At 72.5% G+C, this 51,690-nt stretch carries 43 protein-coding genes, 1 tRNA gene and 3 pseudogenes; 24 read left to right on the forward strand and 23 right to left on the reverse strand.

Features of this window, described 5'->3' with window-relative positions; genetic code table 11:
• Together ACYF6T_RS37125 and ACYF6T_RS37130 are read left to right on the forward strand one after the other, a co-directional pair.
• A pseudogene (locus ACYF6T_RS37125) lies at positions 1-500 on the forward strand (D-alanyl-D-alanine carboxypeptidase); the annotation flags it as partial.
• Between the two features lie 231 nt (positions 501-731).
• Positions 732-2,633: an MFS transporter gene (locus ACYF6T_RS37130; RefSeq protein WP_461702158.1), complete on the forward strand. Its 1,902-nt coding sequence runs from the start codon at positions 732-734 to the stop codon at positions 2,631-2,633.
• A 33-nt stretch (positions 2,634-2,666) separates the two neighbouring features.
• Here ACYF6T_RS37130 and ACYF6T_RS37135 read toward each other — a convergent pair whose 3' ends face one another.
• Both ACYF6T_RS37135 and ACYF6T_RS37140 read right to left on the reverse strand, forming a co-directional pair.
• Positions 2,667-3,176 carry a glutathione peroxidase gene (locus ACYF6T_RS37135; RefSeq protein WP_461702160.1) on the reverse strand — a complete coding sequence of 170 codons (510 nt, stop codon included), beginning with the start codon at positions 3,174-3,176 and terminating at the stop codon, positions 2,667-2,669.
• A 9-nt stretch (positions 3,177-3,185) separates the two neighbouring features.
• Positions 3,186-4,199, reverse strand: coding sequence for an ArsR/SmtB family transcription factor (locus tag ACYF6T_RS37140; RefSeq protein ID WP_461702161.1), 1,014 nt, complete (start codon positions 4,197-4,199; stop codon positions 3,186-3,188).
• A gap of 73 nt (positions 4,200-4,272) precedes the next feature.
• Here ACYF6T_RS37140 and ACYF6T_RS37145 point away from each other — a divergent pair, with 73 nt between their 5' ends.
• Positions 4,273-5,505, forward strand: coding sequence for an MFS transporter (locus tag ACYF6T_RS37145; protein ID WP_461702162.1), 1,233 nt, complete (start codon positions 4,273-4,275; stop codon positions 5,503-5,505).
• On the opposite strand, the gene ACYF6T_RS37150 is transcribed toward ACYF6T_RS37145, so the two are convergent.
• Positions 5,408-6,271 carry a slipin family protein gene (locus ACYF6T_RS37150; protein ID WP_461702163.1) on the reverse strand — a complete coding sequence of 288 codons (864 nt, stop codon included), beginning with the start codon at positions 6,269-6,271 and terminating at the stop codon, positions 5,408-5,410. The two genes, ACYF6T_RS37145 and ACYF6T_RS37150, sit on opposite strands and share 98 nt — an antisense overlap.
• A 134-nt stretch (positions 6,272-6,405) precedes the next feature.
• Between ACYF6T_RS37150 and ACYF6T_RS37155 the strand changes: the two genes are divergently transcribed.
• On the forward strand, positions 6,406-7,851 hold the full coding sequence (locus tag ACYF6T_RS37155; RefSeq protein WP_461702165.1) for a flavin-containing monooxygenase: 1,446 nt from the start codon (positions 6,406-6,408) through the stop codon (positions 7,849-7,851).
• Here ACYF6T_RS37155 and ACYF6T_RS37160 read toward each other — a convergent pair.
• From ACYF6T_RS37160 to ACYF6T_RS37170, 3 genes are all read right to left on the reverse strand, one after another.
• Positions 7,844-8,935, reverse strand: a complete 1,092-nt coding sequence (locus ACYF6T_RS37160) for a DUF2235 domain-containing protein (RefSeq protein WP_461702166.1) — start codon at positions 8,933-8,935, stop codon at positions 7,844-7,846. The two genes, ACYF6T_RS37155 and ACYF6T_RS37160, sit on opposite strands and share 8 nt — an antisense overlap.
• A 105-nt stretch (positions 8,936-9,040) precedes the next feature.
• Positions 9,041-9,961: an N-acetylmuramoyl-L-alanine amidase gene (locus ACYF6T_RS37165; protein ID WP_461702167.1), complete on the reverse strand. Its 921-nt coding sequence runs from the start codon at positions 9,959-9,961 to the stop codon at positions 9,041-9,043.
• Between the two features lie 141 nt (positions 9,962-10,102).
• Positions 10,103-10,756: a DUF4232 domain-containing protein gene (locus ACYF6T_RS37170; RefSeq protein WP_461702168.1), complete on the reverse strand. Its 654-nt coding sequence runs from the start codon at positions 10,754-10,756 to the stop codon at positions 10,103-10,105.
• 129 nt (positions 10,757-10,885) lie between these two features.
• On the opposite strand from ACYF6T_RS37170, the gene ACYF6T_RS37175 reads away from it, so the two are divergent.
• Together ACYF6T_RS37175 and ACYF6T_RS37180 are read left to right on the forward strand one after the other, a co-directional pair.
• Entirely contained in the window at positions 10,886-12,631 is a 1,746-nt protein-coding gene (locus ACYF6T_RS37175) for an alkaline phosphatase D family protein (RefSeq protein ID WP_461702169.1), read from the forward strand.
• Positions 12,632-12,645: 14 nt separating this feature from the next.
• Positions 12,646-14,301 (forward strand): FG-GAP repeat domain-containing protein, encoded by a 1,656-nt coding sequence (locus ACYF6T_RS37180; protein ID WP_461702170.1) that lies wholly within the window; start codon positions 12,646-12,648, stop codon positions 14,299-14,301.
• 1 nt (position 14,302) lies between these two features.
• On the opposite strand, the gene ACYF6T_RS37185 is transcribed toward ACYF6T_RS37180, so the two are convergent.
• Genes ACYF6T_RS37185 through ACYF6T_RS37195 form a run of 3 tightly spaced genes read right to left on the reverse strand, consistent with a single transcriptional unit; the run spans position 14,303 to position 17,627 of the window.
• A complete protein-coding gene (locus ACYF6T_RS37185) occupies positions 14,303-15,664 on the reverse strand; it encodes an MFS transporter (protein WP_461702171.1) in 1,362 nt (453 codons plus the stop codon).
• Positions 15,665-15,666: 2 nt separating this feature from the next.
• Positions 15,667-16,590, reverse strand: a complete 924-nt coding sequence (locus ACYF6T_RS37190; protein ID WP_461702172.1) for an amidohydrolase family protein — start codon at positions 16,588-16,590, stop codon at positions 15,667-15,669.
• An 11-nt stretch (positions 16,591-16,601) separates the two neighbouring features.
• Positions 16,602-17,627 (reverse strand): amidohydrolase family protein, encoded by a 1,026-nt coding sequence (locus tag ACYF6T_RS37195; RefSeq protein ID WP_461702173.1) that lies wholly within the window; start codon positions 17,625-17,627, stop codon positions 16,602-16,604.
• A 169-nt stretch (positions 17,628-17,796) separates the two neighbouring features.
• On the opposite strand from ACYF6T_RS37195, the gene ACYF6T_RS37200 reads away from it, so the two are divergent.
• The 3 genes from ACYF6T_RS37200 to ACYF6T_RS37210 all read left to right on the forward strand — a co-directional run bounded on the left by ACYF6T_RS37200 (position 17,797) and on the right by ACYF6T_RS37210 (position 21,028).
• Entirely contained in the window at positions 17,797-18,459 is a 663-nt protein-coding gene (locus tag ACYF6T_RS37200) for a response regulator transcription factor (RefSeq protein WP_461702175.1), read from the forward strand.
• Positions 18,460-18,462: 3 nt separating this feature from the next.
• Positions 18,463-19,863, forward strand: a complete 1,401-nt coding sequence (locus ACYF6T_RS37205; protein ID WP_461702176.1) for a sensor histidine kinase — start codon at positions 18,463-18,465, stop codon at positions 19,861-19,863.
• A 184-nt stretch (positions 19,864-20,047) separates the two neighbouring features.
• On the forward strand, positions 20,048-21,028 hold the full coding sequence (locus tag ACYF6T_RS37210) for a TAXI family TRAP transporter solute-binding subunit (RefSeq protein WP_461702177.1): 981 nt from the start codon (positions 20,048-20,050) through the stop codon (positions 21,026-21,028).
• Positions 21,029-21,047: 19 nt separating this feature from the next.
• Here the strand turns inward: ACYF6T_RS37210 and ACYF6T_RS37215 are convergent, their stop codons facing one another.
• Positions 21,048-22,736 (reverse strand): purine-cytosine permease family protein, encoded by a 1,689-nt coding sequence (locus ACYF6T_RS37215; RefSeq protein WP_461702178.1) that lies wholly within the window; start codon positions 22,734-22,736, stop codon positions 21,048-21,050.
• A gap of 463 nt (positions 22,737-23,199) precedes the next feature.
• On the opposite strand from ACYF6T_RS37215, the gene ACYF6T_RS37220 reads away from it, so the two are divergent.
• Complete coding sequence (locus ACYF6T_RS37220; RefSeq protein ID WP_461702179.1) at positions 23,200-23,496, forward strand: hypothetical protein; 297 nt, start codon at positions 23,200-23,202, stop codon at positions 23,494-23,496.
• A 317-nt stretch (positions 23,497-23,813) separates the two neighbouring features.
• Here ACYF6T_RS37220 and ACYF6T_RS37225 read toward each other — a convergent pair whose 3' ends face one another.
• Positions 23,814-24,551 (reverse strand): hypothetical protein, encoded by a 738-nt coding sequence (locus ACYF6T_RS37225; protein ID WP_461702180.1) that lies wholly within the window; start codon positions 24,549-24,551, stop codon positions 23,814-23,816.
• A gap of 193 nt (positions 24,552-24,744) precedes the next feature.
• Positions 24,745-25,644, reverse strand: a pseudogene (locus ACYF6T_RS37230) (LysR family transcriptional regulator); the annotation flags it as partial.
• Between the two features lie 79 nt (positions 25,645-25,723).
• On the opposite strand from ACYF6T_RS37230, the gene ACYF6T_RS37235 reads away from it, so the two are divergent.
• From ACYF6T_RS37235 to ACYF6T_RS37250, 4 genes are all read left to right on the forward strand, one after another.
• Complete coding sequence (locus ACYF6T_RS37235; protein WP_461702181.1) at positions 25,724-26,707, forward strand: EamA family transporter; 984 nt, start codon at positions 25,724-25,726, stop codon at positions 26,705-26,707.
• On the forward strand, positions 26,704-27,396 hold the full coding sequence (locus ACYF6T_RS37240) for an NAD(P)-dependent oxidoreductase (protein WP_461702182.1): 693 nt from the start codon (positions 26,704-26,706) through the stop codon (positions 27,394-27,396). Before ACYF6T_RS37235 ends, ACYF6T_RS37240 begins: the two co-directional genes overlap by 4 nt.
• A gap of 76 nt (positions 27,397-27,472) precedes the next feature.
• On the forward strand, positions 27,473-27,826 hold the full coding sequence (locus ACYF6T_RS37245; protein WP_461702183.1) for a hypothetical protein: 354 nt from the start codon (positions 27,473-27,475) through the stop codon (positions 27,824-27,826).
• 22 nt (positions 27,827-27,848) lie between these two features.
• Entirely contained in the window at positions 27,849-28,478 is a 630-nt protein-coding gene (locus tag ACYF6T_RS37250) for a DUF6000 family protein (RefSeq protein WP_461702184.1), read from the forward strand.
• Positions 28,479-28,483: 5 nt separating this feature from the next.
• On the opposite strand, the gene ACYF6T_RS37255 is transcribed toward ACYF6T_RS37250, so the two are convergent.
• From ACYF6T_RS37255 to ACYF6T_RS37270, 4 genes are all read right to left on the reverse strand, one after another.
• Positions 28,484-28,849, reverse strand: coding sequence for a hypothetical protein (locus ACYF6T_RS37255; protein WP_461702186.1), 366 nt, complete (start codon positions 28,847-28,849; stop codon positions 28,484-28,486).
• Positions 28,850-28,946: 97 nt separating this feature from the next.
• Positions 28,947-29,022 (reverse strand) — tRNA-Arg (locus ACYF6T_RS37260).
• Between the two features lie 80 nt (positions 29,023-29,102).
• Positions 29,103-30,806, reverse strand: coding sequence for an IclR family transcriptional regulator domain-containing protein (locus ACYF6T_RS37265; RefSeq protein ID WP_461702207.1), 1,704 nt, complete (start codon positions 30,804-30,806; stop codon positions 29,103-29,105).
• Between the two features lie 223 nt (positions 30,807-31,029).
• A complete protein-coding gene (locus tag ACYF6T_RS37270) occupies positions 31,030-32,307 on the reverse strand; it encodes a M6 family metalloprotease domain-containing protein (protein WP_461702187.1) in 1,278 nt (425 codons plus the stop codon).
• 256 nt (positions 32,308-32,563) lie between these two features.
• On the opposite strand from ACYF6T_RS37270, the gene ACYF6T_RS37275 reads away from it, so the two are divergent.
• Both ACYF6T_RS37275 and ACYF6T_RS37280 read left to right on the forward strand, forming a co-directional pair.
• Complete coding sequence (locus ACYF6T_RS37275; RefSeq protein ID WP_461702188.1) at positions 32,564-33,208, forward strand: TetR/AcrR family transcriptional regulator; 645 nt, start codon at positions 32,564-32,566, stop codon at positions 33,206-33,208.
• Between the two features lie 155 nt (positions 33,209-33,363).
• Positions 33,364-34,905: an MFS transporter gene (locus tag ACYF6T_RS37280; protein WP_461702189.1), complete on the forward strand. Its 1,542-nt coding sequence runs from the start codon at positions 33,364-33,366 to the stop codon at positions 34,903-34,905.
• Between the two features lie 108 nt (positions 34,906-35,013).
• On the opposite strand, the gene ACYF6T_RS37285 is transcribed toward ACYF6T_RS37280, so the two are convergent.
• Positions 35,014-35,517 (reverse strand): MarR family winged helix-turn-helix transcriptional regulator, encoded by a 504-nt coding sequence (locus ACYF6T_RS37285; protein ID WP_461702190.1) that lies wholly within the window; start codon positions 35,515-35,517, stop codon positions 35,014-35,016.
• Positions 35,518-35,628: 111 nt separating this feature from the next.
• On the opposite strand from ACYF6T_RS37285, the gene ACYF6T_RS37290 reads away from it, so the two are divergent.
• Entirely contained in the window at positions 35,629-36,420 is a 792-nt protein-coding gene (locus ACYF6T_RS37290; protein ID WP_461702192.1) for a dioxygenase family protein, read from the forward strand.
• Positions 36,421-36,435: 15 nt separating this feature from the next.
• Here the strand turns inward: ACYF6T_RS37290 and ACYF6T_RS37295 are convergent, their stop codons facing one another.
• Positions 36,436-36,954 (reverse strand): GNAT family N-acetyltransferase, encoded by a 519-nt coding sequence (locus tag ACYF6T_RS37295; protein ID WP_461702194.1) that lies wholly within the window; start codon positions 36,952-36,954, stop codon positions 36,436-36,438.
• 219 nt (positions 36,955-37,173) lie between these two features.
• Here ACYF6T_RS37295 and ACYF6T_RS37300 point away from each other — a divergent pair, with 219 nt between their 5' ends.
• Together ACYF6T_RS37300 and ACYF6T_RS37305 are read left to right on the forward strand one after the other, a co-directional pair.
• Positions 37,174-38,172 carry a sigma-70 family RNA polymerase sigma factor gene (locus ACYF6T_RS37300; RefSeq protein ID WP_461702195.1) on the forward strand — a complete coding sequence of 333 codons (999 nt, stop codon included), beginning with the start codon at positions 37,174-37,176 and terminating at the stop codon, positions 38,170-38,172.
• A 482-nt stretch (positions 38,173-38,654) separates the two neighbouring features.
• Positions 38,655-39,527: a TetR/AcrR family transcriptional regulator gene (locus tag ACYF6T_RS37305; protein WP_461702196.1), complete on the forward strand. Its 873-nt coding sequence runs from the start codon at positions 38,655-38,657 to the stop codon at positions 39,525-39,527.
• A 28-nt stretch (positions 39,528-39,555) separates the two neighbouring features.
• Here ACYF6T_RS37305 and ACYF6T_RS37310 read toward each other — a convergent pair whose 3' ends face one another.
• On the reverse strand, positions 39,556-40,524 hold the full coding sequence (locus ACYF6T_RS37310) for a helix-turn-helix transcriptional regulator (protein ID WP_461702197.1): 969 nt from the start codon (positions 40,522-40,524) through the stop codon (positions 39,556-39,558).
• 257 nt (positions 40,525-40,781) lie between these two features.
• On the opposite strand from ACYF6T_RS37310, the gene ACYF6T_RS37315 reads away from it, so the two are divergent.
• The 5 genes from ACYF6T_RS37315 to ACYF6T_RS37335 all read left to right on the forward strand — a co-directional run bounded on the left by ACYF6T_RS37315 (position 40,782) and on the right by ACYF6T_RS37335 (position 47,674).
• The gene (locus tag ACYF6T_RS37315; RefSeq protein ID WP_461702208.1) at positions 40,782-42,326 is read left to right on the forward strand and encodes an MFS transporter; all 1,545 of its coding nucleotides are present in this window, start codon (positions 40,782-40,784) and stop codon (positions 42,324-42,326) included.
• A 332-nt stretch (positions 42,327-42,658) separates the two neighbouring features.
• Complete coding sequence (locus tag ACYF6T_RS37320; RefSeq protein WP_461702198.1) at positions 42,659-43,420, forward strand: DeoR/GlpR family DNA-binding transcription regulator; 762 nt, start codon at positions 42,659-42,661, stop codon at positions 43,418-43,420.
• A complete protein-coding gene (gene pfkB, locus ACYF6T_RS37325; protein ID WP_461702200.1) occupies positions 43,417-44,364 on the forward strand; it encodes a 1-phosphofructokinase in 948 nt (315 codons plus the stop codon). Before ACYF6T_RS37320 ends, pfkB begins: the two co-directional genes overlap by 4 nt.
• A 538-nt stretch (positions 44,365-44,902) precedes the next feature.
• Positions 44,903-47,200, forward strand: a complete 2,298-nt coding sequence (locus ACYF6T_RS37330; RefSeq protein WP_461702202.1) for a PTS fructose transporter subunit IIABC — start codon at positions 44,903-44,905, stop codon at positions 47,198-47,200.
• A gap of 222 nt (positions 47,201-47,422) precedes the next feature.
• A complete protein-coding gene (locus ACYF6T_RS37335; RefSeq protein ID WP_461702203.1) occupies positions 47,423-47,674 on the forward strand; it encodes a hypothetical protein in 252 nt (83 codons plus the stop codon).
• Positions 47,675-47,765: 91 nt separating this feature from the next.
• Here the strand turns inward: ACYF6T_RS37335 and ACYF6T_RS37340 are convergent, their stop codons facing one another.
• From ACYF6T_RS37340 to ACYF6T_RS37355, 4 genes and pseudogenes are all read right to left on the reverse strand, one after another.
• Positions 47,766-48,512 carry a DUF6227 family protein gene (locus tag ACYF6T_RS37340; protein WP_461702204.1) on the reverse strand — a complete coding sequence of 249 codons (747 nt, stop codon included), beginning with the start codon at positions 48,510-48,512 and terminating at the stop codon, positions 47,766-47,768.
• A gap of 193 nt (positions 48,513-48,705) precedes the next feature.
• Positions 48,706-49,929, reverse strand: a complete 1,224-nt coding sequence (locus ACYF6T_RS37345; RefSeq protein ID WP_461702205.1) for a L,D-transpeptidase — start codon at positions 49,927-49,929, stop codon at positions 48,706-48,708.
• Positions 49,930-50,385: 456 nt separating this feature from the next.
• The gene (locus ACYF6T_RS37350; RefSeq protein ID WP_461702206.1) at positions 50,386-51,420 is read right to left on the reverse strand and encodes a P1 family peptidase; all 1,035 of its coding nucleotides are present in this window, start codon (positions 51,418-51,420) and stop codon (positions 50,386-50,388) included.
• A gap of 49 nt (positions 51,421-51,469) precedes the next feature.
• Positions 51,470-51,690: pseudogene (locus ACYF6T_RS37355) on the reverse strand (low temperature requirement protein A); the annotation flags it as partial.

The following is a 51,690-nucleotide window of genomic DNA, read 5'->3' on the forward strand; positions in this document are numbered from 1 at the left end:
ACCGCCTGGTCCCCTACAACGGCGCCCTCGGCATCAAGACCGGCACCACCACCAAGGCCGGCGGCAACCTGCTCTTCGCCGCCACCAAGGAGGCCGGCGGCGAGACGGTCACCGTGGTCGGCGCGATCCTCGGCCAGCACACCGCGCCGATCATCGACACGGTCAACGCGGTCAGCAAGACGGCGATGCTCGCCGCCCAGGACGCGATCACCTCGGCGAAGATCCTGAAGAAGGGCACGGTCGTCGGCTACGTGGACGACAAGCTCGGCGGCCACACCCCGGTCGTGCTGACCAAGGACGTCACCGCGGTCGGCTGGGCGGGCCTGAAGGTGAAGCTGTCCTTCGCCGCCGACGACGTACCGCACTCCGCGAAGGCCGGCACCCGGGTCGGCACCCTCACCGTCGGCGACGGCACCGGCAGCGCGGTCAAGGTCCCGGTCGCCCTCCAGAAGGACCTCGCGGAACCGGGCTTCACGGCCAAGCTGACCCGCCTCGGCTGACCCGGCGGACACCACCGCACCACCCTGCACCACCCCGCGTCACCACCGCGCACCCCGTTGGAGCACCCACCAGGGAGCTCTCCGGCGGGGTGCGTGCTAGCGTCACGAAACGGGGCAGGTGCCGCTGACGGGACGCGGTTCGGGAACCCACCGGGACGTGGCCGTCAACGGACGGTCAACGGGACGCGTCCTAGAACAGAAGACAGGACACCCACGGGGAGTGCCTTAAAGGTGGCCACTGCGGAGCCGACACGCGCCGACGACGCCGATCCGGGCCCGGGAACCGGCCCGCGAATACGCGTACCCGCGTCGCCTGCGGACAGACGCGACGACGGTCGTACGCCAGGCCGCCCGGCAGGCGGCACGGCGGAACGCGCGAAGCGCGCACAGGTGTGGGGCGCCCGGTTCAAGGACGGCTTCCTGGCCCTGCGCGAGCGCCTCCTGCGTCACCCCGTCCTCTCCGTCACGGCGGTGGCCGGTGCCCTGCACGTCGTCTGGTTCTTCACGTTCGCGAACAGCGGCGGCGACCTGGCCGCCCAGGACGCGTGGGCGGAGTTCGTCGGCCGGCACCCCGACTCGGCGTACAACCTCGCCTGGTACGGCGGCATGCACCCGGTGTCGTACAGCATGGTGTCGCCGTATCTGATGTCGGTCCTCGGCGTGCGGACGACGATGATGCTGGCGGGGACCGTCTCGGCCGGGCTCCTGACGATGATCCTCATCCGCAGCCGGTCGGTGCGCAACCCGCTGTGGGCGGCCCTCGCGGGCGTCTACGCCTTCCTGTGCAACGCCGCCTCCGGGCGCGTCACCTTCGGCCTGGGCACCGTCTTCGCGCTGGGCGCGGTCGCCGTCGTCTTCTGCTGGCCGCACCGCTGGCGGCAGCGCCGCTGGGCGAAGGCCGCCTGCGCCGCGCCCCTGGCCGCCCTCGCCACCATGTCGTCCCCGGTGGCCGGCCTGTTCGTCGGCCTGGTCGCGGTCGCCCTGTTCCTGCAGAGGCGCCGCCCGGGCGCCTGGGCGCTGGGCCTGGCCCCCACCGCCGTCGTCGCCGTCTCGGCCTGGCTGTTCCCCTTCTCGGGCACCCAGCCCATGACGATCGCCTCGGTGATCCTGCCCCTGCTGTACGCGGTCCTGGTCTTCGCGCTGGTCCCCACGGGCTGGAAGACGGTCCGCCTGACCTCCGCGGTGTACGGCCTCGGAGTCGTCGGCGTCTGGCTGGTCAGCTCGCAGATCGGCTCGAACATCACCCGCCTGGCGATGCTGTTCGCGGGCGTGGCCCTGGCCGCCGCGCTGCCCTTCACGGTCCCGCGCTCGCGCAAGTGGTACCTGACCGTGCTGGCCCTGTCCGGCTTCGTCTTCTGGATCGGCTTCAAGGCCGTCGACGACGTCGTCCACACCACCCCGCGCGCCTCCTGGGCACGCGAGCTGGCGCCCCTGGTCAACGAGCTGCAGGACGTCGGCGCCGAGAAGGGCCGGGTCGAGGTGGTCCCGGCCCGCTCCCACATCGAGGCATCCACCCTCGCGCCCTACGTCAACCTGGCCCGCGGCTGGAACCGCCAGGCCGACATGGAGCGCAACCCGCTCTTCTACGACGACACGCTCAACTCGGCGAACTACCACGAGTGGCTCCAGCGCTGGGCGGTCCACTTCGTGGTGCTGCCCAAGGACGAACCGGACGGCGACGGCGGCGAGCGCGAGCGGGAGCTCGTCCAGCGGGGCATGCCGTACCTGAAGCAGATCTGGGGCGACGCAAACTGGCAGCTGTTCCGGGTCACCGACGCCACCCCCCTCGCCGACCCGCCCGCCACGGTGGACCGCGCCGACCAGGGGGAGCTGACGATCGAGGTGAAGCAGCCCGGCCGGGTCCTGATCCGGGTCCCCTACTCGCCCTGGCTCGGCCTGGTCGACGCCAAGGGCAAGGGCGTCAAGCCGCCCCAGGAGACCGACGCCTCCAAGCACCGCGCCGACGGCACCCCGAAGACGTACGACAACGTCAACGGCTGTCTGATGCAGGCCGAGGAGGACGCCAAGGGCGACAAGTGGACCGTCCTGCTGGCCCCGAAGGCGGGCACGTACCGGCTGGGGGCGCCGTACCAGCTGCCGCGCGGCACCCCGTGCCCGGACGAGCTGAAGTGACCGCCGGCGGGCCGTACGGTCACGCCGGCCCGTCTAGCGCGTGAGCTGTGCCTCCACCGCCGCCACGACCTCCGCCGCCTCCGGCTCGGTCTGCGGTGAGAAGCGGGCGGCCACCCTGCCGTCGCGGCCGATGAGGAACTTCTCGAAGTTCCAGCGGATGTCACCGCTGTGGCCCTCGGCGTCGGCGAAGCCGACCAGGCGGTCGTAGAGCGCGTGCCGCCCCTCGCCGTTGACCTCGACCTTCTCGGTCATCGGGAAGGTCACGCCGTACGTGGCCGAGCAGAACTCGGCGATCTCCTCGGCGCTGCCCGGCTCCTGCCCCAGGAACTGGTTGCAGGGCACGCCGAGGACGGTGAAGCCCTGGCCGGCGTAGCGCTCGTGGAGGCGTTCCAGGCCGGCGTACTGCGGGGTCAGGCCGCACTTGGAGGCCACGTTCACGATGAGGACGGCCTGGCCCGCGTACTGGGACAGGTCCGCGGAACCGCCGGTGAGTGCACCGATCTCGACGTCCAGCACGGAGTCGGTGTTGTCTGCAGTCGTCATGGGCGGATGCTAACTCCGCCGGGTGACGGGCGGGTTCGGCGGGCCCGGTGAGCCGGCGGGGACGCGGGAGGCGTCGACCAGGACCTGGCCGGCGGGCGTGCGCGAGTACAGCACCGACCGGCCCGCGCGCCGGCGCTCCACCAGCCCGGCGTCCCGCAGCACCCGCAGATGCCGGCCCACCGAGCCGAGCGCCTGCCCGGTCACGGCGACCAGCTGGCTGGTGCTCATGGGGGAGGCCAGGAGGACCAGGACGGTGGCGCGACCCGTGCCGAGGAGCGCGCCCAGGCTCTCGGGCACGCTGCGGGCACCCGGGTCGGCGAGGGCGCCCGCGCAGCCGTAGACCACGGCGTACCGCCTCGGCTCCTCCCAGGTCGCCCAGCCGCGCCCGGAGGTGACCGGCACGAAGAGGAGCTCGGCGCCGGAGATCTCGCGGGGCGGGCGCTCCTGGAGGTTCACCTGGAGCCGGTCGCCGCCCAGCCAGCGCGTCTTCCCCGGGGTCAGGCAGTCCACGACCGCCGCCCAGCCGCCCCGGCTCACCTGCGCCGTCCGGGCGACCACGTCCGCCTCCAGGACCCGCCGGCGGCGCGCCCAGTACGGCCGTACGGTCCGGGTCCAGACGTGGGCGAGGAGCCCGGCCGCCCGCTGCGGCAGATCGTCGCGCTCCAGGGCGGCGGGGAGCGGGCCGCGCAGGGAGACCCGCAGGTCGGCGCGGGCGGCGGCGGGGTCGGTGGCCCGGATGCGGGCCAGCGTCTCCTCCAGGGGCGTCCCCTCGCGCGGGAGCGGGGCGAGGAAGTCGGCGATCCAGGACCGGCCGAGCCCGGCGTGCACGAGCCGCTCGGTCACCGGGTCGGCCGCGAGCAGCGCCCGGTATCCCGGCAGGTGGGTCCGCAGCCAGGCCGCCTCGCCCGGATGGGCGGAGGTGCCCCGGTGCAGCAGGATCAGGCTCGCGAAGGTCTCGGTGAACGGGCAGACCACGAACCGGCTGCGGGCGAGGGTGTCGGCGTCGACCTGCCACCAGCCCATGGGACCCCCCGGAGGTTTCGCGGACGCGCGAAACAATAACCGTCGCGCGACGCCCGGTCCGAGACTCCGGTGCATGCGCAGCTACCGAACCCTGTTCGCCACACCGGAGTTCACCCCGTTCCTGCTCTCCTTCGCCGCCTCCGGTGCGGCCCAGACGATCAGCGGCCTGGCACTCGGCACGCTGGTCTTCCGGCACACCGGCTCGCCCCTGCTGACGGCGGTGAGCATGTTCGGGCCGCAACTCGCGCAGGTCCTCGGGGCCACGTTCCTGCTGTCGGCGGCCGACCGGATGCCGCCCCGGGCCGTGCTGACCGGCATCGGCCTGGCCTTCGCGGCCGTCACGGCGGTCCAGTCGCTGCCCGGCCTGCCGGTCGCGGCCCTCCTGGGCGCCGTGTTCCTCCAGGGCCTGGTCGCCTCCCTGGGCGGGGGAGTGCGCGGCGGGCTGCTGTCCGAGATCCTCTCCAGGGAGGGCTACGTCCTGGGGCGTTCGGTGTTCAACATGCTCTGGGGCGTGATCCAGATGGCCGGGTTCGCGGCGGGCGGCACGCTGCTGACGGTCCTGTCCCCGGGCAGCTGCCTGCTGCTGTCGGCGGCGCTCTACCTGGTGTCGGCCCTGGTCACCCGTCTCGGCCTGACGGCCCGCCCGCCCCGCGCCGCCGGCCGCCCCTCGGTCGCGGCGACCTGGCGCACCAACGCCCTGCTGTGGTCCTCGCGCCCCCGCCGCCTCACCCTGCTGGGCCTGTGGGTGCCCAACGGTCTGGTGGTGGGCTGCGACTCGCTGTTCGTCTCCTACGACCCCGGGGCGGCGGGCGCGCTCTTCGCGTGCGGGGCGCTCGGCATGTTCGCCGGTGACGTGACCGTCGGCCGCCTGGTGCCGCCCGCGCTGCGGCCCCGGCTGGCCACCCCGCTGCGGCTGCTGCTGGCGGTGCCGTACCTGTTCTTCGTGCTGCGGCCGGGGGTGGTCTGGGCCGCCGTGGCCACCTGCGTCGCCTCCGTCGGCTACGCGGCCTCCCTCGTCCTCCAGGAACGCCTGATGTCCCTCACCCCGGAGGAACTCGCGGGCCACACCCTGGGATTGAACTCCGCCGGCATGCTCACCGCCCAGGGCGTGTCCGCCACCCTGGCGGGCTCGGTGGCCCAACTCACCTCGCCCGCCCTGGCGATGACGCTGATGGCGTCCGCGTCGGTCGTCGTGACGCTGGCGCTGGCTATGGCTGGCCGGCGTCCGGCCGCTGCTCCACGGACGGCGCCGGAGCCGGGACCGGAGCCGGTGCGGGGACTGGAGCCGGAGCCGCGGGAGCCGTAGCCGCGAACTGCTGGGCCGCCTTGTCGAAGTAGCGCAGCAGCTCCACCGGGAACGGCATCACGAGCGTCGAGTTCTTCTCGGCCGCGACCTCCACGACCGTCTGCAGGAGCCGCAGTTGCATGGCCTCCGGGGTGTCGGACATGATCCGCGACGCGTTGGCCAGCTGCTGCGCGGCCTGGAACTCGCCGTCCGCGGTGATGACCCGGGCCCGCCGCTCGCGCTCGGCCTCGGCCTGCCGGGACATGGACCGCTTGAGGGACTCGGGCAGCTGGACGTCCTTGATCTCGACGCGGTCGATGTGGACGCCCCAGCCGGCCGCCGGGCTGTCGATCATCAACGCCAGCCCCTCGTGCAGCCGTTCGCGGTCCGAGAGCAGGTCGTCGAGGTCGCTCTTGCCGATGATGGAGCGCAGGGACGACTGGGCGACCTGGCCGACGGCGAAGACGTAGTCCTGCACCTCGATGGCGGCCCGTACGGGGTCGGTGACGCGGAAGTAGACGACGGCGTCGACCTTGACCGAGACGTTGTCCTTGGTGATGCCCTCCTGGGTGGGCACGGGCATGGTGACCACCTGGACGTTCACCTTGCGCATCCGGTCGGCGAAGGGGATCAGGAAGGTGATGCCGGGCTGCCGGTAGCCCGGTCGCGCCTTGCCGAAGCGGAACACGACCCCGCGCTCGACCTGGTTGACCACCCGCATGCCGCCGCGCAGCACGAGCAGGGCCGCCACGGCCACCAGCACGACCGCGACCACAGTGCCTTCCATGGCACTCCATTCCTCGGAAGGATTTCCCCGAAAGGATCGAGACAAGGATGAGGACACCGGACGGAGCCGGATGGATGCGGTCGCAGGCGTCAGGAGATCGTCAAGAAACGGGCCCCGCGCCCAGGGTCGTCGTCGTGGGCGCCGGCTTCGGCGGGATCGCCGCCGCCGCCGAACTGCTGCGGCACGGGCTGGACGACGTGACCGTGCTGGAGGCGGCGCCGGAGCTCGGCGGCACCTGGTACCACAACCGCTACCCGGGCGCCGCCTGTGACGTGCCGAGCCACCTGTACTCGTACTCCTTCGCCCAACGCGCCTGCTGGCAGCGCCTGTTCTCGCGCCGGGACGAGATCCTGCGCTACGCCCGGGAGACCGCCGACGCCCTCGGTGTCACCCCGCGCGTCGTCACCGGTACGACGGTCACGGCCTGCCTCTGGGACGACCGCACCCGCACCTGGACGGTCCGCAGCCGCCCCACGGACACGGACGGGCCGGAACGGGAGCGCACCGCCGACGCGGTGGTGCTCGCCACCGGCCAGCTGGACAAGCCCGCCCTGCCCGCCGTGCCGGGCCTGCCGGACTTCGCGGGCCACAGCTTCCACTCCGCCCGCTGGGACGCGGACCACGACCTGCGGGGCACCCGGGTGGCGGTGATCGGAACGGGCGCCAGCGCGGTGCAACTGGTCCCGGAGATAGCCCCGTCGGCCGCCCACGTGACGGTCTTCCAGCGCACCGGCAACTGGTTCCTGCCCCGCCCGGACCGCCCCCTGCCGGCACCGCTGAACCGGGCGCTGCGCATACCGGCGTTCCGCCGGGCCTGGCGCCGCCTGATCCAGCACGCCGTGGAGCTGCTCACCCTGTGCATCCGGCACCCGCGGACGGTCGGACGCGTCGGCGCCCTGCTCTCCGCCGCCCACATGCGCCGCCAGCTGCCCGACCCCGCACTGCGCCGCCGGATCTGGCCCGACTACCCCTTCGGCTGCAAACGCGTCCTGCTCAGCTCCGACTTCCTGCCCGCGCTGCGCCGCCCGAACGTGGAGCTGGTGACGGAACCGATCGTGCGGATGACCCCCGAGGGGCCCCTGACGGCGGACGGCCGCCGGCACGACGTCGACTGCGTGATCTACGCGACCGGCTTCCGTACGAACACCTTCATGCTGCCGATGAAGGTCACCGGCACGGGCGGCCGCCCGATCGAGGAGGCGTGGGCCGACGGCCCCCGGGCCCACCTGGGCATCACGGTCGCCGGATTCCCCTCCCTCTTCCTGATGTACGGCCCCCACACCAACACCTCCGGCGGCTCGATCCTGTTCTTCCTGGAGGCGCAGGCGTCGTACGTCCGCCAGGCCCTGCAGCTGACCCGCCGCGCCGGCGCGGCGGCCCTGGACGTCCGCCCGGAGGTGCAGGAGGCGAGCCTGAACGCCGTACGCGCCCGCTTCGACGGCACGGCCTGGCAGTCCTGCTCCTCCTGGTACCGCACCCCCGACGGCCGGGACGTCGCCAACTGGCCGGGCTACATGCGCGAGTACGCGGCCCGGACGCGGCGGCCGGACCCGGCGGAGTACCGCTTCCTCTTCAAGTGAACGGGTCGACGTGGTGGGCGCCGAAGTCCCGCAGGTAGGCGCAGAGTTCGGGGGGCCGGTAAGGATTGGCCTCGGTGCAGGGGTTCGGGCCGTGCCGGTCCGCGGCGGTCACCGACAGGTACTCGCAGCCGTCGAGCCCGTGCACGACGTCCTTGTCCTGCGCGCGCCCGATGGGACGGTGCAGCGGCCTGACGAGCCTGTACAGCTTGGTGTACGACTCGTGGACCTTGCCGGGATGGGACCACTTCTTCGCACCGAGGGCGGCGGGGTCGACGTGGAGACCGTAGGCGCAGGCGTGGTGGACCATCCAGCGCAGGGTCAGGTCGGACTGGGTGGTGTCGTCCTTGTACGCGCCCCCGACGTCGACGTGCACCCCGCTGAACCACACCTGCCTCAGCACCTGGTTCCTCTCGACGGCCTTCGCCTGCTGGTGCCAGAGCGTCGGCGCGAACATCGGCCGCTTCTCGTCGATGGCCAGCGCGTGGAAGGCGCCCTCGACCCGGGCGCTGAGGGTGGTGTCGTGGAAGGCCCAGCGCCGGTTGATCCAGTCGGCCAGCGGCTTCAGCGGCCGGGATCGCGGGACGGGGATGCCGAGGGACCCCACCGTGTCCCACACGCCGATGAAGCGGATGCCCGTCTCGTGGGCGTAGGCGTCGCGGAACTCCTTGGCGGCGTCGGAGCCCGGCTCCTTGTCGCGGGCCCGGTACAGGGCCCACGCCTCCTTGACGCGGTCCTTCTGATCGGCGTGCAGAATCCCGGAGTTGCGGATCAGCCCCGCCAGGCTGCGCGCGGTGAACGCGCCCCGGCTGAAGCCGAACAGGTAGAGCCGGTCGCCGGGCTGGAAGTGGTCGACGAGGAACGTGTACGCCTCCAGCACCTTCCCCGACAGCCCCCGGCCGAAGGCACCGCCGGTCAGACGGTCGCCGCGCCCCGTGCCGACGCCCGCCACGTAGTGCACCTCCTGCACCGTCCCGTCGGGCGTCACCTCGGGTATCGCCTTCCACAGCCTGACCACGTTGGTCGGACAGCGCTGGCCGGCGAAGTCCCACGTTCCGTCGCAGCAGATCACCAGGTTCTTGACCATGGCGTCTCGCCTCCCTGGAAAGTCCCCCCTGGGGCCCCCGTGAAGTCCCTTTGGAGACAAGAGCCCGCGGCCGCCCCGCAGATACAGCGGGGCGGCCGCGGGCCGTCAGGCCACGACGGTGAACAGGCCCGACTTCTCACCCAGCCTGGCGAGGGAGACCTTGCCGGGGATGCCGTTGGCGTCGGCGCCGGTGTAGCCGAGGTGGTGCTGCCACTTGGCGTAGGCGGCGACGGTGGTGGTGCCGAAGGAGCCGTCGCCGGCGTAGGTCCGGGCCAGGTAGCCCAGCTTGACCAGGGCGGCCTCGACGAGGTTGGTGCCCGCCAGGTAGGTGACGTGGCCCTGCTGGGCGCCGGGGTCGCTCTTCGCGGCGGCGACCAGCCGGGACAGGTCGACGCGGGGCTTGGTCGCCTTGCCCGTGCCGGTGGTCGACTTGCCGGGCCTGGCGGCCAGCTGCTTCCTCACGTCCGCCCGGAAGTCGTCCATGTCGAAGCTCGGGTCGACCTTGCCGGGCTGGGTCTCCTTGTGCCCGGCGACCGACTTCTCGCTCCAGCCGTGCGCCCGGCAGATCGCGGCGGCCCACAGCACGGCCTGCCGGTACTGCGCGTCCGGGTAGGGGTCGTCACTCTTGCCGGTGTTCTCGATCTCCAGGCCGTACAGGCAGTCGTTGCCGTCGGCGGTGGCGAGGTCGTCGTGCGGGAGCGCCTTCTCCTGGCGCAGGGCGCCGAGCACGTCCGGGTCGGCGAGGCCGGCGTGGTTGGCGCGGCCGTGCCCGATCATCCACAGGCCGTCCGTCTTGCCCAGCCAGGCGTGGCAGAGGGGGCCGGGAAGGTCGGATCTGCCGTTGTAGCAGAGCTCCTTGTCGTTGTGCCCCGCGGTGTGGTGGATCAGTACGCCGATCACGGGACCGAAGCCCTTGCCGGTCGCCGCCTCGCGGTTGTGGGTCTTCCAGCCGGCGTGCTCGTGGACGGTGAGGCCCTCGGCCTTCAGCACGGCGAGCATCTTCTCGGCGGACAGAGGTGTGGCCATGGGGTGCCGACCCTTCAGGGTGTAAGTGGACTCGTCCCCACAGGAGTTGGGGGCCGGACGCCCATCCTTGCACCGCCGGCCGCGCGCAGGCGTGAGCACGCGTACTCAGCCCCTACTCATCCGGGTGACCGCACCGGGCGTCTACGAGGCCGAGAACGCCGTCACCCGGACGCCCGTGTCGCAGACGCGCACGGTCGTCGTCCGGCCCGCGCTCGTGGTGAACTTCGGGCTCAGCGCCCGCGATTCGCCGGGCGGCACCACGTCGACCCCCTTGACCACGTCGCACTCGTCGACGCTCGTGAAGGTGAGCGCGGCCGACGCGGAGGCACCCCGCGCGAGCGTGACCTTCGCGGCGTCGGCGGTCGACCCGGCCCAGTCCACCGGCAGTTCCATCCGGCCCGCCTCACCCGTGAACAGCAGGGAGGGGAAGCCGCGCACCGTGCAGGAGGCGTCCCCCCTGTTGGTGATGACGACCGAGGCCCGGCCCTGGCCGGTGCTGCGCGCCACGGCCGTCAGGTCCTTCGTACGGCAGTGGTCGGCGGCGGGGCTGGGCAGGGAGTCGGCGCCGAGCAGCACATCACCCGGCGAGGTCGAGGCGCCACCCGAGCCCGAGCCGCCGGCACCCGTTCCCGACCCGCCCCTGGTCGCCGTACCCGACGCAGCGGAAGGCGAGGTGGCGCGCGCGGCCGTACCGCTGCCCGCGCTCTCCGCCGCGCCGGACGAGCCCGCCGACGACGAGCAGCCGACCGTGCCGACGAGGAGCAGGAGCGTGACCGCGATCGGGACTCGGCGCATGGTTCCTGCCAGCTTTCGAACGGATTAACGGAGTCGGTACAGCAAGGGTGAGCGTATTGCATAGAATCCAGGCCGATCACGTTCACCGGCGCTGCGCAGCGCACCGCCTTTGGGGGGAAGGGCACGCCTGTGCACCCGAACAGCGACACCAACGGCATACGCCGCCGCCGTTTTCTCGGTGCCTCGGCCGTCTCGCTCGGCGCCGCCGGCGCGGTGGCCGCCGGGCAGTTGCTGACCGGCAGCGCCTCCGCGTCCGTCGGCGGCGCGACCGCCACCGCCGGGGCCGGCACGTCGGTGACCGGCACGGTCTTCAAGCTGGGCGTCGCCTCCGGCGACCCGCTGCCCACCGCGATCGTGCTGTGGACCCGGATCACCCCCGCCAACCAGGGCAACTCCGGCATCCTGCCGCCCACCGTCCCGGTGACCTGGGAACTCGCCTCCGACAGCGGCTTCACCACCATCGTCAAGAGCGGGACGGCGACCGCGAGCAGCAGCCTCGCCCACAGCGTCCACGTCGACGTGACCGGCCTGTCCCCGGCCACCGACTACTGGTACCGCTTCAAGGCGCTCGGCCACACCTCCCGCACCGGCCGCACCCGCACCGCCCCCGCCGCCGGCAGCAGCCCCGCCAACCTGCGCATCGCGCTGGCCTCCTGCCAGAACTGGCAGCACGGCTACTTCACCGTCTACCAGGACATGCGCGCGCAGAAGCCGGACCTGGTGCTCTTCGTCGGCGACTACATCTACGAGAGCTCCGCCTTCTCCTACCGCGTCCGCCGCCACGAGGGTTCGGGATCGCCCGTCACGCTCGCCCAGTACCGGGCCCGCCACGAGCAGTACAACACCGACCCGGACCTGCAGGCGATGCGCGCCGGCGCGCCCTTCGTCGTGGTCTACGACGACCACGAGGTGGAGCAGGACTGGGCCGGTGACGTCGCGAACGACCCCGTCGCCTGGCCCACCGACAAGTTCCTGGCCCGCCGCGCCGCCGCCTTCCAGGCGTTCTACGAGCACATGCCGATCCGCACCGCGCAGAAGCCCAGCGGCCCGGACGTGCTGATCTACCGCAAGCTCGACTTCGGCACCCTGGCCCGGCTGCACGTCCTGGACACCCGCCAGTACCGCGACGACCAGGCGACCACGCAGGAGGGCGCCATGGAGACCGGCCGGGTCATCATGGGCGACACCCAGCGGAACTGGCTGGTCGACAGCATGCGCACCTCGGGCCGGCAGTGGAACCTCGTCGCCTCCCAGGTGATGATGGCCGAGACCGACCTGCTGGCCGGCGAGGGCAAGGAGTGGTTCTACGACGCCTGGGACGGCTACCAGGTCGAACGCAACGCCCTGCTCGCCGACTTCCAGGACGTCCGCAACCCCGTGGTGCTCTCCGGCGACCGGCACCGCACGATCGTCAGCGACCTCAAGCTGGACTACGGCGACCCGGACTCCAAGGTGGTCGGCGCCGAGTTCGTCGGAACCTCCATCTCCAGCAACGGCGACGAGGACCTGGAGGCCTTCGCCGCCGAGTGGGCGCCCAAGCTGGCGGACAACCCGCACTGGAAGATCATCGACGCCCGGCGCGGCTATGTGCTCCTCGACATCACCCCGGACGGCATCGACGCCCAGCTGCGGACCATCTCCACCGTGCTGACCCGCGACGGCACGACCACCACGGGCGCGACCTTCCGGGTGGACGACGGGGTGCCGGGCGTGTACCGGACGGACGTGCAGAGCGGGAGCTCGGCGAGCGCGAGCGCCAGCACGGATGCGAGTGAGAGCGCCGGTGAGAGCCCGAGCGCCGACACCGCGTCCCCGTCCGTCGCCGACACCGCCACCGCCACGGCCGCCTCCGCCGACGCATCGACCACCCCCTGACCCCGGGAGACCACGTGCTCACCACCCGATCCCGGCGGCGCGACGCGGCCCACAGACACCGGCGCCCCCTGGCCGTGAAGGCGTCCGCGCTGGCCGGCGCCGTGGCGGTGCTCGCGGCCGGCGTCTTCACCCTGCTGCCCGGCGACGCGGACGCCACCACCCCGGCGCGCGGCGACTTCGACGGCGACGGCACCTCCGACCTGGTCTACCGCAACGTGGCGGGGCAGCTGTACGTCAACACCGGCGCCGCCGAGACGATGGCCCTCGACGCCGACGTGTCCAAGGTCAAGGACGTCCTCACGCCCGGCGACCTCGACGGCGACGGCGTCCAGGACGTGCTGACCCTCAGCTCCAGCGGGACGCTCTCCTTCCACCCCGGGATCTACGCCCGCGTCCCCGGCGGCCTCGGCTCCCGCCGTACCGTCGCCACCGGCTGGCAGGCGTACAACAAGATCGCCGCCCCCGGTGACATGAACGCCGACGGCAAGGCCGACCTGCTCGCCCGCACCCCCTCCGGCACCCTGTACTACTACCCGGGCCTGGGCACCGGCGCCTTCGGCAGCCGCGTGAAGATCGGCACCGGCTGGCAGCAGTACGACGAGTTGATCGGCGCCGGCGACCTCAACGGCGACGGCGTCGGCGACCTGCTGGCCCGCACCCCGGCCGGCGTCCTCTACCGCTACCTGGGCAAGAAGGGCGGCACCTTCAGCGCCAAGGTGAAGGACGCCAGGACCGAGTGGGGGTCGTACAACCAGATCATCGGCGGCGGCGACTGGGACGGCAACGGCAAGACCGACCTGCTGGCCCGCGACTACTCCGGCAACCTCTGGTTCTACCCGGGCAACGGCAACGGCACCTTCGGCACCCGCGCCGCCCGCAGCAAGGGCTGGGCCAAGGCCACCCAGTTCGCGGACGCCGGCAACACCCCGCACTTCGGCAAGTACGGGATCATGGCCCGCACCTCGGCCGGCAGCGTCTACAGCTACCAGGTCACCGGCACCGGCACGCTCACCGCGAAGTTCCTGATCGGCTCGGCCTGGCCGTCCGCCGGCACCCGCCTCGCCTACGCCTCCTCCCTGCGCGACGGCGGCCTGGCCGACCTGGTCGTGCACTCCGTCAGCGGCGGCCAGCTCACCAACCCGGCGTTCTACGCCCTGTCCGACCCCAAGCTGGCCACCGGCTCCACCTCCTACAACCGGATCGTCGGCCCCGGCGACGTGACCGGCGACGGCAAGGGCGACCTGCTGGCCGTGACGACCGGCGGCACGCTCTACCTCTACGCCGGTGACGGCACCGGCACGAACGTCGCCGGCCGAGTGAAGATCGGCACCGGCTGGCAGCAGTACAACGCCCTGGTCGGCGGCGGCGACTTCACCGGCGACGGCCGCCCCGACCTGCTGGCCCGCGACGGCTCCGGCACCCTGTGGCGCTACGCCGGCACCGGCAGCGCCTCCGCGCCCTTCGCGGCCCGGGTGAAGATCGGCACCGGCTGGCAGCAGTACAAGAAGCTGGTCTCGCCCGGCGACGCCAACGGCGACGGCAAGGCCGACCTGATGGCCACCAACTCCTCCGGCGCCCTGTACTTCTACGCGGGCACCGGCACCGGCACCTTCAAGGGCCGGGTCGCCAAGGCCACCAGCGGCTGGAGCAGTTGGGCCGACCTGCTGTGAGTCACGGCGCGGGGACGGGCTCCTCGCGCCGGTCCCGGGCCGCCGCCCGCGCCTTGAGGGTGCGCGGGCCGAAGACGGCCAGGACGACCGCGCCGACCAGCCAGGTCCCGGCGATGAAGAAGAACACGCTGCGGTAGCCGCTGCCCTGGTAGAGGGCCGCGACGATCAGCGGCCCGGCGGCGTTCGACAGGCGGCCCAGGCCGTAGGAGACGCCGGTGCCCAGGGAGCGGCTGCGGGTGTCGAACAGCTCGGGCGAGTAGGCGTAGGCGAGGGCGGTGTAGCCGCGCTCGAACAGGTTGACCAGGAACCCGAAGACGACGATCAGCGCCGGGTCGAAGGTCAGCCCGTACAGCAGACCGCACACCGCGATGACCGCGCCGAACACCGCCAGGCACCACTTGCGTTCGAAGCGGTCGGTGACCAGGGCCGCCAGATACGAGCCCAGCGGCGCGCCGACGGTGGTGAGGGCGACGTAGAAGACGGACTTCTCGACGCTGAAGCCCTCCTTGGCGAGCAGGGTGGGCGCCCAGCTGGAGTAGCCGAAGAAGCCGATGGTCTGGGTCACCCACAACACGGTGAGCAGCAGCGTCGGGAAGAGGTACCTGCGCTGGAGCAGCAGCTTCAGCGGGGCCCGGGTCGCCGGGGTCTCCGCGACGGGCGGCGCCGGCTCGGGCAGGGGGCCCTTCTCGGCGGCGACGCTCGCCTCGATCTCCCGCAGGATCTCCTCGGCCCGGGCGTGCTCCCCGCGGCTCTCGTGCCAGCGGGGCGACTCCTTCAGCCGCCGCGTGAACAGCACGAGCAGGATGCCCAGCGAGCCCCACAGGTAGATCAGCCGCCACGACCAGTCGCTCAGCGGGACGACCGCGCTGGCGACCAGGTTGGTGGCCGGGGTGCCGCAGATGCCGATGACGATGGCGTACGCCTGGAACTTGCCGCGCACGGCCGCCGGGTACAGCTCGTTGACGTAGATCACCGCGACCACGGTCATCGCGGCCAGCCCGGCCGAGGTCAGCACCCGGAAGACGCCCAGCGAGACGATGTCCCAGGAGAAGACGGAGGCGAGGGAGAAGACGCCGAACCACAAGGTGGTCCACAGCAGCGCCCGTTTGCGGCCGAACCGGTCGGCGAGGGCGCCGGCCACGACGGACCCGAGGAACATGCCGACGAACGACAGCGAGGTGACGTAGGCGACCTGGTCGATCGTCACGCCCCACAGCCTGATCAGCTTGGGGGCGGTCGTGGCGAAGGTGTTGATGTCCGCGAACTCGAAGAAGTACGCGAACGACACGGCCAGCAGGGTGACCTTGTGGAACCGGCCGATCGGCAGCCGGTTCAGCCGGTTCAGGGAGTTGGGGTGGGACATGGTCAGGCCTCCTCGCCGGGCCAGTACAGGTTCATCGGGTTGGCGACCAGCAACCGGTGCCGCTGTTCGTCGGTCACCGCGATGTGCGGCACGAAGTCGACCAGGAGCCCGTCGTCGGGCATGTGGCCGGTGAGGTTGGGGTGCGGCCAGTCGGTGCCCCACAGCACGCGGTCCGGGAACTCCTCGACCACCCGCCGGGCGAACGGCACGACGTCGGCGTACGGATGCCGCTCGCCGTCCCGGGCAGCCGGGCCGGTCACGCTCAGCCGCTCCGGACAACTCACCTTCACCCAGGCGTCGTTGGCGGCCACGAAGCGCAGGAACCGGCTGAACTCGGGGCCGTCCGCCGGCTGTGTGACGTCCGGGCGGCCCATGTGGTCGATCACCAGCGGGGTGGGCAGGGAGGCGAAGAAGTCCTCCAGTCCGGGCAGGTCGGCCGCCTCGAAGTAGAGGACGACGTGCCAGCCCAGCGGGGCGATCTTCTGCGCGATCGCGCTCAGTTCGTCCCGGGGCGAGGCGTCGACCAGCCGCCGTACGAAGTTGAAGCGCACCCCGCGCACGCCGGCCTCGTGCAGCCCGGCCAGCTCGTCCTCGGTGACGTCCGGGCGGACGGTCGCGACGCCGCGCGCCCGGCCGCCGGAGGCGCGGACGGCGTCCAGCATCGCGGAGTTGTCCGCGCCGTGGCAGGTGGCCTGCACGATGACATTGCGGGAGACTCCCAAGTGGTCGCGCAGCGCGAAGAGTTGCTCCCTGCTCGCGTCGCAGGGCGTGTACTTGCGCTCCGGTGCGAAGGGGAACGCGGCCTGCGGGCCGAAGACATGGCAGTGGGCGTCGACCGTGCCGGGTGGCAGCCGGAAGGCGGGCTTCGCGGGACGCGGGTGCCAGTCCAGCCAGCCCGGGGTCTTGGGAGAGGTCGCCGTGCTCATGGTGGTCCTCCTCACCGGCCCTGCCGCTTGAGCAGCGCGTCCAGCCGCGGGTACACCGCGCGGGCGTTGTGCTCCTGGATGGCGGCCTGGTCCTCGGCGGGCAGCTTCACCGCCTCGACATAGCGGCGGGTGTCGTCGAAGTGGTGGCCGGTGCACGGGTCGACGTCCCGGACCGCGCCGATCATCTCCGAGGCGAACAGCACGTTCTTCGCCGGTACGACGCCGAGCAGGAGGTCGATGCCGGGCTGGTGGTAGACGCAGGTGTCGAAGTAGACGTTGCCGAGGACGTGTTCGGAGAGCTCCGGCTTGCCCAGCGCCATCGCCAGTCCCCGGAAGCGGCCCCAGTGGTAGGGCACCGCGCCGCCGCCGTGCGGGATGACGAACCGCAGGGTCGGGAAGTCGGCGAACAGGTCGCCCTGCACGAGCTGCATGAACGCCGTGGTGTCGGCGTTGAGGTAGTGCGCGCCGGTGGTGTGGAAGGCCGGGTTGACGCTCGTGCTGACGTGGATCATCGCCGGGATGTCGTACTCGGCCATCTTCTCGTACACCGGGTACCAGGACCGGTCCGTCAGCGGCGGGGCGGTCCAGTGGCCGCCGGAGGGGTCGGGGTTGAGGTTGACCGCGACCGCACCGAACTCCTCCACGCAGCGGACCAGTTCGGGGACGCAGGTGGCGGGGTCGACGCCGGGCGACTGCGGGAGCATCGCGGCCGGCACGAACCGCTCCGGGTACAACTGGCTGACCCGGTGGCAGAGTTCGTTGCAGATCGCCGCCCACTCGGCGGACGTGCGGAAGTCGCCGACGTGGTGCGCCATGAAGGAGGCGCGGGGCGAGAACACCGTGACGTCGATGCCCCGTTCGTCCATCAGCCGCAGCTGGTTCGGCTCGATCGACTCGCGCAGCTCGTCGTCGCCGATGCGCAGATCCGCGCGGGCGGGGGCCGACGCCGGATCGGCGAGCGCGGCGATCTGCCGCTCGCGCCAGGCCGCCAGGGCGGGCGGGGCGGTCGTGTAGTGGCCGTGGCAGTCGATGATCATGGCTGCTTCCTTCGCGGTACGTCGTCCTTGACCACCGCAGCCTCGCCGCGCCCGGCCGGTCGCCGGCAGACGCCGCGTCCCGGAACTAACCTCCCCTTAACATTCCGGCCGCCCTGCTGACCTCGTGGTTTACATTCGGGAGCGGAACGGCGGGCGAAGGGAGGTGCGGATGCAGATCCTGCTGGCCGAGGACGACGACGGCGTGGCCGCCGCCCTCGTGGAGGTCCTCTACGACCACGGCCACGACGTGCGCCGGGTCCGGTACGGCGGTGACGTGCTGACCTACCACCGCAGCGCCGACCTGCTCCTGCTCGACCTGGGCCTGCCCGACACCGACGGCCTGGAGGTGCTGCGCGGCCTCAGGGCCGTCAGCGACCTGCCGGTGCTGGTGCTCACCGCGCGCGGCGACGAGCGGTCGGTGGTGCGCGGGCTGCGGCTCGGCGCCGACGACTACCTCGTCAAGCCCGTCCGGCTGACCGAGCTGCTGGCCCGGATCGACGCCGTCACCCGCCGGGCCACGGCCCGCGGCGCGCCCGCCGCGGCCCGCACGGTCCGCGCCGGCGACGTCGAGGTCGACCTGGACGCGCGCCGGGTCCGGGTGGACGGGGCGGAGGTCGAGCTGACCGCGAAGGAGTTCGACGTCCTCGCCGTGCTGGCCGGCCGGGCCGGTACGGCCGTCAGCCGCGAGCAGGTCCTGGACGAGGTGTGGGGCGACGCCCGGCACACCACCTCGCGCTCCCTCGACGTCCACCTCACCCAGCTGCGCACCAAGCTGCGCCGCCCCGAAGTGCTGACCACGATCCGCGGCTTCGGCTACCGCTTCGGGGACTGAGCCGTGCGCGCCCGCGTCCAGGCCGTGCTGCTGGTCTTCGGCATCCTCGCCGCGGCCGCCTTCGCCGTACCGCTGCTGCTGTTCACCGCCTCCGACCGCACCCAGCAACTCGTCCTCGCCCGCAGCTCCGACCTCGACCGCTTCGCCTCCCTCATGGACCAGGCCGCGGCCACCGGCGACACCTCCTCCCTCGCCGCCGAGGCCGAGCGCTACACGCGGCTGTACGGCGAACCCCTCGTCGTCACCGACATCCGCCGCCGGCCCGTCGTGCAGACCGGCGGCATGCGCGCCGCCGACCCGGCCGTGGCCCGGCTCGTCGACGCGGCCCTGCGCAACCAGACCGCGCACCCGGCGGCCGCGCTGCGGCCCTGGTCGCACGGGTACCGGATGTTCGCCGAGCCCGCCGGCACCGGCACCCGCGTCACCGGTGCCGTCGTCCTGCGGGCCTCGGTGGCGACCGCCGCCTCGGACATCGCCAAGCGCTGGGCCACCGTGCTGGCCGGCACCGCCCTGGTCGCCCTCGCCTGCACGGCGCTGGCCCGCGCCGCCACCCGCTGGGTGGTCAGCCCGCTGCGCCGCCTGGACCGCGCGGTCGGCCGGCTCGCGGCCGGGCTGCCGCCCGAGCAGACCCGCGCCTCGGGCCCGCCGGAGCTGCGCCAGCTGGCCATCGGCTTCAACCGCATGGCGCGTACCGTCACGGCCGCCCTGGAGCAGCAGCGGCGGCTCGTCGCCGACACCTCGCACCAGATGCGCAACCCCATGGCGGCGCTGCGGCTGCGCGTGGACGCCCTCCACGCCCACCTGCCGGCCTCCGCCGACCGCACCTACACCGGCGTCACCACCGAGCTGGACCGCCTGGAGACCCTGCTGGACGACATGCTGGCCCTGGCCACCGCCGAGCACCGGGCCGGGGAGCTGACCATGACCGGCGACGGCGCGGACGCCCGCTGCGACGCGGCCGAGGTCGCCCTCACCCAGTTCCGGCTGTGGCAGCCGGTCGCCGAACGGGCCGGCGCCCGCCTCACCGCCGAGGCCGACACGCCCGTCGAGGCCGCCTGCACGGACCGCGAGCTCGCCCAGGTCACGGACATCCTCCTCGACAACGCCATCAAGTACGCCGGCCGGGGCGCCACCATCACCCTCTCCTGCACCAGGGAGGGCCCCTTCGCCGTGATCACGGTGACGGACGACGGCCCGGGCCTGACGAAGGAGGAGCTCTCCCAGGCCACGACCCGCTTCTGGCGAGCGACCCGCCAAAGCGGCACGACGACGGGCACGGGCCTGGGCCTGTCCATCGCGGAACAACTCCTGACAGGCCGAGGCGGCCACCTGAACCTGACCCCGGCCCACCCGAGGGGGCTCCGGGCACGGGCGGTGGTGCCGTGGGGCGGGGGTGGGCGGTGAAGGGGGTGAGGGCCGGGTTGCCGGGCGCCGAGGGCGTGGGCGGGGTGCGCATCGGCTGGCTGTCGTGGTCCGTGCCGGTCGGCGGGGATGCCTGCCCTGCGCCTGCGGCTGCGGGTTGTGCGGTGGAGGTCGTGCCTTGCGGGGTGCGCGGAGGAGGCCGCTCGGCTGTGGGCGGGGGTGTGCGGTGAGTCGGGGTGTCGGGCGTCGGGGCCTGCTGCGGGCCTCCGTCGGGGCGGCGGCTGCCGTGGGGCTCGGGGGTGTGCTGGCCGGCGACGCCTCGCGGCAGAAGCCCGGGCCCAGTGGGGTGCTGCGGCTGGCGACCGGGGAGCCGACGGCGTTCTACGCGGCCTTCGGGCGGCTGCTGGCCGACGGGATCGAGGCGGCGTACCCGCGGCTGAGCTGCCGTATCCGCACCACCGCCGGCAGCGTCACCAACATCGAGCTGCTGCGCGACGGCCGCGCCGACCTCGCCCTCGTCCTCACCGACACCGCCCGGGCCGCCCAGGGCACCGGTCTCCTCCCGCACCCCGTGCCGCTGCGCGCGATCGGCCGGCTCTACGAGACCTACCTCCAGTTCGCCGTCCGCGCGGACTCGCCCGTGCGGTCCGTGGCCGGGCTGGCCGGCCACACCGTCTCCCTGGGAGCCGCCGGATCGGGAGCGGCCGTCCTCGGCGAACGGCTCCTGCGGGCCGCGGCCGTCGACGTGCCCGTACGGCATCTGCGGCTGGCCACCGCCGTGGACGCCCTGCGGGACGGGACCGTGGAGGGCCTGCTCGTGGCCGGCGGCGTGCCGCTGCCCGCCCTCACCGACCTGGACGAGAACCCCGGCCTGCGCTTCCTGCCCCTGGCCGGCCTGCTGCCCCGGCTCGGCGGCGACGCGGAACGGGCCGCCGCCGGCCTGGAGGAGGTGCCGTTCCCGCAGGGCGCCTACCGGTCGGCGGCCGGCGTCGCCACCATCGGCGTGTCCAACCTGCTGGTGTGCCGCCCCGACCTGCCCACCGACGTGGCCGAAGACCTCACCCGCCTGCTCGTCCTGCGCGCCGGCGCCCTCGTCCCCGAGAACGCCGTCGGCGCCCAGTTCCTCGACGTCCGCAGCCTCATCGGCACCGGCGGCATCCCCCTGCACCCGGGGGCGGTCACGGCGTACCGCGCCCTGCACGGCTGACCGCCCCCGGCCGCGCCCGTCACTCCCCGGAGCGCACCACGGGCATACCCAGCACCACCGACCCGCCCTTGCACGAGTCGTGGCAGTCCTTCTCCAGGCTGCAGCACAGCGAACACACCGCCCCCGAGTGGAAGGTGCAGTGCGCCACGTCCGGCCGCTCGAAGTCGGTCACGCACACGGTGCAGGTCAGGGTCGCCGCGGACGGCAGCCCGTCGGCGCCCAGCAGCGGCTCCTCCAACGCGTCGGCCCGGGCGATGTAGTACCGGCCCTTCGTCACCACTGCGAACAGCGGCGAGAGCACCATCGCCAGGAACAGCGCGATGAACGGCGAGTACGCCTTGCCGTAGGCCCCGAACGCCTCGAAGTACGCGGCGATGGACACCGCCGACGCGATCAGCATCGAGCCGAAGCCGACGGGGTTGAAGTGGTGCAGGTGGGCGCGCTTGAACTCGATGTACGACGGGCTCAGCCTCAGCGGTTTGTTGATGACCAGGTCGGCGACGACCGCGCCGATCCAGGCGATGGCCACGTTGGAGTAGAAGCCGAGGACGGTGTTGAGGAAGCCGAAGACACCGCCCTCCATCAGGGCGAGGGCGATCCCGACGTTGAGGAAGATGTAGACGACCCGGCCCGGGTGACGGTGCGTCAGCCGGGAGAAGAAGTTCGACCAGGACAGTGAACCCGAGTACGCGTTCGTCGAGTTGATCTTTATCTGGGACAGGATCACGAAGAACGTGGCCAGCCCCAGCGCGACCGGCGCGGCGAAGGTCCTGAACCCGTGCACGTACTGCTGGATGGGCTCGTTGGCCTTGGACAGCCCCACGCTGCCGGCGATGTAGAAGGCCAGGAAGGCACCGCCGATCTGCTTGGCCGCGCCGAGCACCACCCAGCCCGGACCGGCGGAGAGCACGGCGGTCCACCACGCGCGGCCGTTCTCCGGGGTCTTGTCCGGCATGAACCGCAGATAGTCCACCTGCTCACCGATCTGCGCGATCAGCGACAGCGCCACACCGGCGCCCGCGCCGACCCCGAGCATGCTGATGCCCGACCCTGTCGGCGAGTCACCCGCGAAGTGCGTGAACTGCGAGAACCTGTCCGGCTCCTGGATCGCGATGGACACGAACGGCGCGACCATCAGCACCAGCCACACCGGCTGCGTCCACACCTGCATCTTCGACAGCGCCGTCATGCCGTAGATCACCAGCGGCAGGATGATCAGGGAGCAGATCAGATACCCGACGGCGAGCGGGATGTGCAGGCCCAGCTCCAGGGCCTGCGCCATGATCGAGCCTTCGAGGGCGAAGAAGATGAAGGTGAAGCTGGCGTAGATCACCGAGGTGAGCGTGGACCCGAGGTAGCCGAAGCCCGCGCCGCGGGTCAACAGGTCCATGTCGATGGAGTACTTGGCCGAGTAGTACGAGATCGGGATGCCGGTCAGGAAGATGACCACCGCGGCCGCCAGGATCGCCACCATGGCGCTGGAGAAGCCGTGGGAGACGGCGATCGAGCCGCCGATGGCGAAGTCGGCGAGGTAGGCGATGCCGCCCAGCGCGGTGGTGGCCACCACGTAAGGGGTCCAGCGCCGGAAGGACTTCGGCGCGTAGCGCAGCGAGTAGTCCTCCAACGTGTCGTTCCGTGCCCAGTTGTTGTACGTCCGTCCGCTCGCCGCCGCTGCCGGCGGCGCTTCTTCGTCGACGGTGTCCGTCACGACTCTTCTCACTTCCCCGAGGCGGTTTTCAGGGAAGGGTCGGGCGACGGTGTTTCCCGCGCGTTTCGCTTCATTTGCAGGCGGGATGTCTTTGGCACCCGTTTGTCGGCGCCTGTTTGCGTGACGCGTGTAGAAGCAGGGGGGCGTATGGCCGGCTCCTCGCGCGCACCCACCGGTGGCTGAGCCCCTGCCGCCCTGCCGCCCTGCCGCCACCTGACAGGATGACCCCGTGCTGCTGGATCCCGAGAACACCCTGTTCGTCCGTGGCGCCCCGCCCGCCCTGCTGCTGGCCGGCGCCCCCGTGCACGAGGCCCTGCCGCCCCTGCCCGCGCCTGGCGGGGCGGTGCGTGAGGGGGCGGTGCGTGAGGGGGCGGTGTCTGGCGGGGCGGTGCCTGAGGGGGCGGTGTCTGGCGGGGCGGTGTCTGGCGGGGCGGTGTCTGGCGGGGCGGTGCCTGAGGGGGCGGTGTCTGGCGGGGCGGTGCCCGTGTGCGAGGGGTGGAGCATCGCGCCCCGGCTCACCCTCTGCGTCGTCGACGGCCCGGGCGAACACGGCCTGGTCGTCCCGAGCTTGGCCGCACCGGTGCTCGGCGACCCGGACGCCCACGCCTCACCGGACGGCATGGCCGACTGGTGCGCCGATGCGGAGCAGGCCGGCGGAGCGGTCGTGGTGTCCCTGGACCGGTTGCCCTCGTCCCTCGACTGGCCGGCCCTCCTGACCTCGCCCACGGCCCGCGGCGGCTTCGTGCCGACCGTGCCCTGACGGCCTCCGGGGCGCGGTCCCGGTTTTCGGCCCAGGTCCCGGTTTCCGTGCCCGCGGTCCCGGTTTTCGGCCCGCGGTCCCGGTCTCTGTGCCCGCGGTCCCGGTTTTCGGCCCGCGGTCCCGGTTTTCGGCCCAGGTCCCGGTTTCCGTGCCCACGGTCCCGGTTTCCGTGCCCACGGCCCCGGCTTTCGGCCCGCGGTCCCGGTCTCTGTGCCCGCGGCCCCGGTTCTCGGCCCAGGTCCCGGTCTCCGTGCCCGCGGTCCCGGTCCGGCCCCCGGTCTCTGACCTCTGGCCCCCAGCCCCCAGCCCCCAGCCCCTCAGTCCTCCTCCGGAGCCTGCGCTTCCAGGAGGCGTTCCGCGATGTCGTCGGACCACTGCTGGGCCCAGCGGCGCAGGTCCGGGACGGCGTCCGTGCCGAGGCCGCAGGCGGTGAACTCCCGGTCGTCGACCCACTCGACGCCGTCCAGACGGGCCTGCAGATCGGCGAGGTCGAAGGAGTCACGGGCGTGGCGGCGCCCCAGCTCCTCCAGATCGAGGAGGCTCCGGCCCTCGGCGGCGGCCCGCACGTCGACGAGGTCGCGGGCGAGACCGTAGTCGGCCAGGGCACGGACCTTGATCCCCACGACGTCGTCGAGGGACAGGGCGAGCCCGGGCTCCGCAGGAACCGGCGGATGCCACAGCACCTCCTTGGCCACGCCGACCCGGCCCTTCTCACCGGTCCCGGCGTCCGTCACGACCAGCCGAGCCGACAGCGGGTCCGCCCCCGTCACCTCGGCGAGCCACCCACGCCCCGCCAGCCCGGCCCGCACCGCGTCGGCGATGCCCGCCATCTCGACCGCGCTCTCGGTGACCACCTCCACGTCCCCGCCGGCCCCGTCGACGAGGCCGTGCACCCGCGCCGCGTCGTCACCGGCGAGCACGAGCGGAAACACCTGTCCCACGTCCAGCACGTCACCCACCAGCCGCCGGCGCGTCTCGTCCGCCTCGACGGCCAGACGCCGCCCGAGCACGGCACGACGCACCCCGGCGGACGCCGCAAAGGGCTGCACAGACATACCCCGATTATCGCCGGTCACCGGCGCTGTCGCGCTCCGCACCCGCGCGCCCGGCCGCAGACGCCGCCCCTCCCGGCGACCCGCCCCGCGATCCCTCCGCCGCCTCTCCCGGCGACCCGTCCGCCGCCTCTCCCGGCGACCCGTCCGCCGCCCCTCCAAGCGACCCGTCCGCCGCCCCTCCCAGCGCGCCGTTCGAAGGACCCTCCACGCCGAGGACGTCGAGCATGGCCCGCGTGGCCGGGCTGGGGTTGAAGCGGTTCCACACCAGATATTCGGTCCGCCGAGGCCCGTCGACGACCGGGACCAGCGCCAGCCCGGCATCACCGGCAGCCCTCGGCCGGATGAACGCCGACGGCAGCAGCGCCACGCCGAGCCCGCGCGCCACCAGCCGGGTCATCAGCTCCACGACACCGGCCTCGTAGGCGACGTCACGCACCAGCCCCGCCGCCGCGAACGCCTGATCGGACTGCGCCCGGGCGGGCGTCCCGCTCACGAAGTCCACGAACGTCTCGTCGGCGATCTCCCCCAGGGTGACCGGAGCCCGGTCCGGCGAGGCACCCGCCAGCCGATGCCCGGCCGGCACCACCAGGACATGCTCGTCGTGCGCGAGGACCACCGCCTCCACGCCGGACGGCGCCTCACCCTCCGGCACACCGAGGAAGGCGATGTCCAGCTCACCCCCGCGAACCGCCGCCGCCAGCTCGTCGCTGCGTCCGGAGCGGAGATCGACGCGAACGTCCGGATGCCGGGCGCGATAGCGCTGCAACAGCTCCGGTACGTCGACGGCGGCCGTCGTCACGATCACGCCCACGGCGAGCCGGCCCCGTACGACGCCGGTCGCCGCGGCGGCGTCGGCGGCGGCGCGGTCGGCGGCGGCCAGGCACTCGCGCGCACCGGCGACGAACGCGACGCCGGCGGGCGTGAGTTCGACGCGCCGGCTGGAACGGGCGAAGAGCCTGACCCCGAGCTCCCGCTCCAGGCCGGCGATCCGATGGCTCAACGACGACTGCACCACGAAGCAGCGCTCCGCGGCCCGCGTGAAGTTACGGGTTTCGGCGACGGCGACGACGTAGCGCATCTGCTGCAGATCCACACCATCCATCGTCACCATTCATAGGTGCGATGGCAAGCATGTGTTGGACGCATGACAGCCGGGTCCCGAGACTTCTCACATGCACACATCGACCGAGCGGGCACCTGGCCCGCCAGGCATCCCGTACGCGCGCCACTGGACCACCGCCGCGCTGACCGCCCTGGCACCCGCGTCGTGGGGCACCACGTACATCGTCACCACGGAGCTGCTGCCACCCGGGCATCCGCTGTTCGCCGGGATGCTGCGCGCCCTGCCCGGCGGGCTGCTGGCGCTGGCGATCACCCGGGTGCTGCCACGCGGACACTGGTGGTGGAAGGCGACTGTCCTGGGCGCCCTCAACATCGGCGCCCTGTACCCCCTCCTGTTCGTCGCGGCCGAACGCCTCCCCGGCGGCGTCGCCGCCACCCTCAGCGCCACCCAGCCGCTGATGGTCGCCGCGCTGGCCACGGCGCTGCTCCACGTCCGGCCGACGGCCTGGCGACTGACCTGGGGCGTCCTCGGCGTGCTCGGCGTCGGCCTCGTCGTACTCGGACCGCAGGCCCGCCTGGACGCCGTCGGCGTCCTCGCCGGCCTCGGCGGCACGGCGACCATGGCCGCCGGGATCGTCCTCACCAAGCGCTGGGGCCTGCCTGCGGGCGTCGGCCCCCTCACCCTCACCGGCTGGCAACTGACCGCGGGCGGTGTGCTGTTGCTCCCCCTCACCCTCGCGATCGAGGGAGCGCCCCCGCACATCGACGCCGAAGGGGCCGCCGGCTACCTGTGGCTCGGCAGCGTGGGCGGCCTGATCGCGTCCACGCTGTGGTTCCGCGGCATCGGCAGACTGCCGGTGGGCGCGTCCGCCCCGCTGGTACTGCTGTCCCCCCTGGTCGCGGCCGTCATCGGCGCCGCACTGGGCGAGTCCCTGAGCCCGTTGCAGACATGCGGCTTCGTCCTGGCCCTGGCGGCACTGCTGGCGGCCCAACTCCCGGGCCCCAAGGCAAGCGTCCGCCGGCCACGAACCAGCCAAACACCCGCCGCCCCCACCCGCGACGGCCGTCACCTCCACGAAGGGCAACCCCGATGAGCAAGCGCATGAGCATCGCCGTACTGGGCGCCACGGGAATGGTCGGCAGCCGCATCGTCGACGAGGCGAGCACCCGCGGCCACCGTGTCCTGGCCCTGTCCCGAAAGCCGGCGACGGAGCCCCCGCCGCCCCCGAACGTAACCCGCCTCGCACTGGACGCAAAGGACCCACACGCCTTACACGAGGCCCTGGCACCCGACTCCCCCCACGGCCCCGTGGACGCCGCAGTCCTGACGGTGCGCACCCTTCCGCTGGACGAGGAGTTTCTCCTGAACACCACCCGCACACTGCTGGACATCGCCGCACGGCACGGCATCCGCGTCCTGGTGATAGGCGGCGCGGGAGCGTTGCGAAGCCCCGGCAACAGCGCCCTGCTGGTGGCCGACAACGAGACGTACGTACCACCCGACATCAAGCCGCTGGCCGCCGCCGGAGTAGCCCAACTACGAACCTGCCAATCCCACCCCACAGCGGACTACGTCTACCTGAGCCCCCCGGCCCTCCTCGAACCGGGCCCCCGCACCGGCCACTACCGCCGCGGCACCGACACACTGCTCACCGCCCCGGACGGCCGCTCCTGGATCAGCGCCGAGGACCTCGCGGTCGCCGCGATGGACGAACTGGAAACGCCGGGCCAGACCCGCCACTTCACGCTCGTGGCCGATGCCGATGCCGATGCCGCGGCTTAGGAATGACATCTGTCATGCGCAGCACTGGACGCAGGGCACTGGGGTCCCTGCTCCGTACGTCCGTACGGTACTTCCCATGACGAAGAACACCGGCGAGACCCCGCAGAAGACCGACGTCAAGGTGAGCCTGATCGGCGGTCACCGACTTCAGGGGACCACCCTCCACGAGAGGACCGTGACCGCTTCCCTCATCGGGGGTGCGGACGTCGATCTGACGGACATCGACATCCCGGACGGCGCCGAACTGCGCATCACCAAGCTGAGCCTGATCGGCGGCGTCAGCCTCAAGGTCCGCCGCGACGTCCGGGTGGAGGTCCACGGGCTGCGCCTGGGAGGAGTGAAGGACGACGGCCCGAGCGAGCCGGGCGGCCCGACGGTCCGCATCGACGCCTGGGGCCTGCTCGGCGGCGTCACTGTCCGCCGCGCGTAGCGAAGCCGACCCGGACGCCGCCGTGCGCCGCGCAGACGACGAAGAAGAGGAAGAGCCCCGCGAGTTGATCCGCCGCTACGTCACGCCCGACCGGCGGTACCTCAAACTCGGCGGCAGTCTGCTCGGCATGAGCGGACGCGACCGAACCGAGTTCCTCCGGAAGCTGGGCCAGGCTGCCGGTGAGATCACTCCTCGCGAACTGGCCACGCTGCTCGACGGAGGCTGGCGCGAGCGCAAGACGGCCGCCTGGCTCGCCGCCGTGGCCGGCAGGTCCGGGTTCCGGGACCGTCTCGGAGAACTCCTGCTCGCCAGTGCGGGCCCCTACGCGGGGCAGGCGTACTGCGCAGCCCTGGCCTGCTTCGGCACCCGGGCGGACGCCGACCTCCTGGCCGCCTACCTCGACCACTACCTGCGGCGCCCCGACCTCTGCTACGACCAGACGGCAGCCCTCGGCGCACTCTTGCTGCTCGACGCCAAGCTGGGTGCCGACCACACGTCCCGGTTCCTCGCACCCGACGGCCTCTGGCAACAGTGGACCGACGGACCGCCCGGCAAGGACCGCGAGGCCCCTGCCAACCGCCGAGCCTTCATCGGCAAGCTCTGCGCCTTCGCCGAGGAGGCCGCCGAGCACTGCCCCGACAGGCCGAACTGAGTCCCTCAGCCGGCGGTCGGACCGTCCTCACCTTCGGGGCCCGGCGTGAACCAGTGGCCGATGTTGTCCCACGTGAACCCCTCCCGCCAGTCGCGCTCGCCGGCCACCCAGCACAGGAGTGCGTCCAGGACCTTCTCCTGCGACACCGTCCGCGTCTGGTAGTGCTCCGCGGGAACGCCGTCGCGGTACTCCAACTGATACGTGTCGTCGTCACGGAACCAGACCTGCATGTACCAGTCACCCTCACGGCTCTCGCCCTGCCGCTCAAGGATCATGTGCTCGCCGCTGTTCAGGTCGGCGAGCATGGCACCTATCACCGGCTCCGAGGGGCGCTCCAGCACACGGCCCCGACTGTCGATCGCAATCAGCATGAACAGAGCATGCCGGATGCTTCGGCGACCGACCTCGCTGATGCCAGAAGAAGACGCGCAAAGGCCCCGGACCATGATCGGCCCGGGGCCTTTGCGCTGGTGCCCCCGGCAGGATTCGAACCTGCGACACCCGCTTTAGGAGAGCGGTGCTCTATCCCCTGAGCTACGAAGGCGGAGCGGACGGCTGCCGTGGCTGCCGACTGCGTCAGTGTAGCGGGTGGACGTCCGGCGAGGGGGAGCGCAGGGGCGGGGGTCAGGTCAGGGGGACCCGGGTGAAGCGGCCCGCCACCGACAGGTCCGCCTCGATGCGGGTGGCCGTCGTGTGGAGTTCGGGGAGGACGTCGTGGACGCACTGGTCGGCCGTGCGGCGGGACGCGTGCGTGGCGACGTTCACCGCGGCGACCGTGCGGCCCGTGCGGTCGCGGAGGGGGACGGCGATGGAGCGCAGGCCCTCTTCCAGTTCCTCGTCGACCAAGGCGTAGCCCTGGGCGCGGATTCTGTTCAGGGTGGCGGTGAAGGCGGCCGGGTCCGTGATCGTGTGCGGAGTCAGCGGGGCGAGGGAGCCGAGGGACGTGGCCGGCGCGGGGGCGTTCGCCAGGAGGACGCGGCCCAGCGAGGTGGCGTAGGCCGGCAGGCGCGTGCCCACCGTGATGTTCACGCTCATCACCCGGCTTGTCGCCACCCTCGCCGTGTACTGGATCTGCGGGGTCTGCGCCGCGTCCGTCAGGACGGCCAGGGACGTCGACTCGTGGAGCCGGGCTGACAGGTCGGCCAGGTGCGGGGTCGCGATCTCGGCCAGCGTCGTGCGGGAGAGGGGCGGGAAGCCCAGGGACAGCACACGGGGCGTGAGCGTGAACGTCCGCGCGTCTTCGCCCGGCCTCACCAGACCCAGGTGCTCGTACGTGATCAGCGCCCGGCGTGCCGTCGCCCGCGCCAGGCCCGTCGCCTTCGCCACGTCCGTCAGGGTCAGCGCCGCCCTGCCCTCGCCGAAGGCCGTCAGCACCGTCAGGCCGCGGGCCAGCGACTCGACGAACTCCCGGCCCAGTTCCTGCTTCGACGCCCCCGTCCACGTCGCCAGCCCGGACGGGGCCGGCGCGGCCTCCGGCGGCGGTGCGTGCCGCAGCTCCTCCTCCATCCGCGCCACCGCCGCGCGCAGCCTCGGCAGCAGGGTGTCGCGCAGGTCCGCCGCGCTGTGCCGGCTGGTGTGGCTGACGACGTTCGCGACGCACGCGATCCGGCCCGTGCCGGGGTCGCGGACCGGTACCGACACGGCCACCAGGCCCGGTTCGATGAGCTGGTCGTCCAACGCCCAGCCGGAGGCCGCCGCTTGGGTCGTACGGGACTCGAAGTCGGCGTCCGGGAGCGGGTGGTCGCGGGGCGGGAGGGCCGGGAAGCCTTCGTCGTACGGGTCCGTCGTGCGGCGTCTGCGCCAGGTGTGCCACTCCTCGCGCGTCCACTCCGTCGCGAACAGCGGGCCCGGCGCGGTGCGTTCGGCCGGGAGCAGGTCGCCGATGCGGAAGCTGAGGGACATCGCGCGGCGGCGGGTGGCCTGGTGAATGAAGCGGATGCCGTCGCGGTCGGCCACCGCGAGGGAGACCGACTCGTCCAGTTCGTCGGCGAGCGCGTCGGCGTGCGCGTCGAGCAGGGCGGGCAGGCGCAGGGCGGCCAGATAGGCGTTGCCCAGTTCCATCAGCCGGGGGGCGAGGACCGCGTCGCGGCCGTCGAGGCGGACGTATCCCATGCGGGCGAGGGTGGAGGTGACGCGGTCGACCGTGGAGCGGGCCAGGCCCGTCGCCCGTTCCAGCGCGCTCAGGCTCAGCGTGCCGCCCGCCTCCGTCAGCCGCCGCAGCACCGTCACCCCGCGGATCAGCGGCGCGACGGCCTCGGCCGGCACGGCGGAGGCGGAGGCGGAGGCGTCGGCGTCCGTGCCGGCGCCGGCGTCCTGAAGGGCGTCCATCGCGTCCATCGCGTCCATCGCGTCCTTCGCGTCCATCACGGGCATCGGTTCTCCGGTACGACGGTCACGGCAGCCCTACGGTAGTCCGCCGACGTCCAAGCCAATGCCGACGCCGGCGTCCACGCCGATGCCGGCGTCCACGCCGACGTCCTCACGGGCGTCCCCCTCCGATCCCCCGACGGCCCCAAGCCCCCTCGCCTTCCCCCCACCCCACCCCCACCCCTCAGCCCCGACTGACCCGCACCCGGTAATTCCCCTCCCCGTCCACCCCCGCCACCGCGATCCGCACCCCCCGGCCCGGGTCCGTGAACTCCTCCCCGGGCTCGAAGGGGGCGTCGGAGAGTTCGGCGTGGACGTTCGGGCTGCGGGTGCAGCCGCCGCTGTCGCGTTGGGAGTCGTAGACCTTCACCGGGCCCATCCCGGTGTCGACGTCGGCGTCGACCTTGTAGACGAGCACACCCGGCCGGCACACGCTCTCGTCGTTGCCCTCGCGGGTGCGCAGTTCGACGGCGTAGCCGGTACGGCGGTCGAGGGGGACGAAGACCAGCTTCGGGCCGCCGGTCCGGGCCAGCGGCGTCAGGGTGTACTCCGTGGTGCCCGGGGTCGCCGCGCAGTCGATCTGGGAGGGGTCGAGCCAGCCCAGTTTCCACTTGTGCCAGCCCAGCAGGTCGTTGTTGGCGCCCCAGTCCTCGCTCATGATGTCCCAGTGGCCGACCGCGCCCCCGCCCTCCTGGGTGTAGAGGTCGGGCAGGCCGAAGACGTGGCCGTTCTCGTGCGGGAGCACGCGGTAGCCGGTCTGCGCGTAGGAGCCGGAGCCGTCGTCCTGGCGTGAGTAGACGAAGGAGGCGTTGGCCACGGGCACGCCGTCGGCGACCGGGGCGTCCGTGTTGCCGGCGAACGTCACCGACAGCACCGTGTCCAGGGCGGACGGGCCCGCGTTCGGGGTGATCAGCACGTTCAGGAAGTCGTAGGAGCGGAAGTCGACCCGCGGGTCGGCCGCGGTCACGATGTCCTGGACCAGGTCGCGGTAGCCGGGGTCGAAGGGGGCGCCGCGCTCGATGCCGTACGACCTGAAGGGCTTCGGCATGCGCAGCCAGTGCCGGACCGGGGTCTCGGGACGGTAGTCGAGGCGGCCGTAGGAGGCGGTGCGGAACCACCGCTGGGTCTGCGGGAAGAACTCCCGGAAGCGGTCCATGGCGCTGCCGGGGCCGGGCGCGTCGGGGAAGTCGACCATCAGGGTCAGTGCGCGCACCGTTCCGGTGGAGCGGGAGTAGCCGCCGGCGGTCGGCACGCCCTCGGACATCTGGACGGTGTGGTCCCCGCTGATCAGGCAGGGGGCGAGCGCCGAACCGCGGGCGAGGGCGGCGGGGCCCGCGGCGGACGGGGAGGTGAGACGTCCCGTGCCGGCCGAGGTGCTCACCGCGAGGGTCAGGGCGGTCACGGACGCGAGGGCGGCCACACGGCGCGGGCGTATCCGGCGGCCAAGCGGCTGGTGCTGCATGCACGGGCCCTTCGTCCACGGCAGCCGCCCGTCACCGGCTGCGCCCTTTCGATCACCCTGTGCCGGGCGGTGCGGGGGCGCTCGCTGGAGGAGTCCGAACGTGGGTTTCCCGTGGAGAGGGGATGTGACTCAGGTCACAGAATATTCGTCGGTCAACCTGAAATAAGCGGGGAGCGTCTCCCCGTTTAGCTAGGTGTCCGAGTGAAACGGGGACCACGTCCCCGGATCGCCTCACCGTCGACTACCGGAGTACGCCGTGACCACCGCGACCGTCGTTCAGCGCAAGGCGCCCCGGCCCCGCGCCGACGCCCTGCGCAACCGGGAGCGCATCGTCACCGCCGCCCGCGAGATGTTCACCGAGCACGGCCCGGACGTGCCGCTGGACGACATCGCCCGCCGGGCCGGCGTCGGCAACGCCACGGTGTACCGCAACTTCCCTGACCGCGACGCGCTGGTCCGCGAGGTCGTCTGCTCCGTCATGGACCGGACGATCGAGGCGGCCGACCGGGCGCTCACGCAGAGCGGGGACGCCTTCGAGGCGCTGGAGCGCTTCGTGCACGCGGCCGCCGACCAGCGGATCAGCGCCCTGTGCCCGATGGTCTCCAGCACCTTCGACCAGAACCACCCCGACCTGGAAGCGGCTCGCGAGCGGTGCGAGCAGACCGTGGAGGAGCTCATGGACCGCGCCCGGCGGGCCGGCCAGCTCCGCACGGACGTCGGCGTCGGCGACCTGATGGTCGCGGTCGCCCAGCTCAGCCGGCCCCCGGCCGGCACCGGCTGCCAGATCAACGACCGCTTCCTCCACCGTCATCTCCAGCTGTTCCTGGACGGACTGCGGGCCCCGGCCCGCTCCCTCCTGCCGGGCACGGCGGCCACCATGGAGGATCTGCGCCGGCCCTGACCGATTAGTTCCGCCTCACCAGACCGTCTGAACAGACGGCAGGCCCGAAACACCACACCACCGTCCCGAACGGTCGTCTCGGTCGGGGAAGCCCGAGACGGCCCGCTCCTTACGACACCCTTTTTCCGTCACGAAGTCCCGAAGTGGGTACCCCCATGTCTGAAACAGCCGCAAAGGCTCCCGGCGTCGGCGATACCAGCGCTCACGCCAACCGCTGGAAGGCGCTCGTCTTCATCGCGCTCGCCCAGCTGATGGTCGTCCTCGACGCCACCATCGTGAACATCGCCCTTCCGTCCGCCCAGCAGGACCTGGGCATCTCCGACGGCAACCGGCAGTGGGTCGTCACGGCCTACGCCCTCGCCTTCGGCGGTCTGCTGCTCTTCGGCGGCCGCATAGCCGACCTGTGGGGCCGCAAGCGCGCCTTCGTCATCGGCCTCACCGGCTTCGCCGCCGCCTCCGCGCTCGGCGGAGCGGCCACCTCCGGCGCCATGATGTTCGGCGCCCGTGCCCTGCAGGGCGTCTTCGGCGCCATGCTCGCGCCCGCCGCGCTCTCCCTGCTCGCCGTGATGTTCACGGACGCCAAGGAGCGCGCCAAGGCGTTCGGCATCTACGGCGCGATCGCCGGTGGCGGCGGCGCCGTCGGCTTCATCCTCGGCGGTGTGCTGACCGAGTACCTGGACTGGCGCTGGACGTTCTTCGTCAACATCCCGTTCGCCGTGATCGCCGCGCTCGGCGCGTACTTCGTCATCCGCGAGCCGGAGGGCGGCCGCAACCGCAACCCGCTCGACATCCCGGGCGTGCTGCTGTCCACCCTCGGCCTGGTCTCGCTGGTCTACGGCTTCACCCGCGCCGAGTCCGACGGCTGGGGCGACACCATGACCGTCTCCCTGTTCGTCGCGTCGGCCGTGTTCCTGCTGGCCTTCGTCGTCACCGAGGCCCGGGTCAAGGCCCCGCTGCTGCCCCTGCGCGTGGTCACCGACCGCAACCGCGGCGGCATCTACCTCTCGCTCGGCATCGCGATCATCGCGATGTTCGGCACGTTCCTCTTCCTGACCTACTACCTGCAGGTCATCAAGGGCTACTCGCCGATCAAGACCGGCTTCGCCTTCCTGCCGATGATCGCGGGCATGATGACCGGCTCCACCCAGATCGGCACCCGGCTGATGACCCGCGTCCCGGCGCGGGCGCTGATGGGCCCGGGCTTCCTGGTCGCCGCGGCCGGCATGTTCGTGCTGACGCGGATGGACATCGGTTCGTCGTACGCCTCGACCGTGCTGCCGTCGATGATCCTGCTCGGTCTCGGCATGGGTACGGCGTTCATGCCGGCCATGTCCCTGGCCACCCTGGGCGTCGAGCCCCGGGACGCCGGTGTCGCCTCCGCGATGGTCAACACCTCGCAGCAGGTGGGCGGCGCGATCGGCACCGCCCTGCTGAACACCATCGCCGCCTCCGCGACGACGTCGTACATCAAGGACCACATCGCCTCCGCGACCTCCAAGTCGCAGGCCCAGCTGGTCCAGATGCAGGGCGCGGTGCACGGCTACACCAACGCGATCTGGTTCGCCGTCGGCATGCTGGTGCTGGCCGCGGTGATCGTCGTGACCCTCGTCAACGCCGGCCGCCCGGGCTCGACCACGGTGACCGGTTCCGAGGAGGGCGTCGCGGACGAGGCGGCCGTGCCGGTGATCGCCCACTGACGGCGGGCAGGGACTGACGGTACCCCTTCGGAACTCGTCGGACCTCGCCGTACGTACGAGGAAGGGGACGCCTCGTACGTACGGACTCCCCGGCGGCGCCGCGCAGTTCTAGCGCAGCCAGGGCAGGTCCGCACCCGCTTCGTTCGGCTGGAGTCCCTCGGCGACGATCTGCATGATCTCGCCGAGGGACTTCTGCTGTTCCGGGGTCAGCCGGTCGAACACCGCCTGCCGTACGGCGCTCACATGGCCCGGCGCGGTGCGCCGCAGCACGTCGTACCCGGCGTCGGTCAGCACGGCGAACTGGCCCCGCTTGTCGGAGGGGCAGTCCTCGCGGCGGACCCAGCCGTTCTTCTCCAGCCGGGCGATCGCGTGCGACAGGCGCGAGCGGGTGATCTTCGCCTTCATGGCCAGTTCGGTCATCCGCAGCCGGCGGTCCGGGGACTCGCCGAGGCCGACCAGGAGGCCGTAGTAGATGTGCGGCATGCCCGCGTCCCGCTGCAGCTGGCGGTCGAGGTGGTCCTCGAGAAGGGTGCTGGCGTGCAGGTAGGAGCGCCAGATGCGCTGCTCCTCGTCGGTGAGCCAGTGCGGCTCTTCGGATGCGGGTGCGTTCATGCCTCCACTCTACGAGAGCTCTCCTTGAAGTTTAAATAATTGGGGCGTACAGTCGCCGTGGACATTGAGAGTTAAAGTAAGTTCGTACGTCACTGTGAGGGAGCCGCCGTCATGTCCGCCGCCGTCCCGGAGCGCATGCCCGCCCTCTACCTCAGTCACGGCGCCCCGCCGCTCGCGGACGACCCCGTCTGGCCCGGCGAACTCGCCGCCTGGTCCGCCGCCCTGCCCCGCCCCAAGGCGATCCTCATGGTCTCCGCCCACTGGGAGGAAGCCCCGCTCGCGCTGGGCGCGGTGCGGACGGTCCCGCTCGTCTACGACTTCTGGGGCTTCCCCGAGCACTACTACCGGGTGACGTACGAGGCCCCCGGCGCCCCCGAACTCGCCGAGTCCGTGCGCAAGTTGCTGCGCGCCCCGGGCACCCCCGTGCAGGACATCCCGGACCGCGGCCTCGACCACGGCGCGTACGTGCCGCTCGTCGAGATGTTCCCGGCCGCCGACATCCCGGTCCTGCAGATCTCCATGCCGACCCTCGACCCGGTCCGGCTCATGGACATCGGCCGCAAGCTGGCGCCGCTGCGCGACGAGGGCGTGCTGATCGTCGGCTCCGGCTTCTTCACCCACAACCTGGCCGCGCTGCGGTACACGGGCGACGGCGTGCCGAGCTGGTCGTCGGAGTTCGACGACTGGGGCCGCCGGGCGCTGGAGGCACGCGACTGGGACAGCCTGCTGGACTTCCTCGACAAGGCGCCGGCCGGGCGGTACGCCCACCCGCGCACCGAGCACTTCGCCCCGCTGTTCGTCACGATGGGCGCGGCGGAGGCCGGGGGCGAGCTGGACGCGCAGAAGTCGGTGATCGACGGCTTCTGGATGGGGATGGCGAAGCGGTCGGTGCAGTTCGGCTGAGGCCGCGCCCCCGGCTTACAGCTCCTTCTCGTACCAGGCCACGTCCCAGTACCTTCCGAACTTCCGGCCCACCTCCCGGTACGTGCCGAGGTACCGGAACCCGAAGCGTTCGTGCAGCCGCGTGGACGCTTCGTTGGGCTGCGCGATGCCCGCGTAGGCGCGGTGCAGGTCCTCGTCGGCCAGGGCCTCGAACAGGGCCTTGTAGAGGAGGGTGCCGACACCGCGGCGGCCGGCGTGCGGGGCGACGTAGACGGTCACCTCCACCGAGGTCTGGTACGCGGGCTTGGCGCGATAAGGGCTGGATGTGGCGTAGCCCAGAATCTCCTGTGTGTCCGTGTCTGTGGCAACCATGAGGCGGTACGGGCCGTCTTCAGGGTGGGAGAGCAGCCAGGGGCGGCGCTCCTCGGGAGTGAAGACCGCGGTGTCGAATGTGATGGGCGTCTCACGTACGTAGTGGTTGTAGAGGTCGGTGAGGGCTTCGAGGTCCGCCTCGACTCCCGGCCTGACCTGCACCTCTGTGCGTTCCGACGGCATCGGTCCTCCTCGTGTGGCCGCACAGGGTACTGCATGATCAGAAAATTGGGGGGTCGGGTTGGGAATTCTGTCCGGATTCCAGTCGTTGTTTCCATCGGATGCAGGGCACCCGACAAGGGTGCTGAGCGGTGCTCGACGGCGAGTGCCGAGAGGTACCCGGCAGCGAGTGCCCGGCGTCTGAAGGACCACCCGCCAGCCCACCATCGCAAGGGAGCACGCATGGCAACCCGTGCCGTCGCCCGTCGTCAGTCCGCCACCGGCGAGACCGTCGACACGGCAAGCAGTGTTCGCGCACATGGCGGCGAGATCGCAGACCGCGACCTGGTCGGCATGTACCTCGACGAGATAGCGCGCACACCGCTGCTCGACGCCGCCAAGGAGGTCGAGCTGTCCCAGATCATCGAGGCGGGTGTGTTCGCGCGACAGGTTCTCGACGGGTACGAGGAGTCCAGGGCGGACGCCACCCGCGAGGAGCTGGAAGCCCTGGTCGCCGAGGGGGAGCGGGCCAAGGACATCTTCATCCGCTCCAACCTCCGCCTGGTCGTGGCCGTGGCCCGTCGCTACCCGCGCAGCGGCCTGCCCCTGCTGGACCTGATCCAGGAGGGCAACGCCGGCCTGGTGCGCGCGGTCGAGAAGTTCGACTACCGCAAGGGCTTCAAGTTCTCGACGTACGCGACCTGGTGGATCCGTCAGGCCATCACCCGTTCGATAGCCGACCAGTCCCGCACGATCCGCCTGCCCGTCCACCTCGTGGAGGAGCTGGGCCGCATCCGGCGCGTGCAGCGCGAGTTCAACCGCGAGCACGGCCGCGACCCGGAGCCCGCGGAGATCGCCGCCGAGCTCGGTTCGAACGCCGAGCGCGTCACGGACGTCCTGGACTGGGCCCGCGACCCGGTCTCGCTGAACATGTCGGTGGACGACGAGGGCGAGACCCAGTTCGGCGACCTGCTGGAGGACACCTCGGCGGTCTCCCCGGAGCAGTCGGTCCTGACCCTGCTGCGCAGCGAGGAGCTGGACCACCTGATCGGCCGCCTCGACCCGCGCACGGCCTCCATCATCAAGATGCGCTACGGCATCGAGGACGGCCGCGAGCGCACGCTGACCGAGGTCGGCAAGGAGCACGGCCTGACCCGCGAGCGCATCCGCCAGATCGAGAAGCACGCGCTGCTGGAGCTGAAGAAGCTGGCCCGCGACACCGGCTTCGAGGCCGCGGCCTGACATCCGCCGGGCGCGGGGGCGGGGGCGCGCGCGGCTCGGCCACCGCCCGATGGCGTACGACGGTCGCCGACCGCGTACGCCAGGTGGCGGAAGACCGCGCAAACATGGCGGTGTAACGCCGCTTCAACAGCCAGAGCCGTGGGAACAAGACTTCAGGGCACAGGAGTTCGGGCCCTGAACCCCGTAGCCCACGTCGAACCCCGTAGACCACGTCGAACCCCGTAGACCACGTCCCGACGCAATCCCCCCCCCGGCGCCGGGACTTTCCACGAGCCGGGCTTCGGCGCCCTTCCCCCCGGGTGCCGGAGCCCGGCTCCTTTTGCGCGGGCGGCCGGCGGTCGCCGTTCGGCTGCGGTCGCCGTTCGGCTCGGGTTGCCTGGGCTGGGGGCGCCGTCGTGCTTGGAGGGCGGGGCACTCCGGACCTGAACCCCGGAGTGGCCCGCCGAATGGCAGATTCTGCCACATGGGCATAGCCTGCCGGTGTGAGCAGTTCCACCCCCCGCCCCTCTTCCCTGACCGAGCGGCGCAAGGCCGAGACCCGAATGGAGATCGCCCGCGCGGCGGCCGGCCTCTTCGTGAGGCAGGGGCTGCGGGCCACCCGCGCCGAGGACATCGCCCAGGCCGCCGGCATCGCCCCGCGCACGTTCTACCGGTACTTCGCGACCAAGGAGGAGGCCGTCGCCCCCCTCTACGCGGCCGGCGCCCACCGCTGGGCGGAGGCGGTCCGCGACGCCCCCGCGCACCTCTCCGTCCCCGAGGCCCTGGAACACGCCGTCCGCCACACCTTCACGCCGGGCGCCGGCGTCTCCGCGGCCTCCTGGGAACTGGTCCGCACCCTCATCCGCCTGACCGACTCCAGCCCGGCGCTGGGCAAGGTGTGGGCGGAGGTCTGCCAGGAGGCGGAGGAGGAACTGGCGGAGGTGTTGCGGGGGAGGGGCGCCGGGGGTGGGCCTGGGGGTGCGGAAGCTTCGGGGGGTGCGGAAGCTTCGGGGGGTGCGGAAGCATCGGGGGGTGCGGTTTCTGGGGATGCGGGGGCTGCGGGCTCGCGGTCCGAGGGGGCTGAGGTGGTGCGGGGTGAGGTCGCACAGGGCGCAGCGGTGAAGCGGGGTGGGGGTGCCGAGGGTGCGGTGACGGTGCGGGGTGAGGTCGCCGAGGGGGGTGACAACGTTGGCGCGGTGCCGTCGCTCGGGCTGCGCTTCGCCGCCGCCGTCGCCGCAGCCGCCGTACGCGTCGCCGTCGAGAGCTGGGCGGCCGGCACCGCGCCGGCCACCGGACCGCGGGGCCCGGCGACCCTGGCGCTGCGCAACCTCTCGGCGCTACGGGACTTTCCGTGGACGGAGGCCGGAGCCGCCTAGCGAGCGGACCGGGAGGTACCCCCGCGGGTCACGACGGTCCGCCCGCCCGGCTCAGCCGGCCCCCCAACTCCCGTACACACACCACGAGTTCCTCCGGTCGGCGGACAGTGAACTCGAACCCCAGCAGGGCGAGCCGCACCGCCAGCCACTCCACGTGGTCCGCGGTCGTGGCCTTCAGCACACAGCCGCCCTCCCCCTCCGGCTCCGGCGTCCCCAGCCACGCCGGAACCCGCGCCGCGACGGCCTCGGCGGGCGCGGCGAACGCGACCTCGATGTCGTACGACTCCTGGTGCCGCTGCATCGAGCGCCGCAGGTACTCCGCCGCGTCGCCCGTCGGCAGCTCGCGCGGCGTGAAACGGGCGCCGGTGGCGAAGGGTTCGCTGACGCGGTCGACGCGGAAGGTGCGCCAGTCGGCGCGGTCGAGGTCGTAGGCGACGAGGTACCAGCGGCGCCCGGTCGAGACCAGCCGGTACGGCTCCGTCACGCGTCGCGACGCGGTGCCGTCCGCGGCGCGGTAGGCGAACCGCAGCCGCTCGTGCCCGGCGACCGTGGAGGCCATGACGGTCAGCGTCTCGGGCGCGATGCTCGCGCCGTCGCCGCTGGTCAGCGGGGTGGTGGCGGCCTGGAGCGTGGAGACGCGGTGGCGCAGCCGGGAGGGCAGCACCTGCTCCAGCTTGGCCAGGGCGCGTACGGACGCCTCGTCCACGCCTTCGAGCGCGTGCCCGGCGCCCGCGCGCAGGCCCACCGCGATCGCCACCGCCTCCTCGTCGTCGAGGACGAGCGGCGGCATCGCCTTGCCCGCGACCAGCCGGTAGCCGCCGTCGGCGCCCTTGGTGGCCTGCACCGGGTAGCCGAGCTCGCGCAGCCGGTCGATGTCCCGGCGGACGGTGCGGCGGGAGACGCCGAGCCGGTCGGCGAGCTCGCCGCCGGGCCATTCGCGGGGCGTCTGGAGGAGGGAGAGGAGCGTCAGGAGCCGGGCCGGGGTGTCCGTCGTCATGAGTACGAGAATGCCGTACGACTAGGACACGATCTGACCTAATGGGGTCGTAGCTTCGGGACATGACCTCAACGGAGACGACCACCCTCAGTGCCACGAACGACATGGCCGACGGTGCCCCGTGCGACACGGCCGGCAGTGCCTCGAACCACGCCCTCACGGCCGACGGCGTGCAGCCGGGGACGCGGTCCGGTGCGGGACCCGCCGTCCGGCCCGCCGAAGGCGACCGGCGTCGCTGGTTCGCCCTCGCCATCGTGATGACCGCGGCCTTCATGGACCTCGTGGACGTCACGATCGTCAACGTCGCCATCCCCTCGATCCAGCGGGACGCGGGCGCCTCGTTCAGCCAGATCCAGTGGATCACGGCCGGTTACGCGCTGGCCTTCGCCGCCGGTCTGGTCACGGGCGGCCGGCTCGGCGACATCCACGGCCGCAAGCGGCTCTTCCTGCTCGGCATCGGCGGCTTCACGCTCGCCTCCGCGCTGTGCGGCTTCGCCGCGAACCCGGAGATGCTGGTCGCCTCGCGGATCCTCCAGGGCGGCATGGCGGCCATGATGGTGCCGCAGGTCCTGTCGATCGTGCACGCGACCTTCCCGGCGCACGAACGCGGCAAGGTGTTCGGCCTGTTCGGCGCGATCGTGGGGCTGGGCGCCGTCCTGGGACCGCTGCTGGGCGCGCTGCTGACGGAGTGGAACCTGTGGGGCCTGGAGTGGCGCCCGATCTTCCTCATCAACCTGCCGGTGGGGATCGCGGGCCTGGTGCTGGGCAGCCGTTTCATCACCGAGTCGAAGGCGCCGCGGGCGCTGAAGCTGGACCTGGTGGGCGTCGCGCTGGTGACGCTGGGCCTGCTGATGCTGCTGTACCCGCTCACCCGCGGCCGCGAACTGGGCTGGCCGCTGTGGGGACACCTCTCGATGGTCGGGGCCGTGGTGGTCTTCGCGGCGCTGGTGGCGTACGAGAAGCGCAAGACCGCGCGGGACGGCTCCCCGCTGGTCGAACTGTCCCTGTTCCGGGTCAAGAGCTTCGCGGCCGGCATCGCCGTGCAGACCGTCTTCGGGATCGCGCTCGGCGTGTTCTTCCTGGTGTGGACGCTGTACATGCAGATCGGCCTGGGCTGGAGCCCGCTGCGGGCCGGCCTGACGGGGGTGCCCTTCTCGATCGCGGTCTCCACGGCTGCGGGCCTGTCGGTGCAGAAGCTCGTGCCGCGGTTCGGGCGCAAGGTGCTGCAGGCGGGCGCGCTGGTGATGGCGGCGGGCGTGCTGCTCTACATCTGGGAGTCCGAACGGTACGGCCTCGGCATCGCCTCCTGGCAGATGGCCCTGCCGCTCGTCGTGATGGGCGCGGGGATGGGGCTCATCTTCGCCCCGCTGACGGACGCGATCCTGTCCGAGGTGCCGCGTGAGCACGCCGGTTCGGCGTCCGGGCTGATCAACACGGTGCAGCAGATGGGCAACGCGCTCGGGCTCGGCCTGGTGTCGGTCGTGTTCTTCGGCCGGATCGGCGACCGGCTGCACGCGGACCAGGTGGGGCCGGCCTTCGTCCACGCCTTCCAGCACGCGCTGTGGTGGGTGGCCGCGGTGATGGGCACGATCTTCCTCCTGATGTTCGCGCTGCCGCGGAGGGCGCCGCAGGAGGGGGCGGAGGTCGAGACTGGGGCTGGGGCTGGGGCTGGGGCCGGGAACGGGGCCGGGAACGGGAACGGGACCGGGACCGAGGGGCAGCCGGCGGGTGAGGCCGGGGCTTCAGGGCTGGCTTCAGGCGAGGCTCCGGCGGGTGAGAAGTCGCCCGAGCTGGTGGGGTGAGAAGTCGCCCGAGCTGATGGGGTGAGAAGTCGCCCGAGCTGGTGGGGTGGGGCGGCGACGTCACAGGCTCCTGCAAGGCACGCTCCTCCTGGGCATGGATGGGGCGGATGGGATGGATGGGCCGTGAAGGGCCCGGCGGCTCCGGCTGCCGGGCCCCTCCGTCTTTTTCTGCCGGCCCTTCGGCCGTCGTGACCTGGGCCGGAAGTCCGTTCATGCCCGAATGAGGTCCGAACCTGTTTACTTTCCGGAAATCCGGGCGTAGCCTCCGAGCGAAACCACAAGTTCGGGCATCAAACGGGAATGGTCGGACATCGAGGCGGAGGCGAACGGACATGTACGCACCGGAGCGGCAGCAGGAGATCCTGCGGCTCGCCCGTGACGGCGGCCGGGTGGACGTGGTGTCGCTGGCTGAGGAGTTCCAGGTGACGGCGGAGACGATCCGGCGCGACCTGAAGGCCCTCGACCGCGCCGGCCTCGTCCGCCGGGTGCACGGTGGTGCCATACCGGTCGGCCGGCTCGACTTCGAGCCCGACCTCGCCGAGCGCGAGGGCACCTCGGCGGACGAGAAGGACCGTATCGCCAAGGCGGCCGTCTCGGAGCTCCCGCTCGAAGGCACGCTGATCCTGGACGCCGGCACGACGGTGGCGCGACTGGCGGCCGCCATTCCGCTGGAGTCCTCCCTCACCGTCGTCACCCACAGCCTGCCCATCGCGGCCCGCCTCGCGGACCACCCCGGCATCCAGCTCCACCTCGTCGGCGGCCGCGTACGGCACCGCACCCGCGCCGCCGTCGACGCCTGGGCGCTGCGGGCGTACGGCGAGATCCGGGCGGACGTGTTGTTCGTGGCGGCCAACGGCTTCTCCGCCGAGCACGGTCTGACCACCCCCGACCTCGCCGAGGCCGCGGTCAAGCGCGCGGCCGTCGCCGCCGCCCGCCGCGTGGTCCTCCTCGCCGACTCCTCCAAGCACGGCCAGGAGCACTTCGCCCGCTTCGGTGACCTGAGCGACGTGGACCTGCTGATCACCGACAGCGGGCTGAGCCCAGAAGACGCCGTCGCCATCGAGCGCGGCGGCACGGAAGTAGTGCGCGCATGATCCTCACCGTCACCCCGAACCCCTCCCTGGACCGCACCTACGAGGTCCCGTCCCTCGACCGCGGCGAGGTCATCCGCGCCACCGGCGAGCGCATGGACCCGGGCGGCAAGGGCGTGAACGTCTCGCGCGCCGTCGCGGCCGCCGGGCAGCGCACGGTCGCGGTGCTGCCCCTGGGTGGTGCGCCGGGAGCGCTCGTCGCCGATCTGCTCGACGCGCAGGGCATCGAGGTCGCGCCGGTGCCGGTCGCCGGTGCCACCCGTTCCAACATCGCGCTGGCGGAAGCGGACGGGGTGCTGACCAAGATCAACGCGCCGGGTCCGGAGCTGTCGGCGGAGGAGCAGGAGCTGCTGCTGGAGACGGTGCGGGCGCAGTCGCGGGACGCGGACTGGATCGCGTGCTGCGGGAGCCTGCCGCGAGGTCTCGCGCCGGCGTGGTACGCCGATGTGGTCGCGCGGGCGCACGCCGGGGGCGCGCGGATCGCGCTGGACACCTCGGGGCGTGCGCTCCTGGAGGCGCTGCGCGAGCGGCCCGACGTGGTGAAGCCGAACGCCGAGGAGCTCGCGGAGGCCGTCGGGCGCCCCCTGACGACGGTGGGCGACGCGGTGAAGGCGGCCGAGGAGTTGCGCGGGATGGGCGCGCGCGCCGTGCTCGCGAGCCTGGGCGCCGACGGGCAGTTGCTCGTGGACGACGCGGGCGCCTGGTTCGGCAGCGCGCGCGTGGACGCCGTACGCAGCAACGTCGGCGCCGGCGACTCGTCCCTGGCCGGCTTCCTCATCGCCGGCGGCAACGGCCCGGAGGCCCTCGCCTCGGCGGTGGCCCACGGCGCGGCGGCCGTCCAGCTGCCGGGCAGCGTGATGCCCACGCCGGACGACCTGGACCCGGCGGCGGTGACGGTGACGGCCGAGGTGCCGGTGGACCGGATACTGACGGAGCCGGTGTCATGAACGTTGGTACGACTCCGGTCTTTTCGGTGCCTGCGGTGTCGTGCGCGGCTGTGGTGCAGGCGGCTGCGGCGTCGCGTGTGACTGCGGCGCTGGTGCCTGCGGTGTCGTCGGAGATTGCGGTGTCGGTGACTGCGGCGGTGCCTGCGATGGCGGTGCCGGTGGCTGCGGCGTCGTCCGCGGCTGCGGTGCTGGCGACTGCGACATCGCGCGCGATTGCGGTGCCGGTGCCCGCGGTGTCGTCCGCGGCTGCGGTGCCGGTGACCGTGGCGTCGGCCGTCGGTCTCTCCGGTGTCCGGGGTCGGCGGTCGTTTCCCGGCACCGCGGCCCTCCCTGATACGGCCCCATGGCGACGAGGCTCCCCGTTACTCGCCGCCGCCGACGGGCGGCGGGGCCACCTGAGCCGCCCCGCCGCCCCGGGGAGGCGGGGCTTCCCCGGCTCCGCCTCCCACGGCCCTGCTCACCCCACCCCCCACAACACCCCCGTCCCCACCCCCGCCCACCCCACTGTCCGGGCGATACGCGTGCGAAGGAGCCCGCGATGAGCGAGATGATCACCGCGGACCTGGTCGACCTCGACCTGTCCGCCGATACCAAGGAAGCGGCGGCGCGTGCCCTCGCCGAGCGCATGGTGGCCCTGGGCCGGGTGACCGACCTGGAGGGCTTCCTCGCCGACGTGGCCGCCCGCGAGGCGCAGATGCCGACCGGCCTCGACGGCGGCATCGGCATCCCGCACTGCCGCAGTGAGCACGTCACCGAGCCGACGCTCGCCTTCGGGCGCAGCGCCGCCGGCATCGACTTCGGCGCGGCGGACGGCCCCGCCGACCTGATCTTCCTGATCGCGGCGCCCGCGGGTGCCGACGATGCCCACCTGACGATCCTGTCGTCGCTGGCGCGGCAGTTGATGAACGCGGAGTTCACCGGCGCACTGCGGTCGGTGGGGGATGCGGAGGCTGCGGCGGCGCTCATTCGAGGGGATGCGCCGGGGGCGGACGCCGAGGGCGCGGGCAGCACGGGTCGCGCCGGATCGGGCGCCGACGGTGCGGGCGACGCAGGTCGCGCGGGCTCTGGCGCTGACGATGCCGGTCGCGCCGGTGTGAGCGGCGCGGGCGAGGGTGGTGCTGCGGGCGTGAGCGGCGCGGCAGAGGGCGCGCACGGCGCTGCCGACGGCGCCAAGGGTGCCGCGAGCGCCGTTCAGGGCGCCTCTTCAGACTCCGTGGCGTCGTCGGTGGCGGCCTCCGCCGACGCCGCCACGGACAACACGGCCTCGGCGCCGGGCGCGCACGCCGGGGGCGCGTCCCCGGCGTCGGGCGCCGGCAGCACCGACGAGCGCCCCTTCCGTATCGTCGCCGTCACCTCCTGCCCGACCGGCATCGCCCACACGTACATGGCGGCCGAGTCCCTGGAGAACGCCGGCCGCGAGGCGGGCGTCGAGGTCGTCGTCGAGACGCAGGGCTCGGCCGGCTTCACCCGCCTCGACCCGGCCGTCATCGCGGCGGCGGACGGCGTGATCTTCGCGCACGACGTCCCCGTACGGGAGAAGGAGCGCTTCGCCGGGAAGCCGACCGTCGACGTCGGCGTGAAGGCCGGCATCAACCGCCCCGGCGAGCTGATCACCGAGGTGCGCGAGAAGGCCGCGCGCGGCGAGGTGACCACGGGCGCCCCCTCGGGCGCGGGAACGCCGGTCGAACGCGCCGGCGACTCCGGCGAGGGCTACGGCACCAAGCTGCGCAAGTGGCTGATGTCCGGCGTCAGTTACATGGTCCCGTTCGTCGCGGCGGGCGGTCTGCTGATCGCCCTCGGGTTCGCGATCGGCGGATACAAGATCAAGTCGGCGCCCTCGGTGATGGACCACTTCGTGTGGACCCAGACCGACAGCTGGGCCGCCCTGCTCTTCCAGATCGGCGCCGTGGCCTTCGGCTTCCTGGTCCCGGTGCTGGCGGGTTACATCGCCTACGGCATGGCGGACCGTCCGGGCCTCGTCCCCGGCTTCGTCGGCGGCATGATCGCCTCCACGATCAACGCCGGCTTCCTCGGCGGCCTGGTCGCCGGCCTGCTGGCCGGCGGTGTGGTGATGGCGATCCAGAAGATCGACATCCCGGCGGTGCTGCGCGGCATCATGCCGGTGGTGGTGATCCCGCTGATCTCCTCGGCGATCGTCGGCTTCCTGATGTTCGTGGTGGTCGGCAAACCCATCGCCTCCGCCCAGAAGGGCATGACCGACTGGCTGAACGGCCTCTCCGGCTCCAACGCCATCCTGCTCGGCGCCCTGCTCGGCCTGATGATGTGCTTCGACCTCGGCGGCCCCGTCAACAAGGTCGCGTACACCTTCGCCACCGCCGGCATCGCGGTCTCCAACCCGAGCGACTCCGCGATGAAGATCATGGCCGCGGTCATGGCCGCCGGCATGGTCCCGCCGCTGGCGATGGCCCTGGCCACCACGGTCCGCGGCAAGCTCTTCACCGAGACAGAGCGCGAGAACGGCAAGGCCGCCTGGGTCCTCGGCGCCTCCTTCATCTCCGAGGGCGCCATCCCGTTCGCCGCGGCCGACCCGCTGCGCGTCATCCCCTCCTCCATGGTGGGCGGCGCGATCACCGGCGCCCTGTCGATGGCCTTCGGCGCGACCCTGCGCGCCCCGCACGGCGGCATCTTCGTGGTCCCGCTCATCGGCAACCCCTTCCTCTACCTGATCGCCATCGCGATCGGCGTGTGTGTCACGACCGCCCTGGTGGTCGTCCTGAAGGGCATGCGCAAGCCGGCGCCCGGAACCACGGGCGCGCAGACGGCGAACGGCACGGCCACGGCGCAAACCGAGGCGAAGCAGCCGGTCGCGGCGTAACAGGGGCCGGGCCGGTCGCGGCGGGACAGCGACCGAGAACCGGACGGCGACCCGGAGCGGGGCGGAACCGGTGGTTCCGCCCCGCAGGCATGTCTCCTTGGCGCGCTGTGAGTTGTTCTCGGCGTGTGCGGGGCATGTGCGAGACCTGCGACCTGCTGCGAAGCCTGCGAGATATGTCACGGTCCGGGGCCGCAGTCCCGGACCGTGGTGTCTACTGGGCGCATGCCCGACCACGTCTCGATCCTCCAGTCCCTGGGCGTGGCCGTTCTCGCCTGGGCGCTCGCCGTCTGGCTGATCGGCCTGGCCCGCATCCTGCGCCGCGGCCGCGACGGCGCCGGCCTGTGGTCCGGCGCCACCCTGCACGCCCTCCCGCCACAGCGGCGGATCGGCCCCCAGCTGGAGGCCGTGGAACTGACGCCGGCGGAGCGAGACGCCTTCGCGGGCCTGGTACGACAGCTCAGCGACGGCCGCTGACACGGGCGCCGGGCGCCGGGCGTGGGGGTTGTGCCCGCGCCGTGCGCGCCCGCGCACTCGGGTTGGCGTGCGCCCCCGGCGTGCGCGTAGCTCAGGAAACCTGTGCCGCGCGCCGTTCCATCGCGTCCCGCGCCGCGTCCTCCGTCACGTACACCTCGCACATGTGCCGCCCGTCCGGCGTCGCCGTGTGCTCGACCTCCCACAGGGAGATCTCCGCGCCGTCCCGCAGCAGGAACGCGTGCTCGTACAGCGAGAAGCACAGTCCGGCGCGCCGCGCGCGGCACGGGCGCCCGAAGGCCTGCGTGATCTGGTGCGCGAACGCCGTGGTCAGCAGCACGGCCGTGTCCGCGCCGGGCCGGTCCGGATTCTCCGCGCGGCGCAGGAGCCGGCGCGCGTGGTCGGCCGAGTCGTCCGGCACGTACGCGTGCCGGGGCGCGGGCACCGGCGACAGCTGCACCGTCACCGGCAGCTCGAAGTCGGGGGCGTCCGGCGGCAACGGCAGGCGCGCGGTCGCGGCGCGCAGCTCCTCCTCGTCGACGTACACCTCGTGCTGCTGGATGCCGTCGCGCGCGGTGTTGTGCACGAGCTCCCAGAGCGTGAGCGCCGAGCCGTCGGCGAGCAGCCAGGTGTGCCGGTAGGTCTCCCGGTGCAGGCCCGCGCTGTGGTGCGCGGAGTGCAGCGAACTGTCGTGCGCCAGCGCGCAGTCCAGGCGCCGTATCGTCTCGTCCGGCAGCTCGAAGGAGTTCAGGGCACGGCCGAGCAGTCGCGCGAGGTGCTCCTCCGGAGACTCGGGCGACTCGGGTGGTTCGTACGCTGCCGTCTCGTACGGAACGCTCAAGGCTTCTCCCGGCGTTGCTGCATGTCACCTTGTGGGTGCATACCGTAGCCCCTCGGTCGGACATCATGTCCGGGAACCGAGAAAACGTGCGCTGGGAAAACGCGCGGGCCGCGCGGAAAGTTCCCGCGCGGCCCGAGGAATCGTCAGAATTCGCTGATCAGACGGCACTTGCGCCGATCATGGCCCGGCTCTCTCAGACCGCGCTGCCCGCGATCCAGTCGCTCCAGGAGAGGTTCCAGCCGTTGAGCCCGTTGTCGGGCGCGACCGTCTTGTCGGGGGAGTTCTTCACGATCACGACGTCGCCGATGAGCGAGTTGTCGTAGAACCACTTGGCCGGCGTGTCACCCTGCGCGCCCTGCACGTCCGCGAGCCCGACGCAGCCGTGGCTGGTGCCTTCCCTCCCGAAGGGCGGGTTGCCCTTGTTGTACCAGTAGTTGCCGTGGATGAAGGTCCCCGACTGCGTCAGCCGCATCGCGTGCGGCACGTCCGGGATGTCGTACTCGCCACCCAGGCCGACCGTCTGGCTGTTCATGCGCGTCTGCACGAACTTCTCGGAGATCACCATCTGCCCGTTGTACGTGGTGTGCTGCGGGCTGCCCGACGAGATCGGCACCGTCTTGAGGGTCTTGCCGTCCCGCACGACCGTCATGGTCTCCGTGTTGACGTCGACCGTCGACACCTGCGAGCGCCCGATGGTGAAGGTGACCGTCTTCTTCTGCACCCCGTAGACGCCGTTCGCGCCCTCCACGCCGTCCAGGTCGATCTTCATCGTGACCTTGGAACCGGCCTTCCAGTACTCCTCGGGCCGGAAGTCGAGCCGCTGAGCCCCGAACCAGTGCCCGACCACCTTCTGGCCGCTGCTGGAGGCGACCGTGATGTGCGACTGCACGGCCTTCTTGTCGCTGATCACCTTGTCGAAGGTGAACGACACCGGCATCCCGACACCCACCGTCGTGCCGTTGTCGGGCGTGTACGTCCCGATGAAGCTGTGCGCCGAAGTGACGGTGGTGAAGATCGAGTTGGCCGCGGCCGTACGACCGCTCGCGTCCTTCGCGGTCGCGGACAGCTGGTACTTCGTGCCCCGCTCCAACTGCTCGTTCGGCTTCCACGAGCTCCCGTCGGCGGATATCGACCCCGCCACGGCCTGCCCGCTCCCGGCCACCGTCATCTTCACGTCGGTCAGCTTGCCGTCGGTGACCTTCACGCCGGTCGTGTTGATCGACGCGTCGGTCGAGCCGTCCTTCGCCGAGATGACGATCTTCGCCGTCGACGTCTTGGCGGAGGTCGTGCCGCCCTTGCCGTCGTTCGCCGAGTCGGCGTTGGCGTTTCCACCGCAGGCGGTGAGGGTGAGGGCGCCGACCATCAGGACGGCACAGGCCCCCAGTGCGCGCCGCGCTGCTATGTCCGGCGTTGTCACGGGCTACTCCAGGTTCGTGTGATGTGCGTGATCCGCTCCAGTGCGTCGAGAAAGAGGGCCGGGACGACGGCCGGGGTTCCCGCCGTCCGAAAGGAACAACGACACGTGACAGAACCGGGACAATCACGGGCCGTAAGGGACGGGCGTGCGGCGCAGCGTGAGCGGTGCGGGGCGGGACGAGGGGCGCGGGGGCGCTGCGAGGGGCGCAGGGTGTGGTGTGCGGCGTGCGATGAGGGGTGCGGAGTGTGGTGTGCGGCGCCCGGCGAAGGGTGCGGGACGTGGTGGCGGCGCCTGAAGAGGTGCGCAGGTCGTGGTGTGCGGCGCGTGGTGCGGGGCAGGGCTGCGGCGCGCGCGTTGGCGTGGGAGTGCGGCGCGCGTGCAAGGCGCAGTACGCGGCGTGCGCGGCGCGGCACAGGTCGTGGGTCGTGGGCTACGCGCCGCGGAGCGCGCCCGAGATCACCCGACCCCGTACAACTCCCCGTACGACGGCCACACTCCACCCGCCCCCGCCCCCGCCCCCGACTTCGCGGCGCGCACGGCTCGCACGATCGTGCGGGTCACCACGTCCGCGCCCGCGGCGAGGAGCGCGTTCAGCGCGAGGGGTTGCTCGGGGTCGAGCGGCCGCGCCCCTGTCGCCAGCGCGAACACCGTGTCGCCGTCGTTGAGCAGGTGCACCGGCCGTACGGCGCGCGCGATGCCGTCGTGCGCCGTGCCGGCCAGCTTCTGCGCCTGTGCCTTGGACAGTTCGGCGTCGGTGGCGACCACGGCGAGCGTGGTGTTCAGCGGAGGGAGTGCGCTCTTCTCCGCGATCTCGGCGAGGCGCCGGCGCGCGGCTTCGTGGACGTGCGCCTCGGGATAGTTCACGCGCCCCTGGAACAACTCACCGTAGAGCACGCCCGTTTCCGGATCCACCGCCGACCCCGCGGCGTTGGCCACGACCAGCGCGGCCACGGTGACCCCCGACTCCAGGACAACGCTCGCGCTGCCCACGCCCCCTTTCACCGCGCCCACCACAGCGCCCGTACCGGCGCCCACGCACCCTTGCGCCACCGGCGCGCCCACCTCGCTCGCAGCGGCCGCCTCGACCGCCTCCCGGCCCGTGCCGGCGTCCGGCCGTGCGGAGAAGTCGCCGCCGCGCCCCAGATCGAAGACGCAGGCGGCGGGCACCACCGGCACGACGTGCGCCGGATCGGGCCCGACGCGCACCCCGCGCCCCCGCTCCTCCAGCCAGGCCATCACCCCGGACGCCGCGTCGAGCCCGTACGCGCTGCCTCCCGTCAGCACGACGGCGTCGACCTTGCGCACGAGGTTGCGCGGGTCGAGGGCGTCGGTCTCCTTGGTGCCGGGACCGCCTCCGCGTACGTCCACGGCGGCCACGGCCCCGCCCTCCGGGGCGAGTACGACGGTGGTGCCGGTGAGCCAACCGCCGCCGGTGCGTGTCGCGTGGCCGACCCGCACCCCGGCGACGTCCGTCAGAGCGTCAACTGTCATGCGCCCAGTCTGGCCCGGCGATGCCCCGCAGGGTGGCGCGGGCGGCCGGTCACGCGACCGGCGTCGTCGCCCGCTCCCCGCTCGCCCCGCCGGTCTCGCGCTCCCGGGCGACCATGCGCGCCGTGAGCGCCACCCCGGTCGCCACCGCCAGCGCCGACACGAGCCCGGCGGCGAACACCGCCCAGTGACCCAGGAAGGTGCAGCAGATCACCAGGAGGGCCGTGGCCGGAAGCACCAGCTGCTGAGCGATGCCCACCTTGAAGTAGCGGG

It is taken from the genome of Streptomyces sp. 7R007 (assembly GCF_054850255.1).

Excerpts from the sequence above, each read along its gene's own strand:
- ACYF6T_RS37135 (WP_461702160.1), bottom strand. The coding sequence starts at position 3,176 with ATGACGACTGCAGACAACACCGACTCCGTGCTGGACGTCGAGATCGGT.
- ACYF6T_RS37140 (WP_461702161.1), bottom strand. The coding sequence starts at position 4,199 with ATGGGCTGGTGGCAGGTCGACGCCGACACCCTCGCCCGCAGCCGGTTC.
- ACYF6T_RS37145 (WP_461702162.1), top strand. The coding sequence starts at position 4,273 with ATGCGCAGCTACCGAACCCTGTTCGCCACACCGGAGTTCACCCCGTTC.
- ACYF6T_RS37150 (WP_461702163.1), bottom strand. The coding sequence starts at position 6,271 with ATGGAAGGCACTGTGGTCGCGGTCGTGCTGGTGGCCGTGGCGGCCCTG.
- ACYF6T_RS37160 (WP_461702166.1), bottom strand. The coding sequence starts at position 8,935 with ATGGTCAAGAACCTGGTGATCTGCTGCGACGGAACGTGGGACTTCGCC.
- ACYF6T_RS37165 (WP_461702167.1), bottom strand. The coding sequence starts at position 9,961 with ATGGCCACACCTCTGTCCGCCGAGAAGATGCTCGCCGTGCTGAAGGCC.
- ACYF6T_RS37170 (WP_461702168.1), bottom strand. The coding sequence starts at position 10,756 with ATGCGCCGAGTCCCGATCGCGGTCACGCTCCTGCTCCTCGTCGGCACG.
- ACYF6T_RS37185 (WP_461702171.1), bottom strand. The coding sequence starts at position 15,664 with ATGTCCCACCCCAACTCCCTGAACCGGCTGAACCGGCTGCCGATCGGC.
- ACYF6T_RS37190 (WP_461702172.1), bottom strand. The coding sequence starts at position 16,590 with ATGAGCACGGCGACCTCTCCCAAGACCCCGGGCTGGCTGGACTGGCAC.
- ACYF6T_RS37195 (WP_461702173.1), bottom strand. The coding sequence starts at position 17,627 with ATGATCATCGACTGCCACGGCCACTACACGACCGCCCCGCCCGCCCTG.
- ACYF6T_RS37200 (WP_461702175.1), top strand. The coding sequence starts at position 17,797 with ATGCAGATCCTGCTGGCCGAGGACGACGACGGCGTGGCCGCCGCCCTC.
- ACYF6T_RS37225 (WP_461702180.1), bottom strand. The coding sequence starts at position 24,551 with ATGTCTGTGCAGCCCTTTGCGGCGTCCGCCGGGGTGCGTCGTGCCGTG.
- ACYF6T_RS37235 (WP_461702181.1), top strand. The coding sequence starts at position 25,724 with ATGCACACATCGACCGAGCGGGCACCTGGCCCGCCAGGCATCCCGTAC.
- ACYF6T_RS37240 (WP_461702182.1), top strand. The coding sequence starts at position 26,704 with ATGAGCAAGCGCATGAGCATCGCCGTACTGGGCGCCACGGGAATGGTC.
- ACYF6T_RS37245 (WP_461702183.1), top strand. The coding sequence starts at position 27,473 with ATGACGAAGAACACCGGCGAGACCCCGCAGAAGACCGACGTCAAGGTG.
- ACYF6T_RS37255 (WP_461702186.1), bottom strand. The coding sequence starts at position 28,849 with ATGCTGATTGCGATCGACAGTCGGGGCCGTGTGCTGGAGCGCCCCTCG.
- ACYF6T_RS37265 (WP_461702207.1), bottom strand. The coding sequence starts at position 30,806 with ATGGACGCCCTTCAGGACGCCGGCGCCGGCACGGACGCCGACGCCTCC.
- ACYF6T_RS37270 (WP_461702187.1), bottom strand. The coding sequence starts at position 32,307 with ATGCAGCACCAGCCGCTTGGCCGCCGGATACGCCCGCGCCGTGTGGCC.
- ACYF6T_RS37280 (WP_461702189.1), top strand. The coding sequence starts at position 33,364 with ATGTCTGAAACAGCCGCAAAGGCTCCCGGCGTCGGCGATACCAGCGCT.
- ACYF6T_RS37285 (WP_461702190.1), bottom strand. The coding sequence starts at position 35,517 with ATGAACGCACCCGCATCCGAAGAGCCGCACTGGCTCACCGACGAGGAG.
- ACYF6T_RS37290 (WP_461702192.1), top strand. The coding sequence starts at position 35,629 with ATGTCCGCCGCCGTCCCGGAGCGCATGCCCGCCCTCTACCTCAGTCAC.
- ACYF6T_RS37295 (WP_461702194.1), bottom strand. The coding sequence starts at position 36,954 with ATGCCGTCGGAACGCACAGAGGTGCAGGTCAGGCCGGGAGTCGAGGCG.
- ACYF6T_RS37300 (WP_461702195.1), top strand. The coding sequence starts at position 37,174 with ATGGCAACCCGTGCCGTCGCCCGTCGTCAGTCCGCCACCGGCGAGACC.
- ACYF6T_RS37310 (WP_461702197.1), bottom strand. The coding sequence starts at position 40,524 with ATGACGACGGACACCCCGGCCCGGCTCCTGACGCTCCTCTCCCTCCTC.
- ACYF6T_RS37315 (WP_461702208.1), top strand. The coding sequence starts at position 40,782 with ATGACCGCGGCCTTCATGGACCTCGTGGACGTCACGATCGTCAACGTC.
- ACYF6T_RS37320 (WP_461702198.1), top strand. The coding sequence starts at position 42,659 with ATGTACGCACCGGAGCGGCAGCAGGAGATCCTGCGGCTCGCCCGTGAC.
- pfkB (WP_461702200.1), top strand. The coding sequence starts at position 43,417 with ATGATCCTCACCGTCACCCCGAACCCCTCCCTGGACCGCACCTACGAG.
- ACYF6T_RS37330 (WP_461702202.1), top strand. The coding sequence starts at position 44,903 with ATGAGCGAGATGATCACCGCGGACCTGGTCGACCTCGACCTGTCCGCC.
- ACYF6T_RS37335 (WP_461702203.1), top strand. The coding sequence starts at position 47,423 with ATGCCCGACCACGTCTCGATCCTCCAGTCCCTGGGCGTGGCCGTTCTC.
- ACYF6T_RS37350 (WP_461702206.1), bottom strand. The coding sequence starts at position 51,420 with ATGACAGTTGACGCTCTGACGGACGTCGCCGGGGTGCGGGTCGGCCAC.